Here is a 55633-nt window from a genome sequence, read left to right as displayed (position 1 = left end):
CTCATGACTTTCTGACGGACTCAAAAAATTACGCCCTGGACAAGGATCAAAAAAGCTTCCTCAAACATTCGACCTTTTTCGGTAACGAGATCGTCGCGGGCACGCGAAGACTCTGCTTGATGAACATGTTCCTGCATGGGATCGGTGAAATTACCGGCGAAACGCGGGTGTCTTCTGCCGACGCACTGATATCGCCGTCTGATGAAACTTTTGATTACGTGCTGGCCAACCCGCCTTTCGGCAAGAAAAGCTCGATGAGCTTCACCAATGCTGAAGGGGAGCAAGAAGCCGAGGAATTGACGTACAACCGGCAGGATTTTTGGGCGACCACGTCGAACAAGCAGCTTAATTTTGTGCAGCATATTAGGACGATGCTGAAGACGACCGGACGAGCGGCCGTGGTGGTGCCGGATAACGTGCTGTTTGAAGGTGGCGCTGGCGAAACGATCCGCCGCAAGCTGTTGCAGACCACAGATCTTCACACCATTTTGCGTTTACCCACCGGTATCTTCTATGCGCAGGGTGTCAAGGCTAACGTTCTTTTCTTCGATAACCGCCCCGCCAGCCCCGACCCACAAACGTCTACGGTCTGGTACTACGATTACCGAACTAACGTGCATCACACGTTGAAACAAAAACCGCTGACCTACGCTCATTTAGAGGATTTTATTGCTTGCTATAACGCTCGCAATCGCCATGAGCGCACACCTACTTGGAGCGAAGAAACGCCAGACGGTCGTTGGCGGGCCTTTGATAGAGAAGAGCTGCTTGCGCGAGATAAAGCGAGCCTGGATATCTTCTGGCTCCGCGATGCCTCAATGACGGATCTGGAAAACTTACCCGAGCCTGAGATGTTGGCAGAAGAGATTATGGAAAACCTCAGCTCAGCGCTAGCGAGCTTTGAGGCTGTCAGCGAACAATAACGCTTGCAGGCTCAAGGCATTACCCACGAGCTGCCAGATATGCATTCCGCGTATGAAGTGGATCTGGTTGACGTCACCAGGTCCGCTTTTTTGTATGATGGCGCAACGTTAAAGGAGCGCTATCGATGCAACAAAAAATCTTGGTACTACACGGGCCAAATCTTAACCTTTTGGGCACGCGGCAGCCGGAAATCTACGGCGATGAAACGTTGCAGGATGTGAATCACGCGCTGCACGAACAAGCCCTGCTCGCCGGTTGGGAGCTGGTTTACCGTCAAAGCAATCACGAAGGTGAGCTCATTGATGCCATCCATGCCGCGCGTGAGGACGGTACCTGCGCGATTATCATCAACCCCGCTGCCTATACCCACACGTCTGTGGCTATTTTGGATGCGCTTAACGCCTTTGATGGCAGGGTGATCGAGGTGCATATCTCCAACGTTCATCAGCGCGAAGCGTTTCGCCACCATTCGTATGTGTCATTACGCGCCGACGGGGTGATCGCAGGCTTGGGAACGCAGGGTTACCACGCCGCGCTGGAGGCAATTATGCGTGCGACGAATTAAAAAAAGCGGGTGCCCGGGGCACCCGCTATGCGCGTTGGTGAAGCGCGCGTTAACGACGTCGTCGGTGGGATAAGCGCTAAGCGCTTTTTTTCGCGTCGCTTTTCATCGCCTTTTTGCTGGAAGCATCGCCGTCTGAGGCACTGCTATTGCTAGGCTGCGGTAGCGAGGGCAGCGATTTCGCCAGCATTTCCACGCTGTGGCGGTAGTAGAGTTGGCTCTTGTTATGCTCACCTAAGCTTGCGTATAGGCGTGCCAATTCCGCGCAGACCACACCGTTGGGGCGCTGGCGCTGGCTGGCTTCAAAGTACTCTTGTGCTTTGCTCCACTGGCCGGTGCGTAGCGAGAGACGTCCGCAGGCCAGTAAAAGCTCAGGGTCATTGGGGCGTTCTTGCAGCCACTGTTCGGCTTTGGCTAGTTGGCGCCGCGCATCGACATTGAGCAGGCCGTAGCGTTTCACTAACCGCGCATCCCAGTGGTGGTCGAGTGAGTGGCTCAGCAGGCGCTCGGCAATTGGCTCTTCGTTCGCCTGCACCAGCGCTTCGGTGTAGAGCACAATCAGCTCGGTATTGGCGCGCAGGTAGTCGGGCATGTCGGCCCAGAGGCTACGCACACGCTCAACGTCGCCGGGGTTTTTGCTTTCAAACACAATAAGTTCACGGTAGGCGCGGTATTCAAGCTGCTCACGCTCGGTGGGCGAGATGAGCTTTTGCGCCGCAAGACGCGGCACCAACCGGCGCAAGCCGTCCCAATCGTTGACGCTTAAATGCACCTGCTTGAGTAGCTTGAGCACTTGGGGGTGATTGGTCAGCTTTTTGTCTAGGCGGTTAAGAATCGCCAAGGCGTCTTCCGGCTGTTGGCGGTCGATCATCAGCTGCGCCTGCATCAAGCCGATGGCGGTGTCAGCGCCTTCAGTGGTGAGCTGCGCTTGGTTCAAGTGCTCTTGCGATGTTTCGTAGTGCCCTTGGTAGTGTGCGGCAAGGGCGGCGGAGAGGTAGTTGACCAGCGGTGTGCTGGAATCATCCGCTGCGCGTACGAGGGTTTTCTCAGCTTTTTTCCAGCGACCGTCGGTCAACGCGACAAGCCCACGAACGGTGCGTTTCATGGCGCGGCGGTTGCGGGCGCGGCTATTCCAGGTGCGAAAGCGGCCGACCGGGCGAATAATGCCGCCCAAAAGGCGCAGCGCAAAGTGCAAAACGATAAACGCACCGAGCAGCAGTACCAAGCCAAACCAGAACGAGGTTTGCACGGAGGTGTCGCCTACCCGTATCAGCCAGTAGCCGGGCACGGACATCATCAGGTGCCCGAAAAAGGCACCGACGGCCAGCCCGACGATGATAAGGAGAACAAGCTTTCTCATGCCTCACCTCCGCTTGCGTTGCGCGACTCATAGCGGTTGTCGATGAACTCGCTAAGCGCTTGCTGAGAGCCACTGATATCGGGAAGTTCCGGCGTTACCTGAGTCTGCTTGAGCGCTTCTAGGCGCTCGATAACGCTCTGAGTGTCGCTGCGCGACGTGTCGTAGTAACCATCAAGAAGCGTCAGTGCTTTATCGAGGCTAGCTTCAAACAGGGCTTGTTCCTCTTTGAGCAGGGCCAGCTGCGATTGCTCAAGGATTAAGCGCAGGCTTTGACGTAGGTACGACTCTTGCTCCGGCGTGATCAGTGCCTCAAGCGCTTCGTCGTGCTCACGAATGACGACCAGTTCTTTGAGCTCTTCGCCAAAGCGTGCCAGCTGGCGCTGGAACGTGCCGGTAGGCGGCTCTTCCATCGTAGATGTCACCGGCTCAGCGTCGACGACTTCTTGGTCTAAACGTAGCGAGGCGATGCGCTCTTGCTGCGCATTTAACGCTAGGTAAATACCGGTGCGGTCAACGCGCGGCACGGCATCGAGCGCGGCCAGTTCACTGGCAATTTCACGGCGTACCGGGGTGAGCGCCGGGTTGTCGGCATCGGCTAAGCGCTCGTCGGCGGTCTGAAGAAGCGCGGCGGAACCTTCGACATCGCGTTCAAGCTGCAAGCGCTGATTGGCTAGGCGCAACAGATAGGCCGCTTCGGCGTGCAGCCACTCGCGCTCGTCGGTATCTTGCTCTTGGGAAAGCTGGCTAAGCACGTTATCCAATGTGCCGTTGACCTCAGAGCGATAGTTGGCAAAGTCGTTACGCAGCTCGCTAACGGTATTATCAAGCGTTTGGCTACGTTGCGCTTCGGCACTTTCAAGGCGCGATTCGAGTTCGCTAAGTGCCTCTTGCGAAGCGCTGTTACTGGCCTGCTGGGAGATATCATCGAGACGCTGCTGCTGGTTCTCCAAGCGTTGCCAACCTTGCCAAGCGAGCCACGCCAGGGCAATCGCTAGGAGAATCACCAGGATGATCGCCACGACGCCGCCTTTGCCGCCGCCGGTGGTTTTATTGGCCGATGCTTGGCCTGATCCACCACCGCTTGCAGGAGCGGCTTTCGTGGTGGGTTTGGCGGTGGCGTTTTTGTCGCTAGCGCTGCGCTGCGCTTTATTATCCGCTTCCTTGCCATCGGGTTTATTACCGGAAGGGCGCGCGTTTTGCGTATTTGAGCCCGCGCTATTGGCGCTGGTTTTGGCCGTATTGGCATTTGCCGTATTGCCGCCGTGCTTAGCGCCACCGGCTTTCGGTTGACTGTTAGACGACGCAGCGGATGCCTTCTGCGTATCGTCTTGATCGTTTGGTTGCTTGCTCATCTGTCGCTAGCCCTTGTTAAGTTCCTTGATCGACATCGGTCCCCGGCGGGTTGCAGGCCTGAGCCAACGCGGCTGTCAGCGCAGCCGGTGTTGCTCCCGATGCCACCGTAGGGGCTCGAAAGCCCAGTGTTTCAGCCAGTGTAGCCAAACGGCGACTGGAAACGATTAGCGGTTGGTTCAAGGCTGCCTGATCGCACCATTTTGCCAGATGTTGCAGCTGTTCGCCGCTGGTAACAATCAACGCCTGATAATTCCCCTGGGTGAGCCGCTTTTTTCCGCTTGTATCAGGCGGTGCGTAGACGCGGCGGTAGACGCTTGCACGGGTGACGTTGGCGCCACGTGCGCTGAGTGTATCGGCCAGCAACGTACGCCCGCCTTCTCCGGCGACGATTAACACGTTTTGCTGGTCAACGCGCTGTAGCGATGGCAGCGCGAGTAGAGCCTCGCTGGTATCGTCGCTACCGTTTGTCGGTACGTGGACCCGCACGCCTAGTGTCGCGTGAAGCACTTGCGCCGTGGCGTTGCCGACAGTGTAGTAGTCAATGCCGATGGGCAGTTGAGGCCAGTAGCGGTCAAGCGCGGCACTTAAGCACTCAGCGGCGAAGGGGCTGACGACGATCACTTTTGGGTACTGATCCATATCTAGCCACAGGCTGCGTAACGCCGGGTCTTCAGGCAGCGCTTCTAGCTGCATCACGGTAAGCGGCTCTACAGCGAAGCCGCGCTGCTCAAGCGCGTTGGCGAGTACGGCGCCGCGCGCGCCGGGGCGAGTGATCAGTACCGGTAGCATCATTGGCTGCCGTAAACCTCAGCAAGAATATCGCCTGCGCCAAGGTCGAGTAGCTCATCTGCCACACGCATGCCCAGCGCTTCCGGCTCGTGCATAGAGCCTTTGCCTTCGGCGCGCAGTACCTCCGTGCCTTCTGGGTTGCCGACCAAACCGCGCAGCCACAGGGTTTCACTTGCTTTGTCCAGCACGGCATGGCCGCCGATGGGCACCTGGCAGCCGCCTTCGAGGCGCGTATTCATCGCTCGTTCGGCGCGCACGCGGGTGGCGGTGTCGGCATCATCAAGCGGGGCGAGCAATGCGGTCAGCTCCGGGTCGTGTAGGCGGCACTCAATGCCCAGCGCCCCTTGGCCGCACGCGGGCAGGCAAATTTCCGGCGGTAGCGCTTGCGCAATACGTTCTTCAAGCCCTAAGCGCTTAAGCCCGGAGGTAGCCAGAATAATGGCGTCGAAGTCGCCAGCGTCGAGCTTGCCCAAGCGGGTCTGAACGTTGCCACGCAGGTTAAGGATCTCAAGGTCGGGGCGCGCCTCGCGCAGTTGTAGGCCGCGGCGTAGGCTTGCGGTGCCGACACGTGAACCTTCGGGCAACTCATCGACACTTTTATAATGGTTGGAGACAAACGCATCGGTGGGGTCGGCGCCTTCGAGGATCACCGAAAGGCCTAGCCCCTCGGGGAAGTGCATTGGCACGTCTTTCATTGAATGCACGGCAATATCGGCGCGACCATCGAGCATGGCTTCTTCAAGCTCTTTGACAAACAGCGCTTTGCCGCCGATTTTAGAAAGTGGTGTGTCGAGAATCTTGTCGCCTTTAGTAGAAAGGGCGATCAGCTCGACCTCAAGCTCAGGGTTAGCGGTGATTAAACGGTGGCGTACATGTTCGGCTTGCCACATGGCCAGTTGGCTTTTACGCGTGGCGATACGCAGCTTTGTGATGGACTGCACGTTATATTCTCCCTTGGCCGCTATCACGGCCCGATAAACTGTGTTGGTTCTCATCATAAAGCACCCGACCACACAGTAAAAATAAGCGCTATAAAAACATCGTTGACCGGCGTTTTAGTCCTCTCCGCTAGACGACACAAGTTTAATAGGAGGCAATGATGGTTCAAGCTCCAACGCCGGGGCAGTTAGCACAATTTTTCACCCTGTCCCATGACCTTTTCTGCTGCGTAGACCTAGACCTAGACCTAGACGGCACCTTTTTGCAGGTCAACCGTGCCTTTTTGGCCTTGCTTGAGTTCAGCGAGGACGCGGTACTCGGGCGCCCTTATACGCTCGTGGTTAGCGAAGAACATCAGCCGTTGGTCGCCAATGTGCTTACTCGGCTGGCACAAGGCGACGTAGTAGATATGTTTGAACTACAAATCGTCAGCGCTTCACACCAGCGTCACTGGGTAGAAATCAGTGCCTCGCTAGGCGCGGACCGCGTCATTTGTTTCGTCGCACGCCACATTAGCGAGCGCAAAAGGCTTGAGGCGCAACTTAAGTTGCTTGAGCGCGGCATAGAATCGAGTGTCAACGGCATTTCGGTTGCGGATGCCGGGCAGCCCGATTTGCCGATTGTGTACGTTAATGCGGCCTTTGAGCGTATTACCGGCTACTCCCGCGAAGAGGCGATAGGGCGCAACTGCCGTTTTCTGCAGGGGAACGATACCGACCCTCAAGCTGTCAGGGTGTTGCGTGAGGGCATCGCGGCCGAGTGTGGCGTGCACGTGACGCTGCGCAACTACCGCTGCAATGGTGCGCTGTTTTGGAATGATCTCTACGTTTCCCCAGTGCGCGACGAGAGTGGCGTGGTAACGCACTATATTGGCGTGCAAAACGATATTTCCGAGCAGCGCGAATATCAAGCGCAAATCGCCTACAACGCTAGCCACGACGCGCTCACAGGGCTGCCGAATCGCGTCTTGCTGGCGCAGCGCATCACGGAGGGTTGCCAAATTGCCCAGCGTCATCAGCGTTATTTGGCGGTGCTATTTATTGATTTGGATGAATTCAAACCGATTAACGACACCCTAGGGCATGAGGTGGGCGATTTTATTCTGATCGAAGTCGCCAAGCGTCTGAAGGCCGTTTTGCGTCCTTGGGATACCGTGGCCCGTTTTGATGGTGATGAATTTATCGCGGTGCTGCCGGACCTCGCCAATGAGGGCGATGCGCTTTACGTCGTTGAACGGATTCTGCAACGGCTAGCGTCCGCGTATTGGCATAATGGCAGTGAGATGCGCATCACCGCGAGTATCGGGATTGCCACGAGCGACGGTAAAACCGACCAACCGAAGGCGCTCATCCAACAGGCGGATTTGGCGATGTACAAAGCCAAACGCCAAGGACGCAACACTTATCAGTGGTTCACCGAGGCGCTTAACCAAAAAGTCAGTGCCCGTGTGGCGTTACGTAGCGCCTTGCAGCAGGCCATTGAACAGGAAGAGTTTGAACTGTATTACCAGCCGCAAATCCATAGCCCCAGTGGCCGTGTGGTCGGCGTGGAGGCGCTCCTGCGCTGGCGTCATCCGGTGCGTGGCTATATCCCGCCCGTAGAATTTATCAGCCTGGCCGAAGACACCGGCCAGATCATCCCGATCAGCGAGTGGGTGTTGGCGACGGCCTGTCGCGATGGGCAAAAGCTCACTACGTTGGGCTTTAGCCGCACCACGATGGCGGTGAATATTTCTCCCATGCAGTTTCAGCGCCCCGGTTTCCTTGAGTCGGTTGAACACACCTTGGAAGCCAGTGCGTTGGACCCGACGCTTTTAGAGCTTGAACTCACTGAAGGCGTGCTAATGGAAAGTGCCGAGCGAGCGATTGGTGCGCTGGATTCGCTGCGTAAGCTCGGTGTGCGTATCGCCATGGACGATTTTGGCACCGGTTTCTCTAGCCTGAGTTATTTAAAGCGTTTGCCGATCAACAAGATCAAGATTGACCGCTCCTTTGTGCAAGATGTGATCAGCGACCATCGCGACGCTGCGATCATTGAAGGTGTGGTCACCATGGCGGCCAAAATGGAGCTGGACGTGCTGGTAGAAGGCGTGGAAACGTCCGCCCAGCACGCCTTCTTACGCAAGCAGCTATGCGACACCTTTCAGGGGTTTTACTTTGCCCGGCCCATGCCGTTTGACGATTTGGTCCGCTTCATGCGCGAGCAGCACTCGACGCTACCAAGCGCAGCGGGTGTTGAGGGCGAAGAGGTGCGCACGTTGCTGTTGCTTGATGACGAGCCCAATATCCTGCGCGCGCTCACCCGTGTGCTGCGGCGTGATGGCTACCGGATTATCGCCGTTGAGCAGGCCAGCGACGCGTTTGAACACATGGCGATGAACGACGTGGATGTCATTATCAGCGACCAGCGTATGCCCGAAATGAGCGGCACGGCGTTTTTGCACCGAGTGAAAGAGCTTTACCCCGATACGGTGCAGTTGATTCTTTCCGGCTACACCAACCTGCAAACCGTAACCGATGCAGTGAATCAGGGCGGTGTGTATAAGTTCATTACTAAGCCGTGGGACGACGATGAGCTGCGCGCGATTGTGCAAGAGGCGTTCCGCCATGCCGAGCGGGAGCGGCTGCGCCATGGGCAAAAAAGACGTCGTTCGGCCGCAGAGCACTAAAGCACGGCAGGGCAAAATCGCAAATCGCCATGCCGCTTGATAGGGCGACTCTGGTACACTTTGACCAGCGATTTTTTTAATGTTTACGCAGGATACCGTTGTCATGAGTCAAGCTACCAACCAGTCCTGGGGCGGCCGCTTCAGCGAACCCACCGATGCCTTTGTCGAGCGTTTTACCGCCTCGGTCGGCTTTGACCAGCGCTTGGCGGCGCAAGATATTCAGGGTTCAATCGCTCACGCTACCATGCTGGCGCGGGTGGGCGTGTTGACCGATGACGAGCGCGAGTCAATCGTGACCGGCCTCAACGAGATCCGCGACGAAATTGAACGCGGTGAATTTCAGTGGACGGTACCGCTGGAAGACGTGCACATGAATATTGAAGCGCGGCTGACCGACAAAATCGGCATTACCGGTAAAAAGCTACATACCGGCCGCTCACGCAACGATCAAGTGGCAACCGATATTCGCCTGTTTATGCGCGATGCCATCGATGCCACCGAAGTTGAGCTGATTCGCCTACGCGAAGGCATGGTTGAGCTTGCCGACCGCGAAGCCGATACCATTATGCCGGGTTTTACCCACCTACAGACGGCGCAGCCGGTGACGTTTGGTCACCACTTGTTGGCCTGGCAGGAGATGCTCGCCCGTAACCACGAGCGTCTGCTCGATTGCCGCAAGCGCGTCAACGTCATGCCGCTGGGCGCCGCTGCGTTGGCGGGGACGACCTACCCGATTGATCGCCACGTCACCGCCGAGCTTTTAGGTTTTGAGCGCCCGGCCGAGAACTCGCTGGATGCGGTGTCGGATCGCGATTTCGCCATCGAGTTTGTCAGCTTCGCCAGCATTTTGCTCATGCATATGTCGCGTATGAGCGAAGAGCTGGTGCTGTGGACCAGCGCACAGTTTGACTTCATCGACCTGCCGGATCGTTTTTGCACCGGCTCCTCGATCATGCCGCAGAAGAAAAACCCCGATGTGCCCGAGTTAGTGCGGGGAAAAACCGGCCGCGTTTACGGTCACCTGATGGGGCTTTTGACGCTGATGAAATCGCAGCCGCTGGCCTACAACAAAGATAACCAGGAAGACAAAGAGCCGCTATTTGACGCCGTGGACACCGTGGGCGATTGCCTTAAAGCCTTTGCTGATATGGTGCCAGCTATCGAACCGAAAAAGGTCAATATGTTCGAAGCGGCACGCAAGGGCTTCTCTACCGCGACCGATCTCGCTGACTACTTAGTGCGCAAAGGCGTGGCCTTCCGCGACGCTCACGAGATTGTCGGTGAATCGGTGGCTTACGGCTTAAAAGAAGAGAAAGACCTCTCCCAGATGTCGCTCGACGAGCTGCGCCAGTTCTCTCAGGCGATCGAAAGCGATGTCTTCGAGGTGCTAACGCTTGAGGGCTCTGTGGCGGCGCGTAATCACATTGGCGGCACCGCGCCGGACCAGGTCCGCGCCGCCGCGCAACGGGCACGCGAAGCGCTCGCCGTGCTTAAGGATCAGGCATGAGCGTTAAGGGTCTGTTATTCGGCGTCGCCGTGATACTGCTGCTGGCAGGGTGCGGCCAAAAAGGGCCGCTTTACCTGCCCGATGATGCCGCCAATGCGAATGCCGCCGAGCAGGAGGGGTAAATGGATCACTTTAACTACCGCGACGGCGTGCTCTACGCCGAAGACGTGCCGCTATCGCGTATTGCCGCCGAGCACGGTACGCCCTGCTACGTTTACTCCAAGGCGACGCTTGCGCGTCATTTTCGCGCCTACACCGAGGCGCTGGGTAGCCAGTCGCATTTGATTTGCTACGCCGTAAAGGCGAATTCCAACCTTGCCGTGCTGGGGCTTTTGGCCAAGCTCGGCGCGGGTTTCGATATTGTCTCGGTCGGCGAGCTTGAGCGCGTGCTAGTGGCGGGCGGCGATCCGACGAAGGTCGTGTTCTCCGGGGTGGCCAAGCAGGCAAGCGAGATGGCCCGGGCGCTAGAGGTCGGCATCAAGTGCTTTAACGTCGAATCGCGCCCCGAACTTGAGCGCTTAAATGCCGTGGCCGGTGAGCTAGGCAAAACCGCGCCGGTGTCGCTACGCGTCAACCCGGATGTGGATGCCGGTTCTCACCCGTATATTTCCACCGGGCTTAAGGACAACAAGTTCGGCATTCCGGTGGATGAAGCGCTGGCGGTTTACGAGCTCGCGGCAAGCCTTTCGCATGTCAGCGTGGTGGGGTTGGATTGCCATATTGGCTCGCAGCTGACCGAAACGGCGCCGTTTCTGGATGCCCTGGAGCGCCTGCTGATACTGATGGAGCGCTTGCACGAGCGTGGTATCGAGATCGAGCACCTTGATCTCGGGGGCGGTCTTGGCGTGCCCTATCGCGATGAAAAACCGCCTCAGCCGTTTGACTACGCCAGCCAGTTGCTCTCGCGCTTGTCCCGTTGGAAAGGCGGTAAAAAGCTCATCTTGCTGTTTGAACCGGGTCGTTCGATTGCCGCCAATGCGGGCGTTATGCTCACTCGCGTGGAGTTCTTAAAGCCGGGCGAAAGCAAAAACTTCGCCATCGTCGATGCGGGGATGAACGATTTGATTCGCCCCTCGCTTTATCAGGCGTGGCAGGCGATTGTCCCCGTGGATACCCGCAACGCACGCGAGAAAGCCGTCTACGACGTGGTCGGCCCGGTGTGCGAAACCGGCGACTTCTTAGGCAAAGAGCGCGAATTGGCGATTGCCGAAAATGATTTGCTCGCCGTGCGCTCAGCTGGCGCCTACGGCTTTGTCATGGCCTCGAACTACAACAGCCGCCCGCGCCCGGCGGAGCTGATGGTCGATGGCGATGCCTGTTATGTCGTGCGTCGCCGCGAGAGCATAGAAAGCCTGTGGGCTGGCGAAGCGCTGCTGCCCGCTAGCGCCTTGGGCCAGGCAGAGGAGCGATAATGCTGCTGCACTTCACCAAAATGCACGGCCTGGGGAATGACTTTGTGATGGTGGATCTCGTCACTCAGCGTGCGCGCCTGACCGATGCCCATGTCCGTGAGCTTTCCGACCGCCGCTTTGGTATCGGCTTTGATCAATTGCTAGTGGTGGAGCCGCCCCGCGACCCGGATATGGATTTTCGCTACCGTATCTTCAATGCCGATGGCAGCGAGGTAGAGAACTGCGGTAACGGCGCGCGCTGCTTTGCCCGGTTTGTGCGCGACCAGCGCTTGACCCATAAAAACGAAATCCATGTCGAAACCGGCGGTGGCCCGTTGGTGCTCACGATTCAGCACGACGGTCAGGTGCGTGTTGACATGGGCCGCCCACGGTTCACGCCGTCTGCGCTGCCGTTTGACGCCCCTGGCGATAAGCCCTTACATGAGTTGGACGTTGACGGTGAAGCCCTTAACGTCAGCGTGGTCTCGATGGGCAATCCTCACGCGGTGCTAGCAGTCGAGAACGTCGATAGCGCGCCGGTGGCACGTTTGGGGCCTGCGATTGAAGCGCACCCGCGCTTTCCCCACAAAGTGAATGTTGGCTTTATGCAGGTCGTTTCTCCCAGCGAGATTCGCCTTCGCGTATTCGAACGCGGTAGCGGCGAAACGTTGGCGTGCGGCACCGGTGCCTGTGCCGCGGTGGCTAGCGGCATCCGCCAGGGGCTGTTAAAAAGCCCGGTTAACGTCCATCTGCCTGGCGGCGAGCTTTCCATCGAATGGCCCGATCCAGAAGCCTCGCTCATCATGGTTGGTCCCGCCACGCGCGTATTTGACGGCCGCGTCGCACTGAATTAAGCGTACTGAAGTAAGCACACGGAATGAATCGTACTGATGAGAAAACCCTCTAGGGAGAACGGCGATGTCTCAAGCCCCTGAACCGCGCAAGACGCTCGACCCTGATCAAGTAGCGTTCTGGTTGGCCCGCCATCCCGATTTTTTCGTCGGTCGTGAAGGGCTGCTCCAGCAGCTTACGGTGCCGCACCCCAACATTGATGGCGCGGTCTCGCTATTGGAGCGGTTAGTGATCGACCTGCGCGCCCGTGCGGAGACGGCGGAAGGTCGCCTGGAGCAGCTGCTTGATGCCGCGCGGCATAATGAGGCGCAGTATCGCCGCCTGCGCGAAACGTTACTGGCGCTGGTCGAGGCCGAAGACCGTGACGCCCTGGCGCAGGCGCTGGTCACGCAGATGAGCGAGCGTTTCGATACGCCAGCGCTGGCACTTTGGTGCCCGCCCGAGTTGAGCGACGCTGAGCCTGCCCTTCCGCAGCCGCCGCGCCATGTGCTTAACCAACATGCAAGCGCTAGGCTGACGGCGCTTTTGGATGGTCGCACCAGTCGGTGCGCTAAGCTGGGCTTAAGTGATTGGAAGTGCTTGCTGCCCCACGTAACGCCGCCCAAAAAAGCCGGCTCCTGCGCAGTGACGCGCCTCTCGGCGGGCGAGCCGCTAGGTTATTTGCTGTTGGCCAGCCCCGACCCGGAACAGTATCGTGCCAGCATGGATACGCTATTTACCGAGTATCTGGGCGATATTACAGCGCGTCTGCTAATTCGTTTATCGCCCCATGGCTAACGCGCCTACCGCTGACCTGACGACCCAGACAGAGGTGTTTCTCGCGGCGCTGAGCCAGCACGCAAGCCCCGCCACCGTGACGGCGTATCGTCGCGATCTGGCGGCGCTGTGCACGTTCGCCGAAGCCCGCGGCGTCGCGGCCACAAGCGAGCTGAATGCCACCTTTTTGCGCGCGTTTCTTGCCAGCGAGCGAAGCCGCGGGCTGGCACCGCGCAGCCTAGCGCGGCGTCGGGCGGCGCTATCGCGCTTTGCCGATGATTGCGTTTCGCGTGGCGTGCTGGCGGATAACCCGGTGACGCTGTTGCGCACGCCAAAGCAGCCAAGCCACCTGCCGCGCCCGCTGGATGTGGACGCGCTGGCCCATTTTCTCGATACGCCCCATGACGGCACGCCATTGGCGCTGCGGGATCAGGCGATGTTAGAGCTTTTATACTCCAGCGGGCTGCGCTTAGCGGAGCTCGCCGCGTTGAATACGACCAATCTAGCGCCACAGCGCGTGCGCGTGATCGGCAAGGGCGCTAAACCGCGTCAGGTGCCGGTAGGGCGTAGAGCGCGTGATGCACTGAATGCATGGCTGGCGGCGCGAGTACAATTAGCCTCGGCGAGCGAAACAGCCCTCTTTGTGGGCCAGCGCGGCAGCCGCTTGGGGCACCGTGCGATACAAAAACGCTTGGCCATGCTTGCCATCGAGCGTGGGTTACCCGAGCATTTGCACCCGCACCGGCTACGCCACTCGTTTGCCAGCCATCTGCTGGAGTCCAGCCAGGATCTGCGCGCGGTGCAGGAGCTTTTGGGCCATGCCAACCTTTCCACCACGCAGGTGTATACACGGCTGGATTGGCAGCACCTAGCCGGGAGCTACGATGCGGCGCATCCGCGAGCGCGACGCCGAGCGTCGACAACGTCTTCTGATTTACCACCCGAGCCATAGCCATGCGCCAAATTGCCACGCTGCAAGCGATTACGTTTGATCTCGACGATACTCTGTGGGACAACCAAGGCGTGATGGAACGCACCGAGGAGGGCCATTACCGCTGGCTGCTCACCGCGTTTAACGTTTGGCGGGCGGAACGCGGCGAGTTACCCCTGGTGCTGAGCTATGAAGCGGGGTTGCAGGATTACCTCGCGCGTCGCCAGCGCCTAGCCAGGGAGGTGCCCGAGCGGCGCGGCGATTTTACCTGGCTGCGCCTGCGCGCCTTGGAGGATCAGCTACAAGCCCACGGGGTGGCGAAAAGCACCGCGCTGATGTGGGCAGCTGCGGCGATGAACGAGTTCCATCGCCTGCGTGTTCAGGTAACGCCGCACCCGGAAGTCGACGCGCTTTTGCATGAGCTACGCAAGCACTACCGTTTGGCGGCGATCACCAATGGCAATATCCATTTATCGCGCCAGCCGCTGGCGCACCACTTCCCCGTGGCGATTGCGGCGGGCGAACTGCTCGCCCCCAAGCCTGATCCCACGCCCTTTCTCACCGCGCTGGCAAAGCTTGATGCGGTGCCCGAACGGGCGATGCACGTGGGGGATTCTTGGGAGGAGGATGTGCTGCCCGCGCAGCAGCTAGGCATGCACGCGGTATGGATCAACGAAACGGGCGATCAAGCGCTGCCCGAGCGGGTGACGCGGATCGCTCACGTAAAAGAGCTGCCGGAGGTGCTGGCGTGGTTGGAGACGTCGTGGCCAAAGTCGTGACGCAAAGAGCGTATCGTCGACGTGCGCTTAGGCTTCGTCGGGGAGCGTTAGCCATTGATCTAAGCGCTTTGAGAGCGGCTCAAGGCCGTCTTTTTTCAGCGCTGAAAAGAGCTGAACGGAGACTAAATCGTCCCAGTCGCTTAGCTGGGCGCGAACTTTTTGCAGCGCGCTACTGGCCGGGCCTTTCTTTAATTTGTCCGCTTTTGTCAGCAGGATTTGCACCGGCATATCGCGCTCATCGGCAAACCCCAGCATCATCTGGTCAAACTCGGTGAGTGGGTGGCGTACATCCATTAGTAGCACCAGCCCGCGAAGGCTTTGGCGGCCGCGCAGGTAGTCAGAAAGGTGCTTTTGCCACTCACGCTTTACCGACTCGGGCACTTTGGCATAGCCGTAGCCGGGCAGATCGACGAGGCGTTGTGAGGTAGTATTCATTAAGCTGAAGAAGTTGATCAGCTGCGTGCGACCCGGCGTACGCGAGGTACGCGCCAACGCGTTTTGCCGTGTTAGGGCGTTGATAGCGCTGGATTTCCCCGCGTTAGAACGCCCGGCAAAGGCGACTTCAGCAGCGCTGTCTTCGGGGCACAGGGCAAGCGAAGGCGCGCTAAGCATAAAGCTTGCGGTCGAATAATTAAGTGCCGGGGCGGTGGCAGGTGTTACGGTCATCGGTGTACATCCTGGCAAAATAGAGCAGAAGTAGGCGCAAAAGCGCGCTGGAATTACCCCTAAAGCAGGCGTGGTATTGCATTCCCGCCGGTGGGGTGATTCGTTATAATACAAGTGGTTTATAACTGCGACCTGGGGCGCTAGTGTACCATCGCGCTCTATACGTCAGCGACAATTCGCGCTTTGTGTGAATTGTTTGCGGCGCCCAGAGCTGACCCTGGTAATTTGCTGAACCTGGGCAGCGCCCAGGGTGCGTACCAGTCACCAACTAACGGCATAGTGGACTAGCAATGAGAAAGTTACTGGCAAGCCTGGCAATTACCATGGGTGCCGTTGGCACCGTTCACGCTCAAGAAGACCTGCAAGCCAATGCAGACCCGAATGCGGGCCAAGAGCTGGCTGGCTCGTGTGCGGCCTGCCACGGGCAAAATGGCATTAGCGCGATTGGCTCCTTCCCCAATCAAGCCGGCCAACAGATGTCTTACCTCGCCAAGCAGATCATGGATATCCGCGACGGAGACCGTGTCGTGGCACAGATGGCCGGGCAGGTTGACGATTTCTCCGATCAAGATGCGTGGGACGTCGCGGCTTACTTTGCCGCAATGGACGCCAACATCGGTCAAGCCAAAGACGATGAAGCGTTGCTCGCCCGCGGTGAAGAACTCTACCGTGCTGGCGATATAGACAAAGGCATTCCAGCGTGTTCAGCGTGCCATACGCCGACGGGGCAGGGCATCGGCACGGCGGTATACCCGGCCCTTTCTGGTCAGCACTCGGAGTACACGATTTCGACACTGCAAGATTTTGCTGCCGGAGAGCGTCACAACGACCCCAACGCGATCATGCGCGATATCGCCTCTAAAATGAGCGATGATGACATGAAGGCGGTTGCCAACTACGTACAGGGGCTTCACTAAGCGCTGTAGGCTGCAAAGGAACCATAAAGCGGTGCTAGCAGTCCTACTGGTTCGCTATTTATTTGGTGCCCATCTTTTATGGGCCTGCTTGACGTGGAGAACGCCCGATATGTGGAAAACATTAATGGTCGCGGTCGCGGGGCTTACGCTTTCCGCCGTGGCGAGCGCCCAGGCGCTGGTAGAAGGTGAGCACTACGAGCGCTTGGAAACGCCGATAGAAACGCAAGTGGATGACGACCAGATCGAAATCACCGAAGCGTTTTGGTTCGGCTGCCCGCATTGTTATCGCCTGCAGCCTGAGCTCGCCGAATGGTACGAAACGCTTGAAGACGATGTGCGCGTTGTGCACCTGCCCGCCACAATGGGTGGTGACTGGAACACCCACGCCACCGCGTTCTATGCGGCAAAATCGTTAGGTATCGAAGATGCGCTGCATGCCGATTTCTTTCACGCCATTCACGAAGAGGGGCGCTCACTGACGGATACCGATGAGCTGGCGGAATTCTTCGCCAATTATGGCGTGAGCAAAGACGAAGCCCGCGACGCGTTAACGTCCTTTAGTGTGCGCAGCGACGTGAGTCGTGCCAATAGCCGCATGCGCGATATGCAGCTGATGGGCGTTCCAGCGCTGATGGTCGATGGTCGCTATCTCGTCACCCCAAGCAGCGCCGGTAGCTTGGCTAACATGCCGCAAATTGCCGACGCGCTGATCAAGCGGGTTCGCGAGGAGCGCGCCGAGTAGTCTCGCCAATTTGCTTTGATGTACGCTGCTGGGAAGTACGCCCATGAGTCACCTGGATGCCCGGTCACCGCTACTGGCGGATGGCCATCTGCGTTTGCTCTCGTTCAATTTGCAGGTGGGCATCCAGACCTCCGCTTACCATCATTACGTTACCCGCAGTTGGCAGCACCTTCTCCCGCATCCAAAGCGTAACCAGCGTTTGGATATCATGGGCAAGGTGATGGGCCATTTCGACGTCGTTGGCCTGCAAGAGGTCGACGGTGGTAGCTTTCGCTCAAGCCGCGTTAATCAGGTCGAATACCTTGCTGCCCGCGCCGGGTTTGCTAACCATTTTCAGCAGCTGAATCGCAATTTAGGCCGCATTGCCCAGCACAGCAACGGCTTACTTTCGCGTCTAACGCCCACCCAAGTCGAAGAGCACCGCTTGCCCGGCACCTTGCCCGGGCGTGGGGCGATTCATGCGCGTTTTGGTAATGGGCCGGATGCCCTTCACGTTTTCGTGGCGCATTTGGCGCTGAGCCACCGCGGCCGTGTGCGCCAGTTCGACTACCTAAGTGAGATTATTCGCCCACTACGTCATGTCGTTGTGATGGGCGATTTGAACTGCACCCCGGAGCAAATTCACGCCCACGAGCGGTTTAGTGATTCGCTGCCGCTACATCCCGTCAAGCCACTGCTCAGCTATCCTTCCTGGCAACCACGCCGTGCGCTTGACCACATCCTGCTCTCGCAAAGCTTGGAGGTCTCTGAAGTGCGGGTGCTGGACCATCTATTCTCGGATCACCTGCCCATCGCCGTTGACCTTCCTCTGCCGGCCGCTTGCCTTACCGCGTTGTGCGACGCACAAAACTAAAGCGTTCAATTTGCGTGAGTGTTCAGCGCTGCATTGTTGTTGAAGATGCGCTATGGTCTTGGGCGCTTACGTTCTTCTTCAGTCGTTTGATACGAGACGCTCCCCATGTCGCAACAATCACAACTACCGCCTTTAATCGAAGCGCTGGATCGCGCCTCCGAGTGGTTAGGGCGCACGCTTTCTTGGTTGATCATCATCATGATGCTGATTCAGTTTTCGATCGTGCTTCTGCGCTACGTTTTTTCTATCAATAGCATCTTCATGCAAGAGCTGGTGATGTACATGCACGCCGCGGTCTTCATGCTCGCTGCGGGGTATACGTTTCGCCATGATGGCCACGTCCGAGTCGATATTTTCTATCGCAAACTGTCGGCTCGGCGCCAAGCACTGATCAACTTGGTCGGCATTTTGGCGCTTTTAATGCCGGTGATGGTGTTCATCATTGCGACGAGCACGGGTTATGTCAGCAAATCGTGGCGGATTTTTGAAACCTCGCCCGATTACGGCGGTATCCCTGCGGTGTTTGTGCTCAAAACCATGATCCCTTTGTTTGCCGTTCTCATGCTACTTCAAGGTGCCGTCGAGGTGGTGCGCAATATGTATATCCTGACAGGGCGAATCACGCCGCCATCAGAGGATGAAAGCCACCTGGAGGAGCGCATCTGATGCTGGAATTCATGCCTATCGTTCTCTTCGCCGTTATCTGCATTGTGCTGATGTTCGGTTTCCCGGTGGCGCTCTCGCTGTCGGGTACCGCGCTACTCTTTGCGGGCCTGGGCCTTGGCCTGGAAGCGCTCGGTGTTGATGCCAATTTTGATAGCGGCTATCTAGCCGCGCTGCCTAATCGCCTATACGGGATCATGACCAATACCACGCTGTTGGCGGTGCCACTTTTTGTGCTCATGGGCGTGCTGTTGGAAAAATCCAAGGTGGCAGAAACACTGCTTGATGCGATGGCATTGATGTTTGGTTCGCTACGCGGGGGCTTGGGGCTCTCGGTGACGCTGGTGGGCATGCTGATGGCCGCCTCGACCGGGATTGTTGGCGCCACGGTGGTCACCATGGGGCTGATGTCGCTGCCTACCATGCTGAAACGCGGTTATTCTACGTCGCTTGCGACCGGCACGATCTGTGCCACCGGCACGCTTGGGCAGATTATTCCGCCGTCCATTGCGTTGGTACTGCTGGGGGATGTGCTGTCATCGGCGTATCAACAAGCGCAGCTGGATATGGGGATTTTTAGCCCTAAAACGGTGTCGGTTGGTGATCTCTTTATGGGGGCGCTGGTACCGGGGCTGCTGTTGGTCGCGATGTATATGGTTTATGTCTTGGTCATTGCGTGGTTGCGCCCACAAGCTGCACCGGCGGCTGACCGCCAAGAGCTGATGGAAGAGCTTGGTCACACGTCAGGCATCGGCATGCTGCTGCTTAAGGGCTTGGTGCCGCCGGTGGTGCTGATCGTGGCCGTATTAGGCTCAATTCTGACGGGCTTTGCCACGCCTACGGAAGCGTCAGCGGTGGGAGCGTTTGGCGCGCTGGTGCTGGCGCTAGCGTATCGTCAGCTTAGTTGGTCCACGCTCAAAGAGGTGCTGCGCTCGACTACCAATGTCACGACCATGGTATTTTTGATCTTGATCGGCGCTGCGTTGTTCTCGCTGGTCTTTCGTGCCTATGGCGGCGAGCATATGGTCACCGACCTGTTTGAAGGCATGCCGGGCGGTGTTGTCGGGGCGACGTTGATCGTGATGCTGGTGATCTTTTTGCTGGGGTTTATCCTCGATTTTATCGAAATCACCTTTGTCGTCGTGCCGATCGTCGGGCCGATTCTGCTGGCGATGGGGCTTGACCCGATTTGGTTGGGCATCATGATCGCCATTAATCTGCAGACGTCCTTTTTGACCCCGCCGTTTGGTTTTGCACTATTTTATCTACGCGGCGTGGCGCCTGAATCAGTGCCGACCTCGGCGATTTACCGCGGTGTCATTCCGTTCATCTTGATTCAGCTGGGTATGTTATTGATGCTGGCCTTTTTTCCTGGGCTGGCAACGTGGCTTCCTGCCCAGTTTGGCTAGCCCATTAGTTGAAAGTAGGGGCTGCTATCAACGTTTGCGCGTGGCAATGTAAAACATGATAGGAAGAAGGTCACGCTTACGCGCGAGCGCTTTCCCAAGTAAAACAGCAACAAGAAGGGTTGATATGAAAATGAAAACACTATCCGCTGCCATCGCCATGACCACGGCCATGTCGGCTGGGTTGTTCGCCGTCTCAAGCCTGGATAACCAGGCGCAAGCTCAAGAAGAGACCTATCGCTGGAAGATGGTCACCTCTTGGCCGAAAAACTTCCCCGGCGTGGGCCAGGGGCCTGAGCGTCTTGCCGAGCTGGTTGATGAAATGTCCGACGGCCGTTTGACCATTGAAGTCTTTGGGGCTGGCCAATTGGTACCCGGATTCGAGGTGTTTGATGCAGTTTCGCAGGGAACTGCTGAGGTGGGCCACTCCGCCTCCTACTACTGGAAAGGAAAGGCGCCTGCAGCGCAGTTCTTTGCCGCCGTGCCGTTTGGCATGAACGCGCAAGAAATGAACGCGTGGCTGCACTTCGGTGGCGGTATGGAGCTGTGGAACGAGCTTTACGATGACTTTGGCGTGGACGTATTAGTGGCGGGCGCTTCGGGCGTGCAAATGGGCGGCTGGTACAACAAAGAGATTAACTCGGTTGACGATCTCGATGGCCTCAAAATGCGCATGCCGGGCCTAGGCGGTGAAGTCATGAGCCGCATGGGTGTGGCGATCGTCAATATGCCGGGTGGGGAAATTTTCACTTCGCTGCAGTCCGGCGCGATTGATGCCACCGAGTGGATCGGCCCGTATAACGATTTGGCCTTTGGCCTGCACCAGGCAGCGGATTACTACTACTATCCCGGCTGGCACGAGCCGACCGTGATGTTTGAAGCCATCGTTAACGAAGACGCGATGGCCGAGTTGCCCGCGGACCTGCAGGCGATTCTGAAAACGGCCGTGCGCGACGTCAACGCCAACGTGCTAGACGAGTATACGGCGCGTAACAACGACGCCTTGGAAACGCTTGTTAATGAACACGACGTCGAGCTGCGCCGCATTCCTGACGACGTGTTAGCGCAGGCGCGTGAGCATTCGGAAGATGTGGTCGCCGAGCTAGCGGAATCCAGTGATATGGCCACCCGTATTTATGAGTCGTATCGTGAGTTCCAAGAGAAAGTGGAAAACTACCACGCGATCTCTGAGCAGGCGTACTACAATGCTCGCAATCCTGACGGGGATACCACGGAGTAGTATCGCGTTTAGTCAGATCAAATGGCCGCCTTCGGGCGGCCATTTGCGTTTAAGGCAGCCCAATTGGAGAGCGTATGGCCTTCTATTTGAAGAGCGCTCTTACACTGGCTCGAACCCAAGGCATTAGCGTATCGTCAGATCCGCTCGAAGGTTCTATGCTGTGGCTACATTGGGCAAGGAAAAAGTGATGACCATTCCAAAGATTGTAATTGTGGGCGGGGGTGCGGGAGGACTCGCGCTTGCTACGCGCCTGGGACGTAAGCTGGGTAAGAAAAAACGCGCCAGTATTGTGCTATTTGACCGCGATGCGACCCACGTATGGAAACCGCTACTGCACGAGCTGGCGACTGGCGTATTGAACTCCAGCATGGATGAAGTGGATTATCGCGGGCACTCCTCCGCCCACCATTATCGCTACCTGCGCGGCTCTTTAGATGGCTTGGATCGTGAAAAAAAGGTGATTCATCTAGCGCCGATAATGGATGAAGACGGCAGTGAGGTCCTGCCTGCCAGGGAGATTAGCTATGATTATCTCGTATTGGCGCTGGGTAGTGTCTCAAATGATTTTGCTACCAGGGGGGTGGCAGAACACTGCCACTTTATGGATTCACCCCAGCAAGCCAAGGTGTTTCAGCGTGATATGATCAACACCTTTTTGCGCTACACCGACCCAGCCCTGCGACAGTATAAGCAACTGGCTATTGGGATTGTCGGCGGCGGTGCTACGGGAGTAGAGCTTGCGGCGGGACTGTTAGACGCTTCCAAGTTGTTCAATGCCTATGGCGAAATAGCCGAAGACCAACAAACTATCAGCGTGCACCTCATCGAGGCTGCCCCGCGCCTGCTTCCCGGCCTCTCCGAACGTATCAGTCAAACCGTACAGCAAGAGTTAGAGGAAATGGGCGTTACGGTTCATGTCAGTACCGCCATCCAAGAAGCTCAAGCATACCAGTTAGTGACCGGGGACGGTGACGTAATCGAAACCGATCTAAATGTATGGGCAGCAGGCATTAAGGCACCGCCTTTTTTAGAGGAGCTTGGTTTGACCACTAACAAGAAAAACCAGATTAACGTCAAGCAAACCCTGCAGAGCGTGGACGACGCGCACATTTTTTCCATGGGTGACTGCGCCAGCTGTCCTCAAGAGGATGGCAGTACGGTGCCGCCCCGTGCTCAGGCCGCCCACCAGCAGGCAAAAGTGCTGGCCAAAAATCTGATTCACGCGCTGGATGACAAACCACTGCAGAACTTTACCTATCGCGACCATGGTTCGCTGGTATCGCTGGCCCACTACGATGCGGTGGGCAGTTTGATGCGCAGTTCCGCTTCACGCGGGCTGTTTTTAGAAGGCTGGCTGGCGCGTCAGTGCTATGCATCGCTTTACCGCATGCATCAGCTCGCCATCCATGGCGCGCCAAAAACAGGGCTTGCGTGGCTGGTGGATAAATTGAGTCGCTATCTGAAGCCACGCATGAAACTGCATTGAACGCGCAATTTTGGGTATCCTAATGCCATTGGTCTATTGGCTGTCGACGCATTTGTTAAAAAAGAGGTCCCATGTCTACCGATACCCGTGTGCGTAATGTGCTAACGATTGCAGGCTCCGACCCGTCTGGCGGTGCTGGCCTGCAGGGTGATCTCAAAACCTTCTCGGCGCTCGGGGTGTACGGCACCAACGTGATCACCGCAGTGATTGCCCAGAATACCTGTGGCGTGGCCTCGGTGTACCCAGTGTCGCCCCAGGCCATTCGTGAGCAGCTGGACAACTTACTGTATGACGTTGAGCTGGATGCGGTCAAAATCGGCATGGTTGCCAGCCGCGACGTCGCCGAGGTGATTGCCGACGTGCTGAGTCAGCGGCGACCACGCTGGATTGTGCTCGACCCGGTGATGGTGGCTAAAAGCGGCGATATTCTGGTCGACGATGCCGGGATTCACGCGGTACGGGATATTCTCGTGCCACTCGCCGATGTGATAACACCCAACTTGCCTGAAGCCGCCGTATTGCTCGATACGCCATCACCTACCAGCCTGGATGCCATGGAAGCCATGCTGCCTGACCTAACGCAGCTTGGCGCGCCTTACGTGGTGCTCAAAGGCGGGCATCTGCAAGGCGCAACTTGCCCGGATTTACTCGCGACTCCGCAGAGCCACGAATGGCTGCCCGCCTCGCGCATCAACACCGATAACCTCCACGGCACCGGTTGCGCGCTCTCGTCCGCGATTGCCGCCTGCTTGGCCAAACTGCCGGTTGATGCCACACCTGAAGCGAGCGTGCCGGCCATCCGGGAAGCCAAGCAGTGGTTGCACGCGGCGCTGGAAGCGAGCGGGCGCTTGAACGTCGGTAAAGGCCGTGGGCCGGTGCACCATTTTCACGCCTGGTGGTAGAGTATTTTGTGTTGCGTTGTCCCTGCATCTGGCAGCAGTACGTGGGATGGCTGGATCTTGTCAGTAACGAGTGGAAATCCAACCAGGCTAAGCGGGAACGCGAAAAACGCAGAAAAGGCGGGCGGGGATGTCAGGAAAGACTCCGATGAGCGGGTGCCGTATTGAGCAGAAATGAATCAAGTGCTATTTTTATAATGATTTTCATTCGCAATATTTACAGGAGGTGTTCGTGACGGAAAATTCCAGTTCAGAAAGACTGCGAGAAGACAAGCTATTCAAAGTGAGTGCCCTGTCTACAGCCGTAGCTTTTATACTTTGCGTGTCAACGCACGTTATTACTCTGTTCGGCCTCGCTGGAGCCGTTGCCTGGCTTGGAACCATTGAGCATGCCCTGCTTTTTCTTGCGGTGGGTCTGGCTCTTCTGACCGGCTATGCCGTTTTCAAACATCGGCGGACTTGCGGTCAGCACCCGGAGCAAGGGAATTGATCGGTCAGAATGCCCGTTCTGCTCGCTCAGCCAGTTCTTGTAACTTGTCAGTGTGGCAAAGCTCCCAGACGCCTCGCCCTCCCCGGACATAACCCATATCCGACCACTCAGAGAGCAGGCGGCTTATGGTTTCGGCGCGAACACCAAGGCGGCCTGCCAGTTGGCGCTGGCTGATCGATAGCCGGATTGCTCTGTCATTACCCGTCTGTGCTGCGTGCCTGTCGAGAAGATAGGCGGCGAGCCTTTGTGCGGCGGTACTAGCAGTCAGCCATTCCAGTTCGTTAATATTCCTGTAAAGCCGCATGCTGATATTTTCCAGCAGTCGCATGGCCAGGGCTGGATGCTCCTGGCACATCTGCCGCAGCCTTTTGCATGACAGGCGGGTGAAACAGGTTTCTCCCTTTGCCCGAGCACTCATGGGATACCGCCCATGGGTCATGAAGGTCGCCACCTCTGCAACCATCTGCCCCGGCATGAATTGCTGGATTACCCGTTCCTCGCCATCAGCGCTGTATCGCATCACTTCCACGCAGCCACCTTCAACGACCAGGTAATGGGTTGCCTCTTCGCCCTCGTGGAAAACCGGTTTGCCATGACCGACATAGTGTGGGGTTGCGTCTTTCAGAAGTGAGTCCAGCAGGGCCCCGGCCTCCGGCAGGCTTTTAAACAGAGTGTGGTTCGCCAGCAGGTCGCGCGCTTTGGATACCGGCTCCGGTGACTTAACAATTGTCATAGTGAATACATGCTTATGGATTGCATAATTTACGGGAACGCTAAGTATTATCATTAACGATATTGTTCCGGGCTGTCAAAGTATCGGTGCGCCCGGGCTGATAGTGTATGCATATCAAAGGAGCTTTCTATAATGCGTCATCTTCCCCTCTTGGTGGCCATAGCCGCAGCAATGCCAGCCCTTTCACAGGCTAACGAGCCGGTCAGGCTGCCAGCGATTGATGTCAGCGCCGAGGCCGAAAAGGCACCACTGCAACCATCGGTTTCGCAGGAGCAAAAACGACTGGAGCGGGTTCCCGGCGGTACCAATCTGACAGAGCCACAGCAGGAAACCCGACTGGCAACCCTGCGCGATGCGCTGGACTATCAGCCCGGGGTTGTGATCCAGGAATTCTTTGGTGGCTTCGACACGCCGCGGCTGAATGTTCGCGGGTCTGGCATTCAGAGTAATCCCGTCAATCGTGGCGTATTGCTGCTGCAGGACGGGTTGCCGCTTAACGAGGCCGATGGTTCATTCGTTATCGGTGTACTGGAGCCCCGTGATACCGCCCTGGTCAGTATCCGGCGTGGTGCCAATGCCATTACGCCCAGTGCTACCACCCTGGGCGGTGAGCTGGATTTCCAGTCACTCACCGGCGCCGATGAAGCCGGGCGGGTTCGCCTGGAAACGGGCAGCTTTGGTCGCCAGGGTTGGCAGGCGGCGGTTGGCGGGCAGGGCGAATCCCTGGATGGCCGGTTCAGCGTCAGCGGCAACCGTTATGATGGCTTCCGGAATCATTCCGAGTCGGAACGAGACAGCCTGAGGGCGAATCTGGGGTTTTATACCGACGATTTCGAGAACCGCAGTTATTTCAGTTGGACCGATCTGGCGTTTGATATCCCCTTTGTTGTGCCAAAGCAGCGCCTGGAGGACGATCCGGAGGGTGTCCTGGGTGACAAGGCAACGCCCCTGGATAACCTGTTCAACGTCTACCGTCGCGACCCGCTGCGCGAAACCAAGCAATGGCGTCTGGCTAACCGCTCGCGCTGGGGTGATGAGACCTTGCGGCAGGATCTTGGTTTTTATGTGCAGAATACCGATGACCGCTTCAAGAGTCCGGTCGCCAGCACTGAAACCGACAGCCGCACGTTTGGCGGTCAGTGGCAACTCAATGGTCAATGGACCGGCCCATTAAGTTGGCGCCTGGGCCTTGCCTGGTCGCGCAGCGATATGGATCGCACGCTGAATGCGGTTAATCCTCAAAATGGCAGCAATGCAACGCGCTTTGGTGACTTTGATCTGCACGCTGAAAACCGCCATGTTCTGGCCGGTCTGGACTGGCAGCTTGCAGAAGATTGGGTGGTAACCGGCGACATCAAATGGGGTCAGGCCATCCGCGATGCCGATGATCGACAAAACGGAGAAACCCTCGATCAGAGCTGGACTTACGCAACGCCCAAGCTGGGGGTGAACTGGACGCCCGCACCGGATCTGCGTTGGTATGCCAATATCAGTCGCAGTCAGGAGGCACCGACTTACTGGGAAATCATTGCCTCGAACCTGACGCCTACCAGCGATCCCAATAACCCCCCCAATGCGGAGCTGGTCGAACTGGATCTTCAGCGTGCGACAACCACTGAGCTCGGTGGTCAGGGTGCTCTGTCAGAAGCTCTTTACTGGAATCTTGCGGTCTACCACAGCCGTGTTGAGGATGAGTTGATGGCCACTACCAACGACAGTGGCACTGCGTCCGGCACCTTCAATTATGCCGGCAAAACCCGGCATCAGGGGGTCGAGGCCGGGCTGAGCGGTAGTTTGCCAGTTGCTGGTGCCGCCATTGACTACCGGAGTAGCTGGACCTATAGCGATTTCCGCTTTGATGGGGGTGAATTTGATGATAACCGGATTGGCGGTGTCCCACGGCACCTGGTCAATGCAGAAGTGCTCTATCGCATAAATAGCTGGCGTGTTGGCCCCAATGTGCGCTGGATGCCGGTGGATACCCCGGTCGATCACGTCAATACCGACAGCGCAGATCAAGAAGCCTATACTCTGCTCGGGTTCAAGATTGACTATGAGGCCGGCCCCTGGCGCGGTTACCTCCAGGGCGACAACCTGACCGATGAAGTCTACGCCAGCAGCTACGTTATCCGTAAAAAGCAACCCAACCCCAATGCACCAACCTATTTGCCAGGGAACGGACGCAGTGTGTCAGCCGGCATCAGCTACCGATTTTGAAGAGTAAGCCGCTATGGGAAGTGTGATTAGAACCTGTCTTGGCTGGGGTGGCAGTCTTACCGGCGTCCTGCTGTTCGTGGCACTCTGGGAGTGGGGTAGTCTGGCCTATGGCAGTTTTCTGCTGCCCGGCCCCCGGGATGCACTGTCTTCCCTGAGAGCTTTCGCGGATAACGGGCAGCTCTGGACTGCAGTCTGGGCGACCACTTTTCGAGCCATCACCGGGTTTGCCATCGCCGCTCTGGTGGGGACTGCTCTGGGCCTGGTTGCAGGCTTGTTCCATACGATTGGCCGGGCCCTGGAACCTGTTTCCACAGTCCTCCTGGGAATCCCTCCTATTGCCTGGATTGTCCTGGCGCTGTTGTGGTTTGGCAGCGGTTCGATGGCTGCCGTCTATACCGTCGTTGTCACCACGGTTCCCGTGGCCTTTGCCGGTGCCCAGATTGGCGCCCGCACCCTGGATCACCGCCTGCAGGAGATGGGCGACGTCTTTCAGGTGCCGTTTGGTATGCGGCTGCGGGACTTCTACCTGCCCCATATTGTGTCTTACGTCTTCCCGGCACTGATCACCGCGCTGGGTGTGGCCTGGAAGGTCACCGTCATGGCAGAACTGTTCGCCACCGAAGAGGGTGTCGGTGCGGGTATGGCCATGGCCAGGGTGAGTCTGGATACCGCCGGTGCCATGGCCTGGATTGTGGTGGTTGTGACGCTTCTGCTGGTGGCGGAGCACGGGTTTTTGCGCCCGCTGCAGAAAAAAATGGAACCCTGGCGACAGGTCAAAAGTCCTGCCATGCCAGTTTAGAGGCGTTGAATCATGCTGAAGCTGGAACGGGTCGGTCTGGAACTTGGCTCCAATACCATTCTTACCGACGTAGATCTGACCGTACCCCCGGGGGAATCGGTCTGCCTGGTAGGGCCGTCTGGTTGTGGTAAAACCAGTCTCCTGCGGCTGGCCTCGGGTGCGCTGGAGGCCAGTGCTGGCCATGTGGTCAATGGCTTTTCCAGCACCACCGCGGTGTTTCAGGAACCCCGCCTGCTGCCCTGGCAGCGTATGCTGGACAACATTGCCCTTGGCCTCAAAGCCCGGGGTATGAAGCGCAGGGAACGCCTGCACAGAGCCAGCCAACTGGCCGACCAGGTCGGGCTTGGCGATTTCCATGATCACTTCCCCCATGAACTCTCCGGCGGTATGCAACAACGGGTGGCACTGGCGCGTGCACTGGCCGTGGGGGCTGATTTCCTGCTACTGGATGAGCCTTTCGGTGCCCTGGATGTGGGGCTTCGCAGTGAGGCTCAGGATCTGGTTGAACGGCTGGTCGTAGACCAGGGTATTGCCACGCTGATGGTGACTCACGATCTCACCGAGGCCCTGCGCCTGGCGCACCGAATCGTTGTGATTTCCGGCTCTCCCGGCCGCGTGGTGTTCGAGCAGGCCGTCACCACACCCTTTGCGCAACGCAGCCATGCCTGGCTTTACGAAGAGGCAGGTCGCTTGCTACGCCAGCCTGTTGTGAGTGAGAGCTTTCTTTTTCATCCGGATTCGGAGGTGGTATGAACCGTCGCGAATTTATGCAACTGGCAGCCGGTTCCACGCTGCTTTCAGCCTTGCCATTACGGCCGCTCTTTGCGCAATCGAAAGACCGGCTAGCGGCGGCTACTCCCTTCGGATTGCCCCAGGTGATCCTGGCCCGGGCACTGGAAGATCCGCAGGTAACCGCTTTGATTGCCGAGCGGGAACTGCGTACCTGGAAAGACCCGGATCAGCTCCGGGCCTGGCTGGCCCGGGCCGAGATCATGCTCACGGCCACACCCACCAACGTGGCCGCCAACCTTTACAACCGGGGTGTGCCGCTGGTTCTGATGAACGTGAATGTGTGGGGGACACTGGGCCTGCTGGGACTGGCGGATAAAGGCCCGCTCCGGAAAATCGAAGACCTGGCGGGCAGGCACGTGGGCGTGCCCTGGCGCGGCGATATGCCGGATCTGGTGTTCCGTTATCTGCTCGGTAAGGCGGGGCTGGAAGTGGGGCGGGATGTAAAGGTCAGTTACCAGTCCAGCCCATTTGAAACTGTGCAGATGTACGTTGCTCAGCGGCTGGATGCAGCAGTGTTACCGGAGCCCTTGCGCACGGCAACCCGGCTGCAGAGTATGCAGTTTGGCCAGCAGCCCAGGGAACTGGATCTTCAGCGGGAATGGGCCCGGCTTGCTGGTGGCCCGTCGCTGTTACCCCAGGCCGGGGTGCTTTGCCGGCGCGAGTTGCTGGAGTCCGCACCGGAACAGGTTGAGGCGTTGCAAGCGGCCATCGGCCGTGCAGTGGACTGGGTTGCACGTGAACCGGAATCCGCCGCACAACTGGGAGCGGATAATTCACCACTCAGTAAGCCCGTATACGAGGGGGCGATCGCCCGTACGGCTCTGAAAATGGTTCCGGCACAACAGGCAAAACCGGAGCTGGAAGCTTTTTTCTCTGCGCTGGCTGAATTGTCTTCAGGCTTTATCGGGGGTGGGCTTCCGGATGCCGATTTCTATCTTTAAACACCGATGCTTTACACACCTCGGCTTTAGACACCCCTGGCTGGCCTATGGCTTCAGGCCCTTTTTCTTGCTGGGTGCCTTGTATGCGCCCATAGCCCTGGTTCCCTGGGTCGGTGCACTGCTGCAGCAGTTTACCTTGCCCATGGCGCTGTCGCCGCTGGCCTGGCACGGCCATGAAATGCTTTTCGGCTTTGTCAGCGCTGCCCTTGTGGGTTTTTTGTTGACCTCGATACCTTCCTGGGCTGGTGTGTCACCGCTGGCGGGAAAGCCGCTGGCTGCCCTGGTAGTGCTGTGGTTGGCGGGGCGGGTTGTGTTCTGGTGCTCGGCCTTGTTGCCCGGTCTTCTGGTGGCGCTGGTGAACCTTGCCTTTCCGCTGGTGCTGCTGGCGTGGGCCTTGCCGGCGCTGGTCTCCGATGCCGGGCGGAAGCATCTGAGTATCGGGTTTGCTCTGTGCGGCTATATTCTGGTGCAGACGTTGTTCTACGTGGCCTGGCTCTGGCCGGCGCTGATTGCGGATCTGTCTCCTGTGAGCCTGCTCAATACGGCGGTGAATGTGCTTCTGGTTCTGATCGCGTTGACCGCAACCCGGATCATTCGCGTGGTGGCCATGGCCGCCCGGAGTGAGCTTGGTCTGTCAGGACCGGGGCGCCTGACACCTGCCCGGGAACATTTGGCATTGGCGGTGCTGGTGCTTTTTGTGGTTGCAGACTTGTTCGCTCCCGGTCATGCGGTGACCGGCTGGATTGCCCTGGCAGCGGCCGCTGCCCAGGCCGACCGGCTCAGCGAATGGCCCTGGGGCAGAGCCATGGGGCGGTTATACCTGTTGTTGCTGACGTTGGCGTATCTGTGGATGGTGGTCGGCCTGGCTCTGGTAGGCCTAACCGCGCTGACGGACAGCCTGCCGGGCTATGCTGGCCGCCACGCGCTGTCCGCCGGCGCTGCGGGAACGGCCATTCTGGCTGTATTCTGTATCGCCGGCTTGCGCCATACCGGGCGCTCCTTGTCGTTGCCAAAACTCATCTGGCCGGGATTAGTTGCCCTGTCGGCAACGGTGTTGCTGCGCACCTTCGTCCCGGTCTGGTGGCCGGAATACTACCTGTTAGCAGGTGTGGGCCTACCGTTTCTGCTGTGGCTGGTTACCTACCTGCTGTATCTGATCGCCTATGGGCGCTTTCTGGTTACCGACCGGGCTGATGGTTTGCCGGGTTAGTGTGAGAACTTCCGGGCGAATTGATTTTATACGGAACCTCTACGTGTCGTGGTGGTAAGTGTAGTGTGTGTGCCATCTAATGAGGAAGTTGTATGTCTGCATATCCCCTACGTGCTTTACCACTGGCAATGGTGCTGCTGGTAACGCCGCTTGCCCACGCTGAAGAAGAGGGCGTTAGCGAAAATGGCGAACCCTTTGCTCGGACGATTGAGACGCATGGGCAGCGCTATGAGCTGCTCGGTAGCGGTGTATTTACCTATATGATCTGGACCGCCTACGCCGGGGCGTACTATCAAGCAGAGGTCGAAACCAAGCCGCAGCCGCTAGGTGACGTGCCGAGACTTTTGGAGCTGGCCTATTTTCATGACATTGAGGCCGCTGACTTTGCTGAGGCCACCACTGAAACACTGGAAAAATCGCTCACCCGCTACGAGCTCAATCAGGTTGAAGAAGAAATCGACATTATCAATCAACGCTACCAAGACGTGGCGCCCGGTGATCGCTATCGGCTTAGTTGGGATGGCGATACACTGCGGTTAGCGCTCAACGGCGAGGTGGTATACGAAGGCGGCGATAGCGAAGCCGCTAGTGCGATGTTTGGTATTTGGCTAGGGGAAAAGCCGTTGGACGAACAGTTCCGTGATGCCTTGCTAGGCAACGCGTCACCGGGAGAAAATTAAGCTAAAACGTGTGGGGCAGGAGAAAACGGCACAATGAGAGCACTGATTCAGCGGGTGAGCCGCGCTAGCGTCGAGGTTGAGGAACACACCGTCGGCGCTATCGATCACGGCTTGCTCGCGCTGGTGGGCGTCGAAAAAGACGATAGCGAAGCGAGCGCTGATAAGCTGCTGCACAAGCTGTTGCATTACCGCGTTTTCAGCGACGCTGACGGAAAGATGAACCTCAATGTGCAGCAGGCCGGTGGCGGTGTGCTGCTGGTGTCGCAGTTCACCTTGGCGGCTGATACGCGCAAAGGATTACGGCCAAGCTTTTCCAGCGCCGCGCCACCCGCGGAGGGCGAGCGCTTATTCAACTACCTTGTCGCGCAAGCACGCCAACGCGACATTCCCATCGCCACCGGTGAGTTTGGCGCCAATATGCAGGTATCTCTCATCAACGACGGCCCGGTGACGTTTTTGCTGGAAGCCTGAGTACTCCTTAACCGTTTTCGCTGGCGAGTAGTTCGGCTTCCATCACTTCCAGTTCTTCTTCGGCGGCGAGCCACTGCGCTTCGGCGTCGTCAAGGCGGGCTTTGATCTCGGCTTGGCACGCGAGGGTCTTGGTGAGCTCGGTTTTACGCGCCTCGTCGGTATAGAGTTCTGGGTCGCCGAGCACTTCTTCCACGTTGGCCAGGGCGGCTTGCTCGCGTTCCATGGCACTTTCGGCTTGATCGCGCTGCTTTTTCAGCGGGCGCAGCTTGTCACGCATCTCGGCGGCGGCTTTGCGCGTGGCTTTGCGCGCCTCGCGGCTGTCGTCATTTGGCTGCGCGTTCTGGCGCTCACTTTTTTCGCTGCGGGTGTCGCGCCGTTCGGCCTCAAGGCGCTCTTTCAGCCAAGCGCGGTAGTCGTCCAAGTCGCCGTCAAAGGGGGCGACGCGGTGGTCCGCCACGCGCCAAAATTCATCCACCGTGGCACGTAATAAATGACGGTCGTGCGAGACCAAAATTACCGTGCCCTCAAAGCTGGCGAGCGCCTCGGTCAGCGCTTCGCGCATCTCCAAGTCTAAGTGGTTGGTAGGTTCATCGAGCAGCAATAAGTTCGGCTTTTGCCAAGCGACGAGAGACAGCGCCAGGCGTGCTTTTTCACCGCCTGAAAACGTGGCCACTTGCCCGAATGCATCGTCGCCTTTAAAGCCAAAGCCACCCAGAAAGTTGCGAATCTCCTGGTCACTGGCAGTGGGAGAGAGCCGCTGCACGTGGACAAAGGGCGTGCTCGTGACATCTAGCCCTTCGAGCTGGTGTTGGGCAAAGTAGCCAATCGCTAAGTGCTCGCCGGGCACGCGCTTGCCGGAAAGCAGCGGCAGCTCACCGATAAGCGATTTGATCAGCGTGGATTTACCCGCCCCATTGGGGCCGAGTAAACCAATGCGCTGCCCAGGGAGCAGCGTGGCGTTAACGTGGTCAAGCTGCACGGTATCACCTGCGTCGCCACGATAGCCAAGCTGGGCTTGATCCAACACCAAGAGCGGGTGCGAGGTTTTGTCTGCGGCCGGAAGGGAGAAGTGGAACGGCGAATCGACGTGGGCAACAGCGATATCTTCCATGCGCTCCAGCATTTTGACGCGGCTTTGTGCTTGCTTGGCTTTATTCGCCTGGGCGCGAAAGCGTGCGATAAAGCGCTCAATTTCCTCGCGGCGGGCCTGCTGCTTGGCGGCCTCAGCCTGTTGCAGGGCGAGTTTTTCGGCGCGTGTACGCTCAAAAAGCGAGTAGTTGCCGCGGTAAAGTTCGACCGTCTTGTGGTGCATATGCACGATGTGATCGCACACGGCGTCAAGAAAGTCACGGTCGTGGGAGATCAATAACAGGGTGCCGGGGTAGCGAGTGAGCCATTGTTCTAGCCACAGCAGCGCATCGAGATCCAGGTGGTTGGTCGGTTCGTCGAGCAACAACAGATCAGATGGCATGAATAGCGTGCGGGCGAGATTGACCCGCATTCGCCAACCACCAGAAAAATCCGAAAGCGGCCGGGTGAGATCCGCTTGCACAAAGCCTAAGCCGACCAGCAACTGCGCAGCGCGGGATTCTGCGCTATAGCCATCCAGTGTTTCGATCAAACCGTGCAGCTCTGCCTCGCGGTGGGCATTATCTGAAACTTGAGCGGCGGCAAGGTCAGCCTCGGCCTGGCGCAGGGCGTGGTCGCCGTCGAGCACGTAGTCGATAATCGGTCGGTCCAACGTAGCCATTTCTTGCGCCATGTGCGCAACACGCTGGCCACCGCTCATCTCAATTTCACCCTGATCAACGCCTAGCTCGCCTAGCAGTAGCTTGAATAGGCTCGATTTGCCCGCGCCGTTAGCACCGATGATGCCGGCTTTGACCCCGTTGTGTAGCGTTAGATCGGCGTTTTCCAGCAGGGTTTGCGTGCCGCGTTGCAGGGCGACTTGGCGCAGTGCGATCATGCGTTCTCCCAAAAGTAAGGTGGGCAATGTAATGTGCAATTCTACCCGATTGGCCGCCCTCAAGCAGAATTCGCTGTGGGATTTCGCGCTCGATTTTTACGCTCGGCCTGAGGTCGAAGCCGCGTGCCTGTGCTTGCAGGACGAAGCGAAGGTCGATGTGTGCGAACTACTGTTTCACGCTTGGCTCTATCGCCATGGGCTTGAAGCCGAGCCCGAGGCGTTGGCGGCTGAGCGCCAGGCGCGAACACGCTGGCAGCAAGAGGTCACCAGTGTATTGCGCGACCTACGCCGTACGTTGAAAGGGCGAGCGCAAACAAGTCATGGCATTGCTAAGCTTCGCGCTACGATAAAGGAAGCCGAAATGCTCGCCGAGCGTGAAAACCTTCAACGCTGGCAGCAGTGGGCGCTTACCTCGGAAATAAGCTCGCCTGGGCGCTTAAAAGAGGTCGCTCAGTGGCCATGTGATTCGGCACGTTGGCTGCAGTTGCCGTTTTTTTCGCCGAAATTTCACTCACTTAGTGTAAGCCGCTGTGAAGAGCACTCAACAGTGAAAAATGCCTGGGAGGTGTTAGGTGGCCAGCTTGACCGCTTAACCCGAGCACGCTAGCCTAAATTTTAGCTGCTTCTTAAAAGTCCCTAACGTCGCAACTTACGACATTCAGCGACGGCAACTTTATTCAGCAAGTGTTGTAGGGTGTTAGTGGAAGCATAGGTCAAGGAAAGTTCTGCGCTGTTTAGCGCTTATCAATGCAAGAGGAATAACGCATGAAGGCAAGCAAGACGGTTACTACCAAGCTGCTCACCACGGCGAGCGTCAGTGCACTGCTACTGGGTCTTTCCACAGCCGCCTCTGCGGATAACTGGCGTTACGCCCACGAAGAGTATGAAGGCGACGTACAAGATGTCTTTGCTTATGCATTCAAAGAATACATCGAAGACAATTCCGATCATACGATTCAGGTCTACCGCTTTGGTGAGCTGGGCGAATCTGACGACATCATGGAGCAGACGCAAAACGGTATCCTCCAGTTCGTTAACCAGTCGCCGGGCTTTACGGGTTCGTTGATTCCGGAAGCGCAGATTTTCTTCATTCCTTATCTGCTGCCGACCGATGAAGAAACCGTACTTGAGTTCTTCGATGAGAGCGAAGCCATCAACGAGATGTTCCCGACGCTCTACGCCGAGCAGAACCTAGAACTTCTCAAGATGTACCCGGAAGGGGAAATGGTCGTGACCACCGACGAGCCCATCAGCTCGCCAGAGGATCTTAACAACAAGAAGATCCGTGTAATGACCAACCCGCTGTTATCCGAAACCTATGACGCCTTTGGCGCGACGCCGACGCCGCTGCCGTGGGGTGAGGTTTACGGTGGTTTGCAGACCGGTATTCTGGATGGCCAAGAGAACCCGATCTTTTGGATCGAGTCTGGCGGTCTTTATGAAGTTTCGCCGCACCTGACCTTTACCGGTCACGGCTGGTTCACGACCGCGATGATGGCCAACCAGAACTTCTACGAAGGCCTGTCTGATGAAGATAAGCAGTTGGTGCAAGAAGCCTCCAACGTCGCTTACGACCACACGATTGAGCACATCCAAGGCTTGGCTGAGGAATCTCTCGCGAAGATTCAGGAAGCATCCGATGAAGTGACGGTCAACCGTCTAAACGAAGAAGAGATCCAGGCGTTCCGTGAGCGCGCACCGCAAGTTGAGAAAGCCTATGTCGAAATGACCGGTGAAAGCGGTGAAGAGCTACTGAACCAGTTCAAGGAAGACCTTGAAGAGGTTCAGAACGACAACGGTTAAGCATTAGCGGAGTCGAGCTCCGTGTTCGCAATGCACTGTTTTTTGCTACCTGTTATTAAAATAGGCAAATCGATACGGTGCTTGCGATAACCGCTAGGGGGCAGCATGGGCTGCCCCTTTTTAGTCCTCAGTAAGTTGAATTGTAAGCGGACAACAAAAAGTTGGCCTTTCGGCCTAGGGTAACCAGGGCGTCATAAAAGGAGTCCGGCGATGTCTGAAGACGAATCCGAAAAGAACTACCGCTCCGGTTTGCCGGGGTTTCTCGGGGTTATCGATACCTTTCTTAGCAAGGTAGAAGCCGTGATCCTGGCGCTTGGCGTATTGTTGATGGCGCTTAATACGGTCACCAACGTGATTGCGCGCTTTGTCTTTGGCAATAGCATCATGTTCTCGGGCGAGTTGAACCGTATTTTGATCATCATGATCACGTTTGCTGGCATTAGTTATGCGGCGCGCCATGGTCGCCATATACGTATGTCAGCGATTTACGATGCGCTGCCTGCCGGGGGGCGCAAAGTATTGATGATATTTATTTCGCTGTTTACCGCCGCGGTGATGTTTTTTCTGTGTTACTACTCGATTATTTATATCCTTGATATGCAGAGCCGTGGTCGCGTGCTGCCTGCTTTACAGATGCCGATCTGGATCATCTACGTGTGGGCGCCACTGGGGTTATCCATCACCGGCATTCAGTATGTGTTAACCGCAGTCAAGAATGTCATGTCGCGAGATGTCTACCTCTCGACCACGACACTAGATGGCTATAAAGACACGGAAACCGAAGTCTGAGTAGCAGAGCATGGACAGAGAGCTTTGCACCAGGGTTTGAGACCAGGATTTGACACCGGGTTTGACACATTAGGGGAACGGCTATGACGACCATAATGGTAGGAACCATGATCGGCCTGCTGCTGCTGGGCTTTCCGATGATGATCCCGCTGATCACCGCGGCAGTGATCGGCTTTTATATGATGTTTAACGGCCTGGGCCAGATGGATACGCTCATCCAGCAGATGATGGCAGGGATTCGTCCCGCTTCGCTGATTGCCGTACCGATGTTTATTTTGGCTGCCGATATCATGACGCGCGGTCAATCGGCAAACCGTTTGATTGCCATGGTGATGTCGTTTATCGGCCATGTGAAAGGCGGTCTGGCGGTGAGTACCGCCGCATCGTGTACGTTATTCGGCGCCGTGTCGGGCTCGACACAGGCAACGGTTGTGGCAGTAGGCTCGCCGCTGCGTCCGAAAATGTTAAAAGCGGGCTACTCTGACCCTTTCACGCTGGCGCTGATTATTAACGCCAGCGATATCGCCTTTTTGATTCCACCGAGTATCGGCATGATCATTTACGGCGTTATTTCGGGAACCTCCATCGGTGAACTGTTTATTGCCGGTATTGGCCCAGGGCTTTTAATTCTTCTAATGTTTTCGGCGTATTGTGTGACCTACGCGATTATCAAAGGTGTGCCCACCGAGCCGAAATCGACGTGGAAAGAACGCGCTAAAGCGGTTCAGCAAGCGCTGTGGCCGCTGGGTTTCCCGGTCATTATTGTGGGCGGGATTTATGGCGGCATCTTCAGCCCCACCGAAGCGGCGGCAGCCTGCGTGTTGTATGCCGTAATGCTTGAGTTTGTGGTGTTTCGTGCGCTGAAAATGAACGATATTTATGCCATCGCCAAGTCGACGGGTTTGATCACGGCGGTCGTTTTTATTTTGGTCGCTGCCGGTAATGGCTTCTCATGGATTATCTCGTTCGCGCAAATTCCCCAAGCGATTCTGGAAGCCGTCGGGGTGAATGAGGCCGGGCCCACCGGCGTGCTGATTGCGATCTGTATCGCGTTCTTTGTGGCGTGTATGTTTGTGGATCCCATCGTGGTCATTCTGGTGCTCACGCCGATTTTTACCCCCGCTATTGAGTCAACAGGGCTCGACCCGGTATTGGTGGGCATCCTCATTACGCTACAGGTCGCGATAGGGTCGGCGACGCCGCCGTTTGGGTGCGATATTTTCACCGCCATTGCGATCTTCAAGCGTCCGTACTTAGAAGTGATTAAGGGAACGCCCCCGTTTATCTTCATGCTGATTTTGGCGGCCGCTTTGCTGATTATGTTCCCGCAGATTGCGCTGTTCTTGCGTGACGTTGCTTTCCGCTAAGCCGCGTAACCAGTCATAGGAGATAGGCTTATGTTTAATCGCATTTTAGTCCCGGTAGACGGCTCTAAAGGGGCTTTGAAAGCACTGGAAAAGGCGGTGGGGTTACATATGCTCACCGGCGCAGAAATCTACTTTCTGTGTGTGTTTAAACATCACAGCCTACTTGAGGCGTCGCTCTCAATGGTACGGCCGCAAAAGCTGGAGTTGCCCGATGACGCGTTGAAAGAGTACGCCACTGAGATTGCCGTTTATGCTAAATCGCATGCGATTGAATTGGGCGCTGACAGTGCTCGCGTGCGCGCCTTTGTTAAAGGCGGCCGCCCTTCGCGAACGATCGTACGTTTTGCTCGTAAGCGTGAGTGCGACCTGATCGTGATTGGGGCACAAGGCACCAATGGCGAGAAAAACTTGCTGCTAGGGAGTGTATGTCAGCGCGTGGCAGGTGCGGCCCACTGTCCCACCATGGTGGTATAGGATGGCCTGAGCGCGCGTTTCCATTGGCTATGTTTCATGATGGTGTGGGCACTCGCCGTTTCAGGTAGATGCAGCCTGGGGCGGCGGGTGTTACGCTTTCTGTCTGATTATTTTACTGATGTAAGGGTTCAAATTGATGAAAACACTTCTCTCTTCCACCACGCTGGTTGGCGCGCTTCTGATCGCCCCTTATGCCGCAGCGGCGCCGGAAACCGACGAAGAGCGCCTCGCGTACAGCCTTGGTGTGACCCTGGGTGAGAGCATGCAGGCCGATGTAGAAGATCTTGATATTGCCTCCTTCAGTGACGGCATGCGCGATGTATTTGCCGGCAATGAGTTGGCATTGGGCGAAGATGAAATCGCCGAAGCGCTCACGTCGTTCCAAGAACGTGCTATGCAGGAGCGTGAAGCGCAAACGGCAGCACTTGCCGAAGCGAATAAAGCGGAAGGTGAAACATTTTTAGCCGAGAATGCCCAGCGTGATGACGTCACCGTGACCGATTCAGGCTTGCAGTACGAAGTGCTGGAGTCCGGCGACGGTGCGTCACCCGGTGCGAAAGATAGCGTCGAGGTGCACTACGAAGGCACTCTTCTCGATGGCAGCGTATTCGATAGCTCGCTTGAACGTGGCGAGCCGGTCACGTTCCGTGTCAATCAGGTAATTGAGGGCTGGCAGGAAGCACTGCAGTTGATGAGCGTCGGTGACGTATGGAAGCTCTATATTCCCTCCGAGCTCGCGTACGGTGCGTCCGGCCAGGGCCCGATTGGCCCTCACGAAGTCCTGATCTTTAACGTTGAATTGCTGGACATCGAGTAACCATGCTGACTACCGCCCACACCACCGCGTCAAAGGCGTCTTTGCTACTGCTTTGTGCGGGGCTCGTTGTGCCGCTGACGGCGATGGCCGATACCGCGAGCGACCCCATCACCTTACCCGCGCTGAGTGCGAGCGAGGCGCAGAACAGCGTGGTGGGTGTCTCTTCAGGTGGCTATATGGCACTGCAATTAGCCATCGCCTGGCCCGAGCGCTTTAGCGGCGTGGGTGTGCTGGCGGCCGGGCCGTGGGGGTGCGCGCAAGGGTCGCTCAGTTTGGCGCTTAATCAATGCATGATGACGCGCAGCGGTGACCCTTCGCTTTCCACGCTCGATGCGCGCTGGGCGCGCTACGCGGGCGAGGGGCAGGTAGGTGATGAAGCGGCCAGAAACGATCTGCGCGCCTACGTGTGGCACGGTGAAGCCGATAAGGTCGTTGAGCCGGTTCTCGGCGACTTGCTGGCTGAGCAACTGCGTCAGTGGCTTGCTGACGATGGCCAGCTGAAAGTGGCGCGCAGCGAAGAGACCGGCCATGGCTGGCCGGTGCGCCTACCAAGCAATTCACGCACCGCGCCCGAAGCGCTAGGCGGCTGCCGCCAGGGTGGTGGCAGCCACGTGCTGGCCTGCGATGAGAATATTGCCGGTGAGATGCTCAATTGGCTTCACCCGGAGCGACGTCAGTCGTCGTTTAACACCGAGGGAGAACTGCTGGCATTCGCGCAGGGGGAGTTTGACGCCAAAGGGTTGGCAGATACCGGTTACGTCTACGTTCCCGCGAATTGTGAGGCAGGAGAATGTGGTGTCACCGTGGCGTTGCACGGCTGCCAAATGAACGTAGAAGCGATCGGCGAGACGTTCGTTCGCCAGACAGGGCTGAATGCGTGGGCCGATCAGCATCAGCAAATTGTGCTCTACCCCCAGGCCGAAAGCAGTATGGCCAACCCGCAAGGCTGTTGGGATTGGTGGGGCTTCGCCGAGAGCACCTGGCAACTTAGCCCATTACACGATACGCGTGAGGGCGAGCAGGTAAGCGCCTTAATGGCAATGCTGGCGCGTTTACAGGCGTCATCGCTGCCTGAGCGCTGACCTTTTGTAACTTTCGTAATCAGCCTTCTAAGTGTGTTTTTAAAGCGCTTGTTAGCGCCCCTGCGGTGGGGGAGTACAACACGCGCTGCACGATGTCGCCTTCGCGGTTGACCAAGTAAAGCGACGCGCTGTGATCGATGGTGTACTCCATAGCAGAGCCATCGGCCTCAACGCGGCGCCAAATCACCCCGTAGCGCTCGGCGATATCTTCTAGCTGCGCTTGGCTACCGGTGGCGCCGATAAAACGCTCGCCAAAAAAGCCGGTATATTCTCGCAAGCGCTCGATACTATCGCGTGCAGGGTCGACCGAGATCAGTAGCGGTACCACGCGTTGGCGCTGTTCTGGTGTTAATTGGGTGAGTGCCTGCTTTTTTACGGCTTGGTTCATGGGGCACACATCCGGGCAGTAGGTGTAGCCAAACGACACCACCGCGAGCTGGTCTTCCTCAAGCTGGGAAAGCGAGAAATCGCCCTGCGTTGAGGGTAGCTCAATGGGGCCGCCGATAGGCTCGCTGTTTTGATCGGGCGCCACCATATAGCGGTAGAGCCCAAACGCGCTGACAAGTAAAAGCAGCACAATAAGCGCGCTACCTAACCAGAGGGGCGCGCTTTTTGTTGCTCTTTTTTCAGAAGCAACGTTTTTAGCAGCGAAGCGAGCGTTGGCCATGGTGTTAGCTCCGGATGACATCAAAATCAAACCAACTGCCGATTCGACCGTCAGGCGTATCGACAATGACCCGTGCGCGCCACGGCATGACGGCTTGGGTACAAATACTCACTTGCCCCTGACCGTAGAAGCGTCCGTCGCCTGTGGCGTCTAGCGTAAAGCGGTGCAGCCCCATGTCCATATCACGGCCGATAAAGTCGACTTTCACCGTGTTTGTCTCAACGCCTTCAACGGTGACATTAAGCGGCAAAATCTCCAATGCTTCAATGCGCCCGTCTACGTTAACCGCAAAGCTCAACTGGCCCTTATCCCCCAGCGTGGCCGAGCAGGGGGTGCTATGCAAATCACAGTCAGACGCAGGTGGGTACCAGGTAATATCTGCATCGTCGCGCAGCCAGTGAGAAAAGGCGTACCAGCTAAGCGCCGCCAGCGCCAGTACGGTGACCAGGATAAGTCCTTTAAGCACAGGAATTCGGGTGGCACCCGCAGGTTCTGAAGTCGGTTTCATGGCAAAATCATCGCGGTACAAGCCGTTAAGTGATAGCAGGATACATCCATAACGTATTTTAACAGCAAATCCGCCGACGTCCCTGTGCTGGGATGTCGCAGGTGAGGAGATGCGATGCAAGGGGTTGCAGGCCAAAGCATAACAGGCGCGTTAGGGCCGCTATTTTTGCTGATCCTCTTTGGCGCAGTGCTGGGGTATCGGCGCTGGCCTAGTGCTGAGTTTTGGGCACAAATGGAGCGGGTGATTTATTTTGTTCTGTTTCCGACGATGTTGGTGGCGACGTTGGCGACAGCAGATGTGTCGGAGGTGCCCGTTGCCCGCTTGGCGGGAGTGCTGCTGGGGGCAATAAGCGTGTTTGCACTGCTGCTTTGGTGCGTGCGCGGCTGGCTAGGGTTGGATTCCGCGGCGTTTACCTCCGTTTTTCAAGGCGCCATTCGCTTTAACACCTATGTTGGTGTGGCGGGGGCAGCAGCGCTGCACGGCAGTGCCGGGGCGACCACGGCGGCGGTGGCGGTAGCACTGATGGTGCCGGTGGTTAACGTGATGTGCGTGGCAAGCTTTGTCGCCGCGGGTACGCTGGGGCGACAAAGCTTGGGTAAAAGTATCGCGGCGCTGGTGAAAAATCCGCTGATTCTTGGCTGCCTGGGGGGCATTGGTTTGAACCTGTCGGGCATTGGTTTACCCGGCTGGAGCGAAGCTAGCGTCTCGCTTGTGGGACGCGCCGCATTGCCGCTGGGTCTAGTCGCGGTGGGCGTGGCGCTACGCCCCGCTGCACTTTTGCGCCTTGATCGCGGCGTGCTGGCCACCAATAGCGTGAAGCTTGCGCTGCTGCCCGCGCTGGTATTGGTTCTGGCGTGGCTTTTGGGCTTGGATAGCGTGACGCGTGACGTCGCGCTGCTATTTGCCGCCCTCCCTACGGCCACCTCGGCGTATATTCTGTCACGCCAGCTTGGCGGTGATGCTGAGCTAATGGCGGCCATTATCACCGGGCAGACACTTATCGCCATGCTGACCCTACCGCTTTGGCTGCAACTTATCGGGTAGAAGAAAGTTAATAAAAAATATTCGCATTAGTGTTGACGAACTAAATGAGAATTATTATATTGTGATCGTGGCGTTGGATGAGGCGCCACAGCCAAGGCGGAATTTGGTGAAGAAAATACCTGCCAGTTTTCTGCCATGGTTTCTCCCTCTCATTGCTAGTCACGGTCTTTTTGCCGCCCCACTCGGGCGGCCTTCTTTTTTCTGCCCTCCCTACAGCGACCTCAGCGTATATTTTGTCACGCCAGCTTGGCGGTGATGTTGAGCTAATGGCGGCCATTATCACCGGGCAGACACTTATCGCCATGCTGACCCCGCCGCTTTGGCTGTAACTTATTGGGTAGAAGAAAGATAATAAAAAATATTCGCATTAGTGTTGAAGAACTAAATGAGAATGATTATATTGTGATTGTGGCGTTGGATGAGGCGCCACAGCCAAGGCGGAATTTGGTGAAGAAAGTACCCGCCAGTTTCCTGCCATGGTTTCTCCCTCTCATTGCTAGTCACGGTCTTTTTGCCGCCCCACTCGGGCGGCCTTCTTTTTTCTACCGTCGTACTAGATAGTGCAAATTGCACTTACCCGTCTGCCTTGCATGCTGTGGGCTCAATTTATTCAGACTTCTTATTCAGATTCAGGCTTCCCGGCGGTATATCAAATCCCATACGCCGTGACCGAGTTTTTCACCGCGCGCTTCAAACTTGGTCAGCGGGCGAAACTCGGGTCGTGGGACAAAAGGCGCGGTGTCGGCTGTCGCCGTATTGGTATAGCCTGGGGCGGCTTCCATCACCTCCGCCATCCACTCGGCATACGCTTCCCAATCGGTGGCCATATGGAAGGTGCCGCCAAGTGTTAAACGCGTGCGAATTAGCTCAACAAAGGCGGGCTGCACAATGCGCCGTTTGTGGTGCTTTTTCTTCGGCCACGGGTCGGGGAAGAACAGCTGCAGCGTATCCAGGCTGCCTTCCGGGATGCACTGCTCCAGCACGGCGAGCGCGTCTTCGCGGTAAACGCGCAGGTTCGTTAGCCCGCGCTTGTCCGCTTCATCTAGCAGTTTACCCACGCCGGGGGCGTGTACCTCGATGCCGATAAAGTCGGTGTCGGGATGCGTATGGGCTTGCTCAATCAGCGATTGGCCCATGCCAAAGCCGATCTCTAACACCCGTGGCGCCTGGCGGCCAAAAAGCGCATCAAGCGCTTGCCGACCTTCGGCAAGGGTTAGCCCCAGGCGGGGCCATACGTCATCCAGACCGCGGGTTTGCGCCTGGGTCATACGCCCGGCGCGAATCACATAGCTTTTAATGCCGCGACGGTGTAGCGGTGCATCAGCGTTTTCGGGGCCGGTCGTCGGCTCAGTCGTGTCGGTCATGGAGTCTCTGAGATGGTATCGCTGTATCAGCCGTTGATACGGCCAGCAAAAGGGGTAGAAGGGTCTGCGCTTTGGCGCCGCGGCATACGTCCGGCCAAAAATGCGTCGCGCCCGGCTTCAACGGCACGTTTCATGGCGCGCGCCATGCGCAGAGGCTCGCGGGCGTGAGCAATGGCGCTATTGAGTAGCACGCCGTCGCAGCCTAATTCCATCGCCATGGCGGCATCCGAGGCGGTGCCGATGCCGGCATCCACCAAGACGGGCACTTGGCTCTGCTCCACAATCAAACGCACGTTGTACGGGTTTTGGATGCCGTGACCGGAGCCGATTAGCGAGCCCAGCGGCATGATGGCGCAGCAGCCCATGGCGTCTAATTCGCGTGCGACAATAGGATCGTCGCTGGTGTACACCATTACGTCGAAGCCGTCGGCGAGCAGTGTTTCGGCCGCCTTCAGGGTTTCGACCACATTGGGGTAAAGGGTAGTGTCATCGCCGAGCACTTCCAGCTTAACCAGGTTATGGCCATCGAGCAGTTCGCGCGCCAAGCGACAGGTGCGCACGGCGTCTTTGGCGGTATAGCAGCCAGCGGTGTTGGGCAACAGCGTATAGCGCTCAGGTGATACCGCGTCTAGTAGGCTGGGGGCGTCCGCATCCTGGCCGAGGTTAGTGCGGCGCACGGCAAAGGTAACGATTTCGGCGCCGCTTTCGGCAATCGCCGCGCCGGCTTCATCGAAGTCTTTATACTTGCCGGTGCCAACAAGCAGGCGCGAGCGGAACTCGCGGCCGGCAATGGTCAGCGGCGTGTCGATGAGCTGTGTCATGGTGAACTCCTTAAAAGTGAACGCGTTAAAAACACTAGCCGCCACCAATGGCGTGGACAATTTCGATTTCGTCGCCCTCAGCTAAGCGTGTTTCGGCGAGCTGGCTTTTAGGCACAATTGCTTCGTTGATTTCAACGGCGATGCGACGCCCGCTAAGTCCTAACTGCTCGACCAAGTCAGCGGCAGTGGCAGGGGTGTCGAAGGTACTTTCAAGTGTGTACGGCTCGCCATTGAGGCGAATTTGCATAGTGGACATGGCGTTGGGCACGAGTTGGCGGGTGCATGTAACCGGTAGTATGGGCACTATTGTAGCGGTTTCAACGCGGTCAAACAGCTATAAAACACCATAAAGGTAGATGAGGAGATAACCGGTGCAGCAAGTGAATAAATGGGCCTGGGTCGGCGTGGCGCTCTCCGGGGCCATAACGGTGGCACTGGGCGCTTACGCCGCCCATGGGTTGAGTGTTCACGTCAGCACGAATCTGGTCAGCGCGGTGGAAACCGGTGTGCGCTATCAGGCATGGCATACGCTCGCCATCATGGTGCTTTTAGTGTGGCAAAACGTGCGCCCGCTCGCCGGGCAACGTTGGGTGATAGTCCTATGGGCGCTGGGTGTGACGTGTTTTTCCGGCTCGCTTTGCCTAATGGCGTTGGCCGGGCTGAATCTGGGTATTGTCACCCCGATTGGCGGTCTGCTACTCATCGTCGGCTGGCTGGCGCTCGGGGTGGTGGCGCTTAAAACACCGAGACAGCCCCACTGTGCCAACGAATAAGGTTGGGTGTTAGGTCGTGAAAGGTGTGATAAGCAAGGTTTGAATTATTGCAGAAGGTTGGCTTGGTCTGTTGCGTTGTTTTTGACGATGGTGCTCGAGAAAGCTGCCGCTGTGCCGGGGCGGCCAAACAGAAAGCCTTGATAAATATGGCAGCCCAGTTGAGCGAGCATCAAGCGCTGGTCATCGGTTTCCACGCCTTCGGCAACCACCTGCAGCCCAAGACTTTCCGCAAGGGCAATGATGGTGGCGGCAATCGGCGTGGCTTGCATGCCCAGGGCTAAATCCCTGACGAAGGCAATGTCGATTTTAATCGTGTCTAGGGGTAATACCTTGAGATAGGCAAGCGATGAATAGCCCGTGCCGAAGTCATCCAGAGCAAAGCTAACTCCCTCACGTTGTAGCTGCTGCATTTTTTTGATGGTGCCTTCGGGGTCGCTTAATAAAAGTGATTCGGTAAGCTCTAGCGTCAAACGCTCTGGTGGCGCATCGTACTGTTGAATGACCGACAGCACCTGGTCCGCAAAATCAGGCTGCTGAAACTGGCGGACGCTAACATTCAATGACAACCGAAGCCCTTTAAGCTCTGGGGCATGACGCCACTCGCTCAGTAGTCGGCAGCCTTCCTGCAATACCCAATGCCCCAACGGCAGAATAAGCCCGGTCTCCTCGGCGACAGGGATGAAGTGCCCCGGCGAAATCATGCCGCGTTCGGGATGCTGCCAGCGTATAAGGGCTTCGGCGCCGATTGTTTTTCCAGCCTCATCTACCTGAGTTTGGAGGTAAAGGCACAACTCATCGTGGTCAATCGCGTGTCGTAGTTCGCGTTCAAGGGTTAAACGCTCTTCTAACTCGTCTTCTTGTGTTGGATCAAAAAGCCTTGGTTTATCATCCCGCTGGCGTTTGGCTTCCAATAGGGCAAGGCCTGCTCGTTTGAACAGCTGCGGGGTCACCTCCCTGTCGAGGGGCTGAAAAATAAGCACACCAACATTAAGCTGACACGGATAAGTGTGGCCCTGTAGTTGATAGTCAGCTGTCAACGACGCCACTATCTCATCAATAAGGCGCATTGCCTCCTGCTCGGCACTGGGTGCTTTGCGCGAGGAAAGTGTGCCTGCCAAGGCAAACTCGTTGCCGTCGAGCCTGGCGACCAGCCACTCAGCTTCTGCCCATTGTTGAAGGCGCCCACCCAGCTGGCGTAGTAACTCATCACCAATATCTTGCCCTAAGCTATCGTTGAGTACCTTGAAGCGGTCAATATCAAACAGCGCCAAAAAAGCGTATGGGTGGGTAAGCATCTTTGTCACGCCAAGCTCGGCCAGCCGTTCCTGCAACGCCCGCCGGTTGGGAAGCTCTGTCAGCATGTCGTGATAGGCAAGATAGTGAATGCGCTGTTGGGCCTGTTGTTCTTTAGAACGGTCGCTAAGCAGCGCGACGTAGTCCCGGTCGTTGCTGTCAGCGTAGGTAACCCGGCTAACGCTCAACCAGGCGGGAAAGCCATCACCGCTGGCGCTCAGGGCGGTGATCATGCCGCTCCACTCGCCTTTTTGTGCCAATGCCTGGCGGACGTGCTGGCTGAGTGCGTGGCTGTCTTCAGCGTAGTCAAGTTGTGATACTGACATGCCTTCAAGCTGATGGCTGCTGAGCCCCACCAACCGTTCAAACGCTGCATTGCAGAGACGAATATGCGCCTGTTCATCAAGCAGTATCACGCTATCCTGTAGCGCGGAAATCACTTCGAGCAAGCGTGTCTGTGTCATGTGTTCATGTCGCTCGCTGTCGTGCAGCCGACGCTGTACCCAAGTAGCCACTAGCGTCAGCAGCGCCGTCAATACCGCAACGCCACCAATCAGGTAAATAATCCAGTGGGAGGTTGGCGATACCGAAGGTGTCGCGGTATCCGGAGCTGGCACAAACCAGGCCGCCTGCATGGCGGTGTAATGCATCCCACACACGGCAGTGGCGAAACACAGTGCCGCAATAAAGGCGCAGGTTCTGGCGCGTTTTATGCCCCACTCGTGCTGGCATAGGCGGTAGGCATAAACGCACGCCATGCCTAAACTAACCGCGACCAGCAGTGAGACCAGGAACAGGACCGGGGCGTGATGCAGCTCAGCAGGCATACGCATGGCGGCCATGCCGCTATAGTGCATTAGCCCGATACCGGCACCAAGGCCGACACCTGCCAGTAGAAGCGCTCGGTGAGAAGGTTTATTAGGGGAAAGCGCTACCATGACGCTAAAGCTACCCAGAATGGCGGGCACAATGGACATCAGGGTTAGCCCCGGTGCATGGCTTACCGGAAAATCAAGCTGGTAGGCGTGCATGCCGATAAAGTGCATGCTCCAAACGCCCAGCCCCATGGCGCTGGCCCCAGCGCAAAGCCAACCACGCCGCCAGGCAGGGTTTGATCCTTTTCTCACCAGCTTGATGATATCCAAGCCAGCGTACGACGCTGCCAGGGCGACCAGCCATGAAACCAGTACCAGGAAAGAATCGTGTTCTCCCTGAACTGCGTTTAAGGCGCCAGGGTCTGATAGTATATTGAATAGCATTTATAGACCGCCGACCCTTTGACTGATAGACATATACTTAATATCGATATATGCCTGTAAATCTGCAATAGATTTGTTCGATAGCGTTTGAAAAGATGACCCAAATACGCCAGAACTTTAACACGCAATGCACCCCGACAGCGCATCTTCAGCATTGGGATACAGAGCGATTGTACATAGAGAAATGCTCTTATTTCAGGCCTAGAGATTCAGCTCTAACATCGGCTGATGCGGCTGCCATGTTACTTATCCGGCAGCACATAACTTGCCGTGACATGAATCACGGGCTTGGTTTCGTCGGCGGCGGAGACAATCAACACTTCGCCGACCGCGAGGCGGCGGCCGAGTTTGATGAGTTTGGCGTGGGCGATGATATCGTGCTCACCGGAGGCGGCGCGCAGAAAGTGGCAGTTCAAATCGCTGGTCACGGCCATCGGTTCGGGGCCGATTTGCGCCAGAATCGCGACATAAAGCGCGACATCGGCAAAGCCCATCATTGTCGGGCCGGAAACCTGGGGGCCGGGGCGTAAATGCTCATGGCCGATGTTGAGCCGCATGGTGGCGCGCATGTCCCCTACACTTTCGATGTTGCCCATGTGCTGGGGGAAGACGTCATCGAGAAAGTCCTCGACCTGTTCAACAGTCATGACGGTCATGGTTTTTCCTTTCATTGTTCTTTTGCTTACTGAAACGTAAACGTTAACGTTGCCCTACGCTAAATAAAAGCCCCTTAAGGTGCGAGACCTTAAGGGGCAGATGGCGACGATGGTCTAGTGTGTAGATTTGTCGTGTGTAGACTTGGCGCTTACTTCGCTTTGTGGACCTGGCGCCACTCGTGCAGCAGCGGCTCGGTGTAGCCGGATGGCTGTACGCGGCCTTTGAAGATCAAATCCGATGCGGCTTTAAACGCCGTGGAGCCGTCAAAGTTGGCGCTCATGGCGGTGTAGGTGGGGTCACCGGCGTTTTGCTCGTCGACGATTTTGGCCATGCGCTTTAAGGTCTCTTCGACGCGTGGCGCATCCACGATGCCGTGGTGTAGCCAGTTGGCGATATGTTGGCTGGAGATACGCAGGGTAGCGCGGTCTTCCATCAGGGCAACGTTATGGATATCCGGGACCTTAGAGCAGCCCACGCCGTGCTCTACCCAGCGCACGACATAGCCAAGAATACCCTGGCAGTTGTTGTCCAGCTCCTGCTGAATTTCGTCATCCGACCAGTTGGTGTTTTCCGCTATCGGCACGGTGAGCAGGTCATCAAGGTAATCCGGCTCGCCCAAGCCTTCGAGCTCGCGCTGAACGTCGGTGACGTTCACTTGATGGTAGTGCAGCGCGTGCAGGGCCGCAGCGGTGGGTGACGGAACCCACGCGGTGTTAGCACCGGCTTTCGGGTGGCCGATTTTCTGCTCCAGCATGTTGTGCATCAAATCGGGCATCGCCCACATGCCTTTGCCGATCTGAGCGCGGCCACGCAGGCCACAGGCGAGGCCAACTTGGACGTTGTTCTTCTCGTAAGACTGAATCCACGCAGCGCTTTTCATATCGCCCTTGCGCACCATGGGGCCAGCTTCCATCGCGGTGTGCATTTCGTCACCGGTACGGTCAAGGAAGCCCGTGTTGATGAAGACCACACGCGAGGCGGCCTCATTGATACACGCCTTGAGGTTGACGGTGGTGCGGCGCTCTTCGTCCATGATGCCCATTTTCAGGGTGTCGCGGCTCATGCCGAGGATGTCTTCCACACGGCCAAAGATCTCGTTAGAGAAAGCGACTTCTTTGGGGCCGTGCATCTTGGGTTTGACGATATACACTGAGCCGGTGCGCGAGTTACGTGGCTGATCGGCGTCTTTCTTGAGATCGTGAAGGGCGATCAGCGAGGTCATGACTGCGTCAAGCAGGCCTTCCGGCAGCTCGTTGCCGTTTTCATCCAGAATCGCTGGCGTGGTCATCAGATGGCCCACGTTACGCACGAACATCAGCGAACGGCCGGGCAGGGTCACGTTGCTGCCATCGGTGGTTTGCCAAGTGCGGTCGGCGTTGAGTCGACGCTTGACGGTCTTATCGCCTTTTTCGATGTTTTCTTCCAGGTCGCCCTTCATCAAGCCGAGCCAGTTGGTGTAAACGCCCACTTTATCCTCTGAATCCACCGCGGCGACCGAGTCTTCGCAGTCCATGATGGTGGTTAGCGCCGCTTCAACGACGACGTCTTTCACATGCGCCGGGTCGGTTTTGCCAATGGCGTGTTCTGCGTCGATCTGAATTTCAACGTGCAGGCCGTTGTTGGCTAGCAGGATTGTGTCGGGCTTGGCCAGCTCGCCGGTAAAGCCAATCAATTTATCCGGGTCTTTCAGGCCGGTTTCGCGGCCGCCTTCCAGCGTGACGATCAAGTGCTCGTCGCGGATGGCGTATTTCACTGAGTCACGGTGTGAACCGGTGGCCAGTGGTGCTGCGCGGTCGAGCACGCCACGGGCATAGGCGATGACTTTTTCGCCGCGCTTAGGGTTGAAGCTTGTCCCTTTCTCGGCGCCGCCTTCTTCGGAGATGGCATCGGTGCCGTAGAGCGCGTCATACAAGCTGCCCCAGCGCGAGTTGGCGGCGTTCAGGGCGTAGCGGGCATTACTCACCGGCACCACCAGCTGCGGGCCGGCTTGTACGGCGATTTCCCGGTCAACATTGGCCGTGGAGGCCTTGACGTTGGCCGGGGCATCCGTGAGATAACCAATGCCTTTCAAAAAGTGGCGGTAGGTCGGCATGTCTTTCACCGGGCCCGGGTTTTCGCGATGCCAGGTGTCGAGCTTCTCTTGGAGTGTGTCGCGCTCTTCAAGTAGCTGCTGGTTTTTCGGGGTTAAATCGTGAAACAGGGCATCTACCCCAGCCCAGAAAGCGTCTTGATCGACACCGGTGCCCGGCAATGCTTGCTCGTTGATAAAACGGTCTAGATCGGCTGCCACCTGTAAACGGTGGCGCGTGATACGCTCGCTCATCGGGAATTCTCCTGTTTAAGGCATTAAGGTTGGTCGTTAAGGCCACCCTAGTGCGGTAGAATGATTTATGGAAAATACTTCCACATCTGTGGTGGCATGTAAACAGCGTAGATCGTAAAGCGCGATGATGCTCGACCAAAAGATAGGGCTTGACCAGACGATAAGGCAAAAAGCGTTGCCAAAAGAAGCCGTGGGAGTAGCGAAAACATGACCATGCACGATTTTCATCACCTGGAAGCGCTCTTTCGCCGTTCACCAGGTGAGGCAACGTTATCTCGATTGCAGCCGGACGGCGCCTTAGCGCAGGCGCTGGAGGGCTATTTTTGCCATTATGGGCTAAGCGCGCTGTTCAGCGATACCCGCGAGGTTTATGCAGGTTTTCTGGATACCGGACGCTTTTCGCTCTGGTGCCAGGTGTGGAGCCCGCCCGAGCCAGTGGGCACGGCGTTTGTGGTACACGGCTACTTTGATCATCTGGGGCTTTACCGTCATCTGCTGGAACGCTTGTTGGCCCAAGGCTGGCGCGTCGTGTTGTGGGACCTGCCAGGCCATGGGCTTTCCAGCGGGGCGCGTGCCTCAATCGATGACTTCGCTGACTACCAACACTGCTTAACGGCGCTGCAGGCCCGCTTGCGTGATGAAAACCTGGCACCAACGCCGTGGTTAGGGGTGGGGCAGAGCACGGGGGCGGCCATTTTGGCGACCCATGCGCTAAGCCAGGGGGAGCCTTCGCCGTGGGCGGGGCTAGTGCTACTGGCGCCGCTGGTGCGACCTTGGGGCTGGCATCAATCCAGTTGGCTGCATTGGATTGCGAGCCCGTTTGTTAAAGAAATTCCGCGCAAGCATCGGGCTAACTCTAACGATGAGGCGTTTACTGTCTTTTTACGCGATCACGACCCGCTTCAGCCCGATAAGCTTAGTGTGGCGTGGATCAGCGCTATGCGCCGTTGGATGCCACAACTTTTGGCGCTAGAGCCGGTCTCCGTACCAACGCTTATCCTACAGGGTGAACAGGATATCACCGTCGATTGGGCGTGGAACTTGCAGATTCTGGCAAAGAAGTTTCCCCAAGCAGACATTCACCGCCACCCTGCGGCTCGCCACCACTTGGTCAATGAGACGGAACGTATCCGCGGTGAGTTATTTGTCGTCATTGATGGCTTTGTCGATAGGCTATCGAGACCATAGTTTGTACAAACACGGTCGGTGACGGAAGATGCCGTTGATACTCTCGCCATGATGATGGATGAAAAGGAGGCAAAAATGGCACAACCGAAAGTGATGGTATTTGCTGGCAGCGCACGAGTTGGCTCGCTCAACAAACGCTTTGCGAAGCTTGCCGCCGAACGCCTTGACGTGTTGGGCGGAGCGGCGACGTTCGTGGACTTGAACGACTACCCTTGCCCGCTATTCGATGAAGAGATCGAAGCGCAAGGCACACCGGAAAACGTACTCAAGCTGCGCGAGCTGCTCGCCGAGCACGATGGAGTATTGATCGCCTCGCCCGAATACAATGGCTTTATCACCCCCCTTTTGAAAAACACCTTGGATTGGCTCTCGCGCCCGCACGGGGATACACCCGGTCTTGCGCTCTTTGCAGACAAGCCTGCGGGGCTGATTGCCGCCTCGCCAGGGGGCCTAGGCGGTATTCGCGCACTGCCGGTTGTGCAGCAGTTGCTGCACAATCTCAACTTGGTGGTGATTCCGCCAACGATGTCGCTCCCCGGCGCCGCCGATGCATTTGACGACAGCGGCGCACTGAAAGACGAAGCCAAAGCCCAGCAACTCGACGCCCTCTGCCTGCGCCTTATTAAAGCGTTGCGCTAACGTTGCGTTAGATACCGCTTAACCACCCTTCAACAGCCTATCCAGCTGGTAGTAGCGGGATAGGCTTATTGAACTTTGCCAACGATACACATGAGGCATTTTCCATGGGGAGCATTATTTTAGCTCGCTGACGTTGTGTTCTTTCAGATATTGTCGCAGCGCCTGATTCATGCGGGTTTGCCAGCCTTTACCTGTTTTGCGGAATGTCTCGATGACATCTTGATCGTAGCGGATCTTCACCGGCACCTTGCGTTCGTTTTCTGAGATAGGCGGTCGCCCTCGACCCCGTTTAATCAAGGTATCGCCTTGGTATTGATGTGCGGCTTCGAACCATTTATCGGTCAGCTCGGGCGCATCATCGGGATCAAACCAAGTGGTGGGCGTAGCGTTGTCTTTCGCGTTCATTGGCGTACCTCATGGAGATGATGCGGCGCTTTTCACCGCGCGGCGTCCAAACAATGACGACAATCCTTTCTAATAGAGTGCCGACCGTGATGATACGTTCCTCTCCGTAATTCTGGCGGTCATCAATCATTGCAAGTGTCTTGCCCGCAAAGACGTTAGGGGCATCGTGAAAGTCTAGGCCTCGGTGCGCCAATGTGGCTTGCTGCTTGCGTAGGTCGTATTCAATGTCACAGCCGGAAGACATCAATGGCTCCTTCCACTAATTTTTATTGTACCCCCATGAATTTGAAAGGCAATGTGCCGATGGCTAACCACCCTTCAACAGCCTATCCAGCTGGCGGTAGCCGATGGCTTCGATCAAGTGCGGCTGGGTGGGTTTGGGTTCGCCTTGCAGGTCGGCGAGCGTTAGCGCGACGCGCAGTACGCGGTGGTAAGCGCGGGCAGAAAGTTTGAGCTTTTCGAGAACACCCGCGAGCCAAGCGCGCTCGTTATCGTCCAGTGCGCAGGCGGCTTCTAATGCTTTGCCGCTGAGCTCGCTGTTGAGCGCGCCGCGGGCCATTTGGCGTTCCCGGGCGGCCATTACCCGCTGGCGCACCGCGCTAGAGGCTTCGCCCTCGGTTTGTGCTGTCAGCTGCTCTGGCGGTAGCGCCGGTACTTCCACTTGCAGGTCGATGCGATCCAGCAGCGGGCCGGAAAGCCGCGCCTGATAGCGCTGAATCTGGCTGGCGGTGCACTGGCAGCGCTGGCGCGGGTCGCCCAAGTGCCCGCAGGGGCACGGGTTCATGGCGGCAACCAATTGAAATTGTGCTGGATATCGCCGTTCGTGGCTGGCACGGGCCAAATGAATTTCCCCGGTTTCCAGTGGCTGGCGTAGAACCTCTAACACGTGGCGGGAAAATTCCGGTAGCTCGTCAAGAAACAGCACGCCCTTGTGCGCGAGCGAGATTTCGCCGGGTTTGGGCTTGGAGCCGCCGCCAACCAGCGCGGCGGCGCTGGCGCTGTGATGCGGTTGGCGAAACGGGCGCTGCCCCCAGTGCTCGTCTAGCGATAGCCCACACACCGAGCGCACGGCGGCCACCGCGAGGGCGTCTTCTTCAGAAAGCGGCGGCAGAATACCGGGCAGGCGGCTCGCCAGCATGGTTTTACCGGTGCCGGGCGGGCCGGCGAAAAGCAGGTTGTGGCCGCCAGCAGCGGCGACTTCCAGCGCACGGCGCGCCTGCTGCTGGCCGCGGACTTCTGAGAGGTCGGCCATGGGCGCTTTGGCGGTGGGCGGCACGCTTAGCCGGTGCGGGGGAATGCGCTCTTGGTTGAGCAAGTGAGACACCACTTCCCACAGTGAACCGGCGGGCAGCACGTCCAGCGATTTGCCCGCGAGCGCGGCCTCATCGGCGCAGGGGTGGGGCACAATCAGCGTACGCCCGGCGGCTTTGGTGGCAAGCGCGAAAGGCAATACGCCGGGTACGGCGCGTAGCTTGCCATCCAGCGCTAGCTCGCCAGCGCACTCCATGCCTTCCAAGGCTTCGACGGGGACTTGGCCCGAGGCGGCCAGAATACCCAGCGCAATGGGCAGATCGAAACGCCCGCCCTCCTTGGGTAAATCCGCAGGTGCTAGGTTTAAGGTAATGCGCCGGGTGTTGGGGAAATCAAAGCCCGCATTAACGAGCGCGCTGCGTACCCGTTCGCGGCTCTCTTTAACGGCGGCTTCGGGCAAACCGACGAGGGTAAGCCCCGGTAACCCGTTGGCGAGGTGGACTTCCACATGCACCGGCGGTGCTTCCAGGCCTAGTCCCGCTCGGGTGGCCACAATGGCTAATGTCATGACGTGCGCTCCTTCGCTTTATTAACACCTACCGCCAACTTAGCTTATTTCGCCATGGCTGGGTAGCTGGGTAGAAGCGCCAGCGCAGCAGTGTCAAAACGCCAGGTCAATAGCGCTTTAGCACATCAGTTGTCATGTTTTGCCTTTAGCGCACTTACCAACGTGCGCGCAAAGCGCTGTGCGGAAGGCAGCGCGCCGAAGCTCCATACCGGCGGCAAGCGAACCAGCTTGGCGTGTTTAACGCTTTGAAGCTGCTGCCACAAGCCGCTTTTTGCCAGCTCCGCTTCGACTCCGGCCGGCAGCGGGTCGACAATCACCAGCATCGCTTCTGGGTAGCGTGCCAGTGTTTCAATCCCCACTAGCGAAAACCCCCAAGCGTTAGTCGATTGGTCCCAAGCATTGGCCAGTTCCAGTTGTTCCAGAACGGCGTTATACAAGCTGTTTTCCCCAAATACCCGCACATGGCGGGCGTCCATAAACTGCACGATTAATAGCGGCGCGATTTCTGACGGAGGGAGGGGCCGGGATTCACGCAGGGTGGACATCAAGGCTTGGGTGT

At 57.4% G+C, this 55633-nt stretch carries 56 protein-coding genes and 1 pseudogene (2 of these 57 running past the window's edge); 38 read left to right on the top strand and 19 right to left on the bottom strand.

Annotated elements, in window-relative coordinates:
- On the top strand, window positions 1-923 hold the 3' portion of the coding sequence (locus M8006_RS01820; protein WP_347709731.1) for an HsdM family class I SAM-dependent methyltransferase. It extends 166 nt beyond the left edge of the window; only the last 923 of its 1089 coding nucleotides appear in the window; the start codon falls outside the window, past its left edge; its stop codon occupies window positions 921-923.
- 125 nt (window positions 924-1048) lie between these two features.
- Window positions 1049-1489 carry a type II 3-dehydroquinate dehydratase gene (aroQ, locus tag M8006_RS01815; protein WP_250079436.1) on the top strand — a complete coding sequence of 147 codons (441 nt, stop codon included), beginning with the start codon at window positions 1049-1051 and terminating at the stop codon, window positions 1487-1489.
- A 76-nt stretch (window positions 1490-1565) separates the two neighbouring features.
- On the opposite strand, the gene M8006_RS01810 is transcribed toward aroQ, so the two are convergent.
- From M8006_RS01810 to hemC, 4 genes are read right to left on the bottom strand one after another with little or no spacing between them, the layout of a single operon-like run.
- Window positions 1566-2846 carry a heme biosynthesis HemY N-terminal domain-containing protein gene (locus M8006_RS01810; RefSeq protein WP_250079434.1) on the bottom strand — a complete coding sequence of 427 codons (1281 nt, stop codon included), beginning with the start codon at window positions 2844-2846 and terminating at the stop codon, window positions 1566-1568.
- A complete protein-coding gene (locus M8006_RS01805) occupies window positions 2843-4198 on the bottom strand; it encodes a uroporphyrinogen-III C-methyltransferase (protein WP_250079433.1) in 1356 nt (451 codons plus the stop codon). Before M8006_RS01805 ends, M8006_RS01810 begins: the two co-directional genes overlap by 4 nt.
- 16 nt (window positions 4199-4214) lie before the next feature.
- On the bottom strand, window positions 4215-4991 hold the full coding sequence (locus M8006_RS01800) for a uroporphyrinogen-III synthase (protein ID WP_250079431.1): 777 nt from the start codon (window positions 4989-4991) through the stop codon (window positions 4215-4217).
- Entirely contained in the window at window positions 4988-5929 is a 942-nt protein-coding gene (hemC, locus tag M8006_RS01795; RefSeq protein WP_250079430.1) for a hydroxymethylbilane synthase, read from the bottom strand. Before hemC ends, M8006_RS01800 begins: the two co-directional genes overlap by 4 nt.
- 155 nt (window positions 5930-6084) lie before the next feature.
- On the opposite strand from hemC, the gene M8006_RS01790 reads away from it, so the two are divergent.
- The 8 genes from M8006_RS01790 (at window position 6085) to M8006_RS01755 (ending at window position 14811) form a co-directional block, all read left to right on the top strand.
- Entirely contained in the window at window positions 6085-8595 is a 2511-nt protein-coding gene (locus tag M8006_RS01790; RefSeq protein ID WP_250079428.1) for an EAL domain-containing protein, read from the top strand.
- Between the two features lie 103 nt (window positions 8596-8698).
- A complete protein-coding gene (gene argH / locus M8006_RS01785) occupies window positions 8699-10102 on the top strand; it encodes an argininosuccinate lyase (RefSeq protein ID WP_250079425.1) in 1404 nt (467 codons plus the stop codon).
- On the top strand, window positions 10099-10224 hold the full coding sequence (gene lptM / locus M8006_RS01780; RefSeq protein WP_250079423.1) for an LPS translocon maturation chaperone LptM: 126 nt from the start codon (window positions 10099-10101) through the stop codon (window positions 10222-10224). The genes argH and lptM overlap by 4 nt, the downstream gene beginning before the upstream one ends.
- Window positions 10225-11514 carry a diaminopimelate decarboxylase gene (gene lysA, locus M8006_RS01775; RefSeq protein ID WP_250079420.1) on the top strand — a complete coding sequence of 430 codons (1290 nt, stop codon included), beginning with the start codon at window positions 10225-10227 and terminating at the stop codon, window positions 11512-11514.
- Window positions 11514-12347, top strand: a complete 834-nt coding sequence (gene dapF / locus M8006_RS01770) for a diaminopimelate epimerase (protein ID WP_250079418.1) — start codon at window positions 11514-11516, stop codon at window positions 12345-12347. Before lysA ends, dapF begins: the two co-directional genes overlap by 1 nt.
- 64 nt (window positions 12348-12411) lie before the next feature.
- On the top strand, window positions 12412-13122 hold the full coding sequence (locus M8006_RS01765) for a DUF484 family protein (protein WP_250079416.1): 711 nt from the start codon (window positions 12412-12414) through the stop codon (window positions 13120-13122).
- Window positions 13115-14053: a tyrosine recombinase XerC gene (locus M8006_RS01760; RefSeq protein WP_250079414.1), complete on the top strand. Its 939-nt coding sequence runs from the start codon at window positions 13115-13117 to the stop codon at window positions 14051-14053. The genes M8006_RS01765 and M8006_RS01760 overlap by 8 nt, the downstream gene beginning before the upstream one ends.
- A gap of 11 nt (window positions 14054-14064) precedes the next feature.
- Window positions 14065-14811, top strand: coding sequence for an HAD family hydrolase (locus tag M8006_RS01755; protein ID WP_250079546.1), 747 nt, complete (start codon window positions 14065-14067; stop codon window positions 14809-14811).
- 27 nt (window positions 14812-14838) lie between these two features.
- On the opposite strand, the gene yihA is transcribed toward M8006_RS01755, so the two are convergent.
- The gene (gene yihA, locus M8006_RS01750) at window positions 14839-15477 is read right to left on the bottom strand and encodes a ribosome biogenesis GTP-binding protein YihA/YsxC (protein ID WP_250079412.1); all 639 of its coding nucleotides are present in this window, start codon (window positions 15475-15477) and stop codon (window positions 14839-14841) included.
- A 290-nt stretch (window positions 15478-15767) separates the two neighbouring features.
- On the opposite strand from yihA, the gene M8006_RS01745 reads away from it, so the two are divergent.
- The 9 genes from M8006_RS01745 (at window position 15768) to M8006_RS01705 (ending at window position 24173) form a co-directional block, all read left to right on the top strand.
- Complete coding sequence (locus M8006_RS01745; protein ID WP_250079410.1) at window positions 15768-16394, top strand: c-type cytochrome; 627 nt, start codon at window positions 15768-15770, stop codon at window positions 16392-16394.
- Between the two features lie 109 nt (window positions 16395-16503).
- The gene (locus M8006_RS01740) at window positions 16504-17136 is read left to right on the top strand and encodes a thiol:disulfide interchange protein DsbA/DsbL (protein WP_250079407.1); all 633 of its coding nucleotides are present in this window, start codon (window positions 16504-16506) and stop codon (window positions 17134-17136) included.
- Window positions 17137-17179: 43 nt separating this feature from the next.
- A complete protein-coding gene (locus M8006_RS01735; RefSeq protein ID WP_250079405.1) occupies window positions 17180-17989 on the top strand; it encodes an endonuclease/exonuclease/phosphatase family protein in 810 nt (269 codons plus the stop codon).
- Window positions 17990-18094: 105 nt separating this feature from the next.
- The gene (locus M8006_RS01730) at window positions 18095-18655 is read left to right on the top strand and encodes a TRAP transporter small permease subunit (protein WP_250079403.1); all 561 of its coding nucleotides are present in this window, start codon (window positions 18095-18097) and stop codon (window positions 18653-18655) included.
- Window positions 18655-20061 (top strand): TRAP transporter large permease, encoded by a 1407-nt coding sequence (locus M8006_RS01725; RefSeq protein WP_250079400.1) that lies wholly within the window; start codon window positions 18655-18657, stop codon window positions 20059-20061. Before M8006_RS01730 ends, M8006_RS01725 begins: the two co-directional genes overlap by 1 nt.
- A 124-nt stretch (window positions 20062-20185) precedes the next feature.
- On the top strand, window positions 20186-21298 hold the full coding sequence (locus M8006_RS01720) for a TRAP transporter substrate-binding protein (protein WP_250079399.1): 1113 nt from the start codon (window positions 20186-20188) through the stop codon (window positions 21296-21298).
- 187 nt (window positions 21299-21485) lie between these two features.
- Complete coding sequence (locus M8006_RS01715; protein WP_250079397.1) at window positions 21486-22784, top strand: NAD(P)/FAD-dependent oxidoreductase; 1299 nt, start codon at window positions 21486-21488, stop codon at window positions 22782-22784.
- Window positions 22785-22855: 71 nt separating this feature from the next.
- The gene (gene thiD, locus M8006_RS01710) at window positions 22856-23686 is read left to right on the top strand and encodes a bifunctional hydroxymethylpyrimidine kinase/phosphomethylpyrimidine kinase (protein ID WP_250079395.1); all 831 of its coding nucleotides are present in this window, start codon (window positions 22856-22858) and stop codon (window positions 23684-23686) included.
- 229 nt (window positions 23687-23915) lie between these two features.
- Entirely contained in the window at window positions 23916-24173 is a 258-nt protein-coding gene (locus M8006_RS01705; RefSeq protein WP_250079393.1) for a hypothetical protein, read from the top strand.
- Between the two features lie 4 nt (window positions 24174-24177).
- Here M8006_RS01705 and M8006_RS01700 read toward each other — a convergent pair whose 3' ends face one another.
- Window positions 24178-24906, bottom strand: a complete 729-nt coding sequence (locus M8006_RS01700) for a Crp/Fnr family transcriptional regulator (protein ID WP_250079391.1) — start codon at window positions 24904-24906, stop codon at window positions 24178-24180.
- Between the two features lie 132 nt (window positions 24907-25038).
- Between M8006_RS01700 and M8006_RS01695 the strand changes: the two genes are divergently transcribed.
- The 7 genes from M8006_RS01695 (at window position 25039) to dtd (ending at window position 32016) form a co-directional block, all read left to right on the top strand.
- Window positions 25039-27123, top strand: coding sequence for a TonB-dependent receptor family protein (locus tag M8006_RS01695; RefSeq protein WP_250079389.1), 2085 nt, complete (start codon window positions 25039-25041; stop codon window positions 27121-27123).
- Between the two features lie 13 nt (window positions 27124-27136).
- Entirely contained in the window at window positions 27137-27922 is a 786-nt protein-coding gene (locus M8006_RS01690) for an ABC transporter permease (protein ID WP_250079387.1), read from the top strand.
- Between the two features lie 12 nt (window positions 27923-27934).
- Window positions 27935-28675, top strand: coding sequence for an ABC transporter ATP-binding protein (locus M8006_RS01685; RefSeq protein ID WP_250079384.1), 741 nt, complete (start codon window positions 27935-27937; stop codon window positions 28673-28675).
- The gene (locus M8006_RS01680; protein ID WP_250079382.1) at window positions 28672-29655 is read left to right on the top strand and encodes an ABC transporter substrate-binding protein; all 984 of its coding nucleotides are present in this window, start codon (window positions 28672-28674) and stop codon (window positions 29653-29655) included. The genes M8006_RS01685 and M8006_RS01680 overlap by 4 nt, the downstream gene beginning before the upstream one ends.
- Window positions 29636-30865 (top strand): NnrS family protein, encoded by a 1230-nt coding sequence (locus M8006_RS01675; RefSeq protein WP_250079380.1) that lies wholly within the window; start codon window positions 29636-29638, stop codon window positions 30863-30865. Before M8006_RS01680 ends, M8006_RS01675 begins: the two co-directional genes overlap by 20 nt.
- A 92-nt stretch (window positions 30866-30957) precedes the next feature.
- Window positions 30958-31545, top strand: a complete 588-nt coding sequence (locus M8006_RS01670) for a chalcone isomerase family protein (RefSeq protein WP_250079378.1) — start codon at window positions 30958-30960, stop codon at window positions 31543-31545.
- A 33-nt stretch (window positions 31546-31578) separates the two neighbouring features.
- Window positions 31579-32016 carry a D-aminoacyl-tRNA deacylase gene (dtd, locus tag M8006_RS01665; protein ID WP_250079376.1) on the top strand — a complete coding sequence of 146 codons (438 nt, stop codon included), beginning with the start codon at window positions 31579-31581 and terminating at the stop codon, window positions 32014-32016.
- Window positions 32017-32023: 7 nt separating this feature from the next.
- Here dtd and M8006_RS01660 read toward each other — a convergent pair whose 3' ends face one another.
- Window positions 32024-33982: an ABC-F family ATP-binding cassette domain-containing protein gene (locus M8006_RS01660; RefSeq protein ID WP_250079373.1), complete on the bottom strand. Its 1959-nt coding sequence runs from the start codon at window positions 33980-33982 to the stop codon at window positions 32024-32026.
- 31 nt (window positions 33983-34013) lie between these two features.
- Between M8006_RS01660 and M8006_RS01655 the strand changes: the two genes are divergently transcribed.
- The 7 genes from M8006_RS01655 (at window position 34014) to M8006_RS01625 (ending at window position 40314) form a co-directional block, all read left to right on the top strand.
- Window positions 34014-34589: a TIGR02444 family protein gene (locus tag M8006_RS01655; RefSeq protein ID WP_250079372.1), complete on the top strand. Its 576-nt coding sequence runs from the start codon at window positions 34014-34016 to the stop codon at window positions 34587-34589.
- A gap of 158 nt (window positions 34590-34747) precedes the next feature.
- A complete protein-coding gene (locus M8006_RS01650) occupies window positions 34748-35785 on the top strand; it encodes a TRAP transporter substrate-binding protein (protein WP_250079370.1) in 1038 nt (345 codons plus the stop codon).
- A 210-nt stretch (window positions 35786-35995) separates the two neighbouring features.
- Window positions 35996-36574, top strand: a complete 579-nt coding sequence (locus tag M8006_RS01645) for a TRAP transporter small permease (protein WP_250079368.1) — start codon at window positions 35996-35998, stop codon at window positions 36572-36574.
- 83 nt (window positions 36575-36657) lie between these two features.
- Entirely contained in the window at window positions 36658-37941 is a 1284-nt protein-coding gene (locus M8006_RS01640) for a TRAP transporter large permease (RefSeq protein WP_250079366.1), read from the top strand.
- A 30-nt stretch (window positions 37942-37971) separates the two neighbouring features.
- Window positions 37972-38415, top strand: a complete 444-nt coding sequence (locus tag M8006_RS01635; protein WP_250079364.1) for a universal stress protein — start codon at window positions 37972-37974, stop codon at window positions 38413-38415.
- Between the two features lie 136 nt (window positions 38416-38551).
- Complete coding sequence (gene bamJ / locus M8006_RS01630) at window positions 38552-39232, top strand: BamJ family beta-barrel-assembly machinery protein (protein WP_250079363.1); 681 nt, start codon at window positions 38552-38554, stop codon at window positions 39230-39232.
- Window positions 39233-39234: 2 nt separating this feature from the next.
- The gene (locus tag M8006_RS01625) at window positions 39235-40314 is read left to right on the top strand and encodes an alpha/beta hydrolase-fold protein (protein WP_250079361.1); all 1080 of its coding nucleotides are present in this window, start codon (window positions 39235-39237) and stop codon (window positions 40312-40314) included.
- A gap of 19 nt (window positions 40315-40333) precedes the next feature.
- On the opposite strand, the gene M8006_RS01620 is transcribed toward M8006_RS01625, so the two are convergent.
- Window positions 40334-40981, bottom strand: a complete 648-nt coding sequence (locus M8006_RS01620; protein ID WP_250079359.1) for an SCO family protein — start codon at window positions 40979-40981, stop codon at window positions 40334-40336.
- 4 nt (window positions 40982-40985) lie between these two features.
- The gene (locus tag M8006_RS01615; protein WP_250079357.1) at window positions 40986-41489 is read right to left on the bottom strand and encodes a hypothetical protein; all 504 of its coding nucleotides are present in this window, start codon (window positions 41487-41489) and stop codon (window positions 40986-40988) included.
- Between the two features lie 114 nt (window positions 41490-41603).
- Here M8006_RS01615 and M8006_RS01610 point away from each other — a divergent pair, with 114 nt between their 5' ends.
- Both M8006_RS01610 and M8006_RS01605 read left to right on the top strand, forming a co-directional pair.
- On the top strand, window positions 41604-42533 hold the full coding sequence (locus M8006_RS01610; RefSeq protein WP_250079355.1) for an AEC family transporter: 930 nt from the start codon (window positions 41604-41606) through the stop codon (window positions 42531-42533).
- Between the two features lie 191 nt (window positions 42534-42724).
- Window positions 42725-42862, top strand: a pseudogene (locus M8006_RS01605) (AEC family transporter); the annotation flags it as partial.
- Between the two features lie 300 nt (window positions 42863-43162).
- Here the strand turns inward: M8006_RS01605 and trmB are convergent.
- Genes trmB through thiS form a run of 3 tightly spaced genes read right to left on the bottom strand, consistent with a single transcriptional unit; the run spans window position 43163 to window position 44965 of the window.
- Window positions 43163-43897: a tRNA (guanosine(46)-N7)-methyltransferase TrmB gene (gene trmB / locus M8006_RS01600; protein ID WP_250079352.1), complete on the bottom strand. Its 735-nt coding sequence runs from the start codon at window positions 43895-43897 to the stop codon at window positions 43163-43165.
- A gap of 26 nt (window positions 43898-43923) precedes the next feature.
- Complete coding sequence (locus M8006_RS01595; protein WP_250079350.1) at window positions 43924-44718, bottom strand: thiazole synthase; 795 nt, start codon at window positions 44716-44718, stop codon at window positions 43924-43926.
- Between the two features lie 34 nt (window positions 44719-44752).
- Complete coding sequence (gene thiS / locus M8006_RS01590; RefSeq protein ID WP_250079544.1) at window positions 44753-44965, bottom strand: sulfur carrier protein ThiS; 213 nt, start codon at window positions 44963-44965, stop codon at window positions 44753-44755.
- 124 nt (window positions 44966-45089) lie between these two features.
- Here thiS and M8006_RS01585 point away from each other — a divergent pair, with 124 nt between their 5' ends.
- Entirely contained in the window at window positions 45090-45491 is a 402-nt protein-coding gene (locus tag M8006_RS01585) for a DUF423 domain-containing protein (RefSeq protein ID WP_250079349.1), read from the top strand.
- Window positions 45492-45535: 44 nt separating this feature from the next.
- Here M8006_RS01585 and M8006_RS01580 read toward each other — a convergent pair whose 3' ends face one another.
- From M8006_RS01580 to M8006_RS01570, 3 genes are all read right to left on the bottom strand, one after another.
- Complete coding sequence (locus M8006_RS01580) at window positions 45536-48043, bottom strand: EAL domain-containing protein (protein ID WP_250079347.1); 2508 nt, start codon at window positions 48041-48043, stop codon at window positions 45536-45538.
- 242 nt (window positions 48044-48285) lie between these two features.
- Entirely contained in the window at window positions 48286-48699 is a 414-nt protein-coding gene (locus M8006_RS01575; RefSeq protein WP_250079345.1) for a PaaI family thioesterase, read from the bottom strand.
- A gap of 149 nt (window positions 48700-48848) precedes the next feature.
- On the bottom strand, window positions 48849-51023 hold the full coding sequence (locus M8006_RS01570; RefSeq protein WP_250079342.1) for a malate synthase G: 2175 nt from the start codon (window positions 51021-51023) through the stop codon (window positions 48849-48851).
- A 213-nt stretch (window positions 51024-51236) separates the two neighbouring features.
- Between M8006_RS01570 and M8006_RS01565 the strand changes: the two genes are divergently transcribed.
- Both M8006_RS01565 and M8006_RS01560 read left to right on the top strand, forming a co-directional pair.
- Entirely contained in the window at window positions 51237-52211 is a 975-nt protein-coding gene (locus tag M8006_RS01565) for an alpha/beta hydrolase (RefSeq protein WP_250079543.1), read from the top strand.
- Between the two features lie 75 nt (window positions 52212-52286).
- Window positions 52287-52850, top strand: coding sequence for an NADPH-dependent FMN reductase (locus M8006_RS01560; RefSeq protein ID WP_250079340.1), 564 nt, complete (start codon window positions 52287-52289; stop codon window positions 52848-52850).
- A 114-nt stretch (window positions 52851-52964) separates the two neighbouring features.
- Here M8006_RS01560 and M8006_RS01555 read toward each other — a convergent pair whose 3' ends face one another.
- The 4 genes from M8006_RS01555 to M8006_RS01540 all read right to left on the bottom strand — a co-directional run.
- Entirely contained in the window at window positions 52965-53255 is a 291-nt protein-coding gene (locus M8006_RS01555; RefSeq protein ID WP_250079339.1) for a BrnA antitoxin family protein, read from the bottom strand.
- Entirely contained in the window at window positions 53215-53499 is a 285-nt protein-coding gene (locus tag M8006_RS01550) for a BrnT family toxin (protein WP_250079337.1), read from the bottom strand. Before M8006_RS01550 ends, M8006_RS01555 begins: the two co-directional genes overlap by 41 nt.
- A 63-nt stretch (window positions 53500-53562) precedes the next feature.
- The gene (locus tag M8006_RS01545) at window positions 53563-55074 is read right to left on the bottom strand and encodes a YifB family Mg chelatase-like AAA ATPase (RefSeq protein WP_250079335.1); all 1512 of its coding nucleotides are present in this window, start codon (window positions 55072-55074) and stop codon (window positions 53563-53565) included.
- A gap of 125 nt (window positions 55075-55199) precedes the next feature.
- Window positions 55200-55633, bottom strand: partial view of an ABC transporter substrate-binding protein gene (locus M8006_RS01540; protein ID WP_488592955.1) — the final stretch only. Its footprint extends 451 nt past the window's final position; the window shows 434 of its 885 coding nt (coding positions 452-885); the start codon falls outside the window, past its right edge; its stop codon occupies window positions 55200-55202.

The organism is Halomonas llamarensis (genome assembly GCF_023555005.1).
Taxonomy (GTDB): Bacteria; Pseudomonadota; Gammaproteobacteria; order Pseudomonadales; family Halomonadaceae; genus Vreelandella; species Vreelandella llamarensis.
The sequence above is the reverse complement of the archived record's forward strand: the minus strand, read 5'-3'. Positions and strand labels throughout refer to the sequence as shown.

What these genes read in the sequence shown, in the direction of transcription:
- M8006_RS01615 (WP_250079357.1), bottom strand. Translation starts at nt 41,489, where the DNA reads ATGAAACCGACTTCAGAACCTGCGGGTGCCACCCGAATTCCTGTGCTT.
- M8006_RS01580 (WP_250079347.1), bottom strand. Translation starts at nt 48,043, where the DNA reads ATGCTATTCAATATACTATCAGACCCTGGCGCCTTAAACGCAGTTCAG.
- M8006_RS01595 (WP_250079350.1), bottom strand. Translation starts at nt 44,718, where the DNA reads ATGACACAGCTCATCGACACGCCGCTGACCATTGCCGGCCGCGAGTTC.
- M8006_RS01570 (WP_250079342.1), bottom strand. Translation starts at nt 51,023, where the DNA reads ATGAGCGAGCGTATCACGCGCCACCGTTTACAGGTGGCAGCCGATCTA.
- argH (WP_250079425.1), top strand. Translation starts at nt 8,699, where the DNA reads ATGAGTCAAGCTACCAACCAGTCCTGGGGCGGCCGCTTCAGCGAACCC.
- M8006_RS01765 (WP_250079416.1), top strand. Translation starts at nt 12,412, where the DNA reads ATGTCTCAAGCCCCTGAACCGCGCAAGACGCTCGACCCTGATCAAGTA.
- thiD (WP_250079395.1), top strand. Translation starts at nt 22,856, where the DNA reads ATGTCTACCGATACCCGTGTGCGTAATGTGCTAACGATTGCAGGCTCC.
- M8006_RS01675 (WP_250079380.1), top strand. Translation starts at nt 29,636, where the DNA reads ATGCCGATTTCTATCTTTAAACACCGATGCTTTACACACCTCGGCTTT.
- M8006_RS01545 (WP_250079335.1), bottom strand. Translation starts at nt 55,074, where the DNA reads ATGACATTAGCCATTGTGGCCACCCGAGCGGGACTAGGCCTGGAAGCA.
- M8006_RS01730 (WP_250079403.1), top strand. Translation starts at nt 18,095, where the DNA reads ATGTCGCAACAATCACAACTACCGCCTTTAATCGAAGCGCTGGATCGC.
- trmB (WP_250079352.1), bottom strand. Translation starts at nt 43,897, where the DNA reads ATGACCGACACGACTGAGCCGACGACCGGCCCCGAAAACGCTGATGCA.
- M8006_RS01810 (WP_250079434.1), bottom strand. Translation starts at nt 2,846, where the DNA reads ATGAGAAAGCTTGTTCTCCTTATCATCGTCGGGCTGGCCGTCGGTGCC.
- M8006_RS01610 (WP_250079355.1), top strand. Translation starts at nt 41,604, where the DNA reads ATGCAAGGGGTTGCAGGCCAAAGCATAACAGGCGCGTTAGGGCCGCTA.
- M8006_RS01690 (WP_250079387.1), top strand. Translation starts at nt 27,137, where the DNA reads ATGGGAAGTGTGATTAGAACCTGTCTTGGCTGGGGTGGCAGTCTTACC.
- M8006_RS01715 (WP_250079397.1), top strand. Translation starts at nt 21,486, where the DNA reads ATGACCATTCCAAAGATTGTAATTGTGGGCGGGGGTGCGGGAGGACTC.
- M8006_RS01620 (WP_250079359.1), bottom strand. Translation starts at nt 40,981, where the DNA reads ATGGCCAACGCTCGCTTCGCTGCTAAAAACGTTGCTTCTGAAAAAAGA.
- M8006_RS01550 (WP_250079337.1), bottom strand. Translation starts at nt 53,499, where the DNA reads ATGTCTTCCGGCTGTGACATTGAATACGACCTACGCAAGCAGCAAGCC.
- M8006_RS01800 (WP_250079431.1), bottom strand. Translation starts at nt 4,991, where the DNA reads ATGATGCTACCGGTACTGATCACTCGCCCCGGCGCGCGCGGCGCCGTA.
- M8006_RS01790 (WP_250079428.1), top strand. Translation starts at nt 6,085, where the DNA reads ATGATGGTTCAAGCTCCAACGCCGGGGCAGTTAGCACAATTTTTCACC.
- M8006_RS01645 (WP_250079368.1), top strand. Translation starts at nt 35,996, where the DNA reads ATGTCTGAAGACGAATCCGAAAAGAACTACCGCTCCGGTTTGCCGGGG.
- aroQ (WP_250079436.1), top strand. Translation starts at nt 1,049, where the DNA reads ATGCAACAAAAAATCTTGGTACTACACGGGCCAAATCTTAACCTTTTG.
- M8006_RS01805 (WP_250079433.1), bottom strand. Translation starts at nt 4,198, where the DNA reads ATGAGCAAGCAACCAAACGATCAAGACGATACGCAGAAGGCATCCGCT.
- M8006_RS01685 (WP_250079384.1), top strand. Translation starts at nt 27,935, where the DNA reads ATGCTGAAGCTGGAACGGGTCGGTCTGGAACTTGGCTCCAATACCATT.
- bamJ (WP_250079363.1), top strand. Translation starts at nt 38,552, where the DNA reads ATGAAAACACTTCTCTCTTCCACCACGCTGGTTGGCGCGCTTCTGATC.
- thiS (WP_250079544.1), bottom strand. Translation starts at nt 44,965, where the DNA reads ATGCAAATTCGCCTCAATGGCGAGCCGTACACACTTGAAAGTACCTTC.
- M8006_RS01700 (WP_250079391.1), bottom strand. Translation starts at nt 24,906, where the DNA reads ATGACAATTGTTAAGTCACCGGAGCCGGTATCCAAAGCGCGCGACCTG.
- M8006_RS01635 (WP_250079364.1), top strand. Translation starts at nt 37,972, where the DNA reads ATGTTTAATCGCATTTTAGTCCCGGTAGACGGCTCTAAAGGGGCTTTG.
- M8006_RS01560 (WP_250079340.1), top strand. Translation starts at nt 52,287, where the DNA reads ATGGCACAACCGAAAGTGATGGTATTTGCTGGCAGCGCACGAGTTGGC.
- M8006_RS01695 (WP_250079389.1), top strand. Translation starts at nt 25,039, where the DNA reads ATGCGTCATCTTCCCCTCTTGGTGGCCATAGCCGCAGCAATGCCAGCC.
- M8006_RS01660 (WP_250079373.1), bottom strand. Translation starts at nt 33,982, where the DNA reads ATGATCGCACTGCGCCAAGTCGCCCTGCAACGCGGCACGCAAACCCTG.
- yihA (WP_250079412.1), bottom strand. Translation starts at nt 15,477, where the DNA reads ATGACCGTAACACCTGCCACCGCCCCGGCACTTAATTATTCGACCGCA.
- M8006_RS01655 (WP_250079372.1), top strand. Translation starts at nt 34,014, where the DNA reads ATGTGCAATTCTACCCGATTGGCCGCCCTCAAGCAGAATTCGCTGTGG.
- lysA (WP_250079420.1), top strand. Translation starts at nt 10,225, where the DNA reads ATGGATCACTTTAACTACCGCGACGGCGTGCTCTACGCCGAAGACGTG.
- M8006_RS01760 (WP_250079414.1), top strand. Translation starts at nt 13,115, where the DNA reads ATGGCTAACGCGCCTACCGCTGACCTGACGACCCAGACAGAGGTGTTT.
- M8006_RS01735 (WP_250079405.1), top strand. Translation starts at nt 17,180, where the DNA reads ATGAGTCACCTGGATGCCCGGTCACCGCTACTGGCGGATGGCCATCTG.
- M8006_RS01725 (WP_250079400.1), top strand. Translation starts at nt 18,655, where the DNA reads ATGCTGGAATTCATGCCTATCGTTCTCTTCGCCGTTATCTGCATTGTG.
- M8006_RS01740 (WP_250079407.1), top strand. Translation starts at nt 16,504, where the DNA reads ATGTGGAAAACATTAATGGTCGCGGTCGCGGGGCTTACGCTTTCCGCC.
- M8006_RS01745 (WP_250079410.1), top strand. Translation starts at nt 15,768, where the DNA reads ATGAGAAAGTTACTGGCAAGCCTGGCAATTACCATGGGTGCCGTTGGC.
- lptM (WP_250079423.1), top strand. Translation starts at nt 10,099, where the DNA reads ATGAGCGTTAAGGGTCTGTTATTCGGCGTCGCCGTGATACTGCTGCTG.
- M8006_RS01650 (WP_250079370.1), top strand. Translation starts at nt 34,748, where the DNA reads ATGAAGGCAAGCAAGACGGTTACTACCAAGCTGCTCACCACGGCGAGC.
- M8006_RS01625 (WP_250079361.1), top strand. Translation starts at nt 39,235, where the DNA reads ATGCTGACTACCGCCCACACCACCGCGTCAAAGGCGTCTTTGCTACTG.
- dtd (WP_250079376.1), top strand. Translation starts at nt 31,579, where the DNA reads ATGAGAGCACTGATTCAGCGGGTGAGCCGCGCTAGCGTCGAGGTTGAG.
- dapF (WP_250079418.1), top strand. Translation starts at nt 11,514, where the DNA reads ATGCTGCTGCACTTCACCAAAATGCACGGCCTGGGGAATGACTTTGTG.
- M8006_RS01565 (WP_250079543.1), top strand. Translation starts at nt 51,237, where the DNA reads ATGCACGATTTTCATCACCTGGAAGCGCTCTTTCGCCGTTCACCAGGT.
- M8006_RS01670 (WP_250079378.1), top strand. Translation starts at nt 30,958, where the DNA reads ATGTCTGCATATCCCCTACGTGCTTTACCACTGGCAATGGTGCTGCTG.
- M8006_RS01575 (WP_250079345.1), bottom strand. Translation starts at nt 48,699, where the DNA reads ATGACCGTCATGACTGTTGAACAGGTCGAGGACTTTCTCGATGACGTC.
- M8006_RS01640 (WP_250079366.1), top strand. Translation starts at nt 36,658, where the DNA reads ATGACGACCATAATGGTAGGAACCATGATCGGCCTGCTGCTGCTGGGC.
- M8006_RS01720 (WP_250079399.1), top strand. Translation starts at nt 20,186, where the DNA reads ATGAAAATGAAAACACTATCCGCTGCCATCGCCATGACCACGGCCATG.
- M8006_RS01680 (WP_250079382.1), top strand. Translation starts at nt 28,672, where the DNA reads ATGAACCGTCGCGAATTTATGCAACTGGCAGCCGGTTCCACGCTGCTT.
- M8006_RS01555 (WP_250079339.1), bottom strand. Translation starts at nt 53,255, where the DNA reads ATGAACGCGAAAGACAACGCTACGCCCACCACTTGGTTTGATCCCGAT.